The sequence below is a fragment of the Streptomyces sp. NPDC047081 genome, from assembly GCF_040643775.1.
Classification (GTDB): domain Bacteria; phylum Actinomycetota; class Actinomycetes; order Streptomycetales; family Streptomycetaceae; genus Streptomyces.
The window spans coordinates 1-42,367 of sequence record NZ_JBEYUY010000049.1 but is presented as its reverse complement, the minus strand read 5'-3'; the positions used below and the strand labels follow the sequence as shown (position 1 = coordinate 42,367).

Below are 42,367 nucleotides of genomic sequence, written 5' to 3'. Positions count from 1 at the left end.
CGATCGCGGGCAGGCGGCGGGCGGCGGTGCGGAAGGTGCCGTGCGGCTGCTCGGGGGTGCCCTCGGAGCGGGGGAAGAACTCGTACCAGGACCCGTACAGGGCGCGTTCCCGCTCGACCAGGAGGGGGAGGGTGTCGGAGGCGGTGACGAACTCCCGCAGTGGATGCGCGGCCAGGACCGCGTCCACCTCCGGCGTGAGCGCCGCCGCGAGGCGGGAGGCGACCGGCATCGAGTCGTCGCGCAGCGCGTCCACGGCCGCCAGCACCGTCGTACGGCCCTCTTCCGCGGGGACTCCGGCCGCCGCGCGCTCGAAGACGTCGGCGCCCTCCTCCAGGACCAGGCCGACGTCGATGCCGGCCGGGATCTTGATCCGGGCCCGGTGGCGCCAGGTGGCGACCGGATCGCTCCAGGCCTCCACGCGGTACGTCCAACGGCCCTCGGAGGTGGGCGTGACCTCGGCGCCCCAGCGGTCGGTGCCGGGGGCCAGCTCGCGCATCGGCGTCCACGGGCCGTGACAGCCGTCGGGGCCGGTCAGCACGACATTGGCGGCGACCGCGTCATGACCCTCGCGGAAGACGGTCGCGGTGACCTCGAACGTCTCGCCCGCGACCGCCTTCGTCGGGTACCTGCCGCATTCGACTACCGGGTGTACGTCCCGTACCGGGATGCGGCCGATGGCCGGAGTCGCACTCATGGGTCTCACCTCCGCCGTGCTCGGGACCGGGCCCGCCTGCCCGGTTCAGGGATACATGCCGCCCCGGACGTCATCCGCCCGCGGGGGAGTGCCGGTACGGCGGCGCCGGCGGACCGGGCCGCACGGGGGCGGCCACCTGGGGACACTCGTCCTGCTCGCGGAGATAGGCGCCAAGGGTGCTCCGCAGATACCGCTCGGCGGCGTCCGCGGCCTCGCGGGCACAGCGCTTGCCCATCAGCACGCACAACGTGTACCCCGAGTCCTCGAAGGTGGCCCGCACCGTGCGGTCGGCCGGCGAGGCGAGCATGACGCGCTCCCAGGCCCGGTACCGCCGCAGTTGCCGGGCCACTTCGGCTTTGGCCGGTAGCAGCATGACGCCGTTCACCTTCCGGAGGGGGATCCGCACGCGCACAGAGGTCTTCACACATGGTGCACGTGTGGCCACGGAACGTCTTGTTGGGTGTTCAACCACCTCGGTGGTGCTCTCGTGTTGCACGAATGGCGTAGTGCTCCCACGCTGGAGGTGACTCAGGAGCGATCACTGCTCACGCTTCGCGTTCGGGGCTCGTCCCACAGGGGCGAGGAGACAGCGGGAGCTTCGCCGGTGAGGAGCCAACGACGATGAAGACCGCAGTGCCCTGCTACTACCACCTCGATGTGGAAGTGAGTCCGGAGCGGGTCGGCCAGGTCAGGCGCATCCTGGCCGCTCACCTCCGGCTCTGGGATCTGGAGACACTGGTCGAGCCCGTATGCCGCAGCGCCGAGCTGCTGCTGAAGGCCATCGACGAGCACGCGACGGACAAGGCCACGTCGATCGAGATGTGGTGGAACGGCCAGCACCTGATCACGGCCGTGGGCGAGAACGACTGCGAACTGCGCCCGGACCAGGACCTGCGGCCCTGTCTGGCGCGCATCGCCGCCACCAGCGACGGCTGGGGCTGCTGCGCCACGGACACCGGCAGCAAGGTCATCTGGTTCTCGCAGCGTGCCCGGGCCGGCGAGCGGATGCCACTGGTGCCCGTGGCGCCCGCGCCGAGCCTGCGCGAGGTGCGCCAACTGCCGCGCGAGGTGCCGGTCGCGGCCCTGGCCGCCCCGGCGAACGGCGTCCTGGAGGCCGCCCGGTGACGGCGAAGCGCCGCCGCAAGGCAGGGGTGCCCGCGTGGAGCGGGCACCCCTACCCATTGGGCGCCGCCTTCGACGGCAAGGGCACCAACTTCGCCCTGTTCAGCGAGGTCGCCGAGCGCGTCGAACTCGTCCTCGTCGACGAAAGGGGCGGGCAGCGGAGCGTCCCGGTCACCGAGGTGGACGGCTTCGTGTGGCACTGCTACCTGCCGGACATCGGCCCCGGCCAGCGTTACGGCTACCGGGTGCACGGCCCCTGGCACCCGGAGCTGGGCCACCGCTGCAATCCGGCGAAGCTGCTCCTCGACCCGTACACCAGGGCCGTGGACGGCCAGATCGACAACCACGCCTCCCTCTTCGAGCGCTCGCCGGACGGCTCCTCCCGCTCCGACAGCGCCGGCCACACCATGCTCGGCGTGGTCACCGACCCGTCCTTCGACTGGGGCGACGATCAGCCGATACGGCGTCCGTACGCGGACAGCGTCATCTACGAGGCCCACGTCCGCGGCCTGACCAACACCCACCCCGAGGTCCCCGCCGAACTCCGCGGCACCTACGCCGGCTTGGCCCACCCCGCGGTGATCGAGCACCTGACCTCGCTCGGTGTGACCGCCGTCGAGCTGATGCCGGTGCACCAGTACGCCCAGGACGGCGTGCTGCGGGACCGTGGCCTCTCCAACTACTGGGGCTACAACACGATCGGCTTCTTCGCCCCGCACAACGCCTACGCCGCCCACGGCACCCGTGGCGGCCAGGTCACCGAGTTCAAGTCGATGGTGAAGGCGCTGCACGCGGCCGGCCTCGAAGTGATCCTCGACGTCGTCTACAACCACACCGCCGAGGGCAACGAGAAGGGCCCCACGCTCTCCTTCCGCGGCATCGACAACGCCTCGTACTACCGGCTGGTGGACGGCGACTGGGGCCACTACTACGACACCACGGGCACCGGCAACAGCCTGCTGATGCGGCACCCCTACGTCCTGCAGCTGATCATGGACTCGCTGCGCTACTGGGTCACCGAGATGCACGTCGACGGCTTCCGCTTCGACCTCGCGGCCACGCTGGCCCGGCAGTTCCACGAGGTGGACCGGCTGTCCGCGTTCTTCGACCTGATCCAACAGGACCCGGTGATCAGCCGCGTGAAGCTGATCGCCGAGCCGTGGGACGTCGGCGAGGGCGGCTACCAGGTCGGCAACTTCCCGCCGCTGTGGTCGGAGTGGAACGGCAAGTACCGGGACGCCGTACGGGACTTCTGGCGGGCCGAGCCGCACACGCTCGGCGAGTTCGCCTCCCGTCTGACCGGCTCCTCCGACCTGTACCAGCACAGCAGGCGACGCCCGCGGGCCAGCGTCAACTTCGTCACCGCGCACGACGGTTTCACCCTGCGCGACCTGGTGTCGTACAACGACAAACACAACGAGGCCAACGGCGAGGGCAACAGGGACGGCGAGAGCACCAACCGCTCCTGGAACTGCGGCGCGGAGGGCGACACCGACGACCCGGCCATCGCGGACCTGCGCGCCCGCCAGCAACGCAACCTCCTGGCCACGCTGTTCCTCTCCCAGGGCATCCCGATGCTCGGTCACGGCGACGAACTCGGCCGCACCCAGCGGGGCAACAACAACGCCTACTGCCAGGACAACGAAGTCTCCTGGATCGACTGGCGGTTGACCGACGAGCAGCGCGACCTGACCGACTTCACGCGTTACGTCATCGCCCTTCGGGCCGCCCACCCCGTCCTGCGCCGCCGCCGCTTCTTCCGCGGCGAGACGGCGACCCACGCCGACCAGCCCCTGCCCGACCTGGTCTGGCTGGCCCCGGACGCCCAGGAGATGACGGAGGAGGACTGGCAGCGCCCCGACGCCCACTCGGTCGCCGTCTTCCTCAACGGCGACGCCATCGCCGAACCCGACCCACAGGGCCGCCCGGTGGTGGACGACTCCTTCCTGCTCCTCCTCAACAGCTACTGGGAACCGGTGGAGTTCCAGCTCCCGGACCCCGAGTACGGAGAACGCTGGACCCCCCTGATCAACACGGCCGAGCCCCAAGGCCCCCCGGACGAGACGGAACACAAGGCGAACACGGTGATCCTGGTAGAACGCCGCGCCCTGATGCTCCTGTCGAGGCCTTCACGCAGACCGAGGGCCGCCGGTTAGAGGAGGTGCTCGTCCTCGTCGGTGGTCTTGCGGTTCCGGTTGGCCATCTCCTCCCAGAAGGCGTCCAACTCCCTGACGGGGATGCTCACCCATGGCGCGGTGTGCCGGCTGACGGCCGGCAGATGCCAGCGGAAGCGGCTGTGCAGCAGCGCCTGTTGCTGCCGGCAGAACAGTTCCGCCATCTCCGTCTGTGCCTTGCCGGCCTGCGGGGGATAGGGGCACAGCCGGAACTCGCAGGGGGACTGGCAGGTGGTGCGGGACTCGTCCCGGTCGGCCCGGCCGACACTGCGTTCGGGGTGCAGCCGACCGCGGTCGTGGGTGAGGCAGTGCGGGAGGTCGTCCCTGTTCGCGAGCTTCAGACGTTCCTCGATGTCGTCCGGACTCCCGTTGCCCTCGGTGAGATTGAGCATGACCAGTACGTCGGCCAGCAGGCGTTGTGCTCGCGGGTGCAGGATGCTCCAGCCGACGGACGGGGCGATCCACAGGTTGTGCTTGCGATAGCGCTCCGGATCGGCCGGGGTGGAACCGACGTTGTCGATGGCCCCGTGCTCGTCGATCCAGATGAACCGCTCGGGGTGTCCTGTCTCCAGGGCCAGGGTCACCAGATCGCCGGCTTCGGCGACGAACGGGTGGAGGACCTTGTCGGCACGGCGCTCGAACAGGGTGCCGATGGGGGCTGAGGTCTCGTGCGCACTGCCCGCCATGGTGAGCCATCGGGTGACCGACTTCATGGGCTCCATGGAGCCGTTGGACGCCATGCGCCCGATGGTGTCGGGAAGCTCCCACAGGCACAGTGCGTGGAGCAGACTCAGCTGCGCGTACCAGTAGCGGCTGCGGGTCAGCATCTCCTCCGCCTGCCGCACCAGGTAGGCCCGGGTCTCCTCGTAGGCATCAGGGTGTCGGCTCCTGCGATTCGCCGCGTTCTTGAAGCCCTGCGCCAACGCGTTCTCCAAGGAGAGCGGCATGAGCGGGTCCTGGCTGCCGGTCGTGGGCGTGAGGTTCTGCAACCAGAGGCTCAGCCGCTCCTTGGCCTCGGCACGGTACTTGTCGGAGACGGACCCTACGGCCATGGGTACGAGCCAGGCCCGGAGGGAGAAGTGGCGCCACCAGGTCGTGCGACTCTGCTCGTACTCCATCACGATCCGGTCGTGCCTACGCTGGCTTCTCTCCGCCGCCTCCGGGCCGGGGGCGGGGTTCGAATCCTCTTCCTTCAGCCAGGCCGTGTAGTCGCTGTCGAGCTTCTCCTTGGCCGAACGGATCTTTTCCAGATATTGGGATATGGGATCCGTTCCGATGGGGAACTCCTTGCGCAGCTCTTGGAAGGCCGCGTCGCCGCCGGCGGCTATTTGATGTGCGATCGCGATCCGGACGGGATACGACGGCTCATGTGTGCCGATCTGGAAGAGACGGTTGTACGGAAGGGACGGTGGCGCAGGCTCATTCTCCGAGAGCGACTGAATCCCCTTGCTGCGACGGCCCTGTTCGCGCAGAGCGGCCCCGAAGCTCCGTACCAACCGCAGCTTCGCGTCCTCGATGGTCCGCTGATCGCCTCTGATGTCGAGCCCCGCCCATTGCTCGTCGAGTTCCTGTGCCAGCTTGTCCTGTATCGGCGTCGGATCGACGGAGTCTATTTCGAGGGCGGCGGCGTAGAGGTCGAAGAACTTCGCGTCGTGCCGGCTCTCCGCGGCATCGCTGAGTAGCTTGGGTATTCTCGGCTGCGTTCCATGACGCGAAAGCAGTACCAGAGAGATGAGCAGTTCCCGAGAGGGACCCGGGCTGTGCAGGGCCGGTTCGACGACCGCGGCGATGTCGTCGTCCGACATCTCCCTCAGCAGACGATGACCGAGATACGCCTGCAGGATGCTGTGCGGGAACCGGACCTTGTTCTCGCAGCCGTAGACCAGCCCGAGGAGCTGCCCGTTGGCGGTGTGCCTCGCCAACTCGGTACGACACTCGACGGGGTAGTCCAGGGTGTTGAGCCACGGCGCCGACTCACCGATCTTCCGACTCAACACGCCCCATATCGCATCGCGTTGCGTCGTGGTGACGGTAGGGCGGGTTCCACGCTCCGGGGCGCTGCCCGGCGAATCCTCGTGACTGCCCTGGGGGTGCCTGTGGATGCGGAGGTCCTCCACGTGCGCGCTGACGAAGTCGTCGAACGTCACCTCGATACTGTCCTGCAGCAGCCCGAGGCAGGCCAGCGCAGACACGACCCATATGGTTTCCCGGCGCTCCTTGTGGTCCATCACCACCTTGTCGAAGATCCGGCCGTCTTCGATGCCCTGGCGGTAGGTGTTCAGCAGCCCGAGTCTGAGAGTGGAGCAGTCGTTGCTGCGGGTGTCCAGACGGTCGCCTTCCTCACGCAGAGCCAGGCGCTCCAGAAGTCCGCACTGCTGCAGGAGACGGGCGATCCGCAGGTAGATCGGCGAATCCGTCACCTGGGCGGTCTCCACCACCCAGTCGAGACGGCGCTCGTCCAACTCGCCGGGTTCTCCTCGGAGATACTCCAGGGCCGCCTCCTCGCTCAACGGTTCCAGGTTGGCGATCGCGGCCCGCGTGCCTTCGAGCGGTGCGTGCGGGCGTGAGGCGATGACCAGGGGCAGCTTCTGGCGGTCCGCCCGGTCGATCGCCCGTCGGATGATGTTGTCGCGGTCCTCCTGGTACTTCTTGTCGAGGAGGGCCTCTTCCAGGCCGTCCGCGATGACGACCGCCTTGTCGTCGAGTCTCAGCTGCCGCCACGTCTTGTCGATGTTGCTGCCGGCCAGCACTCCCTGGTCCGCCTCCTCCGCGAAGCGGCGCCGTGCCATTTCCTCGAAGTCGAGTTCACCGTCGCCCTTCATGTCGCGCAGACTTATGGGCACGGGCACGGCGGAATGCTGTGCCAGCATCCGAGTGAGTTCCACCAGAACGGCTGTCTTGCCCACGCCGACGCCACCCACGAGCAGATAAGGCCTTCGGGTCTTGCGGTTGCGGAGCGTCTGGGCCATCACTTGCGACAGTTCACGGCGTCCGACAATGCGGTTGACGAGGGTTCCGGCCGTGGGGACCAGATCGTGCGGTCGCGTGGAGGCCTTGTCGACGAGTGGCTTCTTGGTCTTGTGGTACCAGTAGAGAAGGAAGAAGGAGAGGATCAGGGAACCGGTGAGAACAGGGGCCACGATGTGGTTGACGGTGTCGAACCATGTCGACTCGATTGCCTCATGGAAGGGTGTGTATCCGTCCTCTGCGTAGTCATAAAGGGCCACTCCCACCGAAGCGACGACAAAGAGCGTCCCGAAGAGAGCGTATACACGCAGCAGGGGGCCGAGGGAAAATCGCCAGGGACGCCAACTGCGATTCGGGACGATGCTCCGGCGCGCCTCCCTTTCCGTCCTCACCCTGCGCCATCTTCTGCCCATGGAGCCAGATATCTGGGACCCCCACCGTCTCGGGTACAACGTGTACCAGGGGGCGTTGTTCGGCCGTGCCTTTCCTTCAGGGTGGCGGATGACCTTGGTGGGCATGAGGTCTCCCTCCGCGCGCACGTATCCCGTCATTTCCATGGAAACACCGCTGCGGAAGACCGCAACACGACACGTGGCGAACGCGCAAGTGGCTCTGGTGAAGGGGAAGTTCAGTACAGGCGCGGATTCTGACGCCTATTCAGATCGTCTCCACTCGGCAATCGCGAAGGATCGCGCGTATCGTTGATGACGCGGCAGCGGTCTGCACGCCAGGCCCTACCAGCAGCGACAGCAACTCGCAGCTTGCCATCGAGGTCCCCGGGAACGACCAGCGCCCTCTTGCGCTGTCCATTCGGCTTGCGAGCCTTTCCAGCCGTTCAGTGATGTCTGAGTCCAGCACGCTCCCGACAGCTGTGCTGGTCCCGGCCGTGCCCGGCAGTAGAGGAGTGACTGCCCGATGTACGAGAAATTCCCCGAGGGAGCGCCCAAGCGCACCGATCCCGCGGTGGCCGCCTCGGTTCTCTACGACGCCGTCATCGTCGGCGGCGGGATTTCCGGCGCCCTCATCGCCGCGCGGCTGAGCGACGCCGGCAAAAGGGTTCTGATACTCGAAGCGGGCCCGGCCGAAAACCTCAGTCTCAGGGGCTACGAGCGCTATCTGAACCGGTTCTATTCGGCTGTCGGCAAGGACAACCAGGCTCCTTACCCGGCCGTCGCCAACGCCCCGATGCCCCGGGGCAGCGACGCACGCCGCATCACCCCGGGTGCACCCGACGCGTCGGCCTACATCGTCCAGAACGGGCCCTTCGCCACCGACACCACCTACACACGGGTGCTCGGCGGCACCACCATGCACTGGGAGGGCAAGACGCTGCGGATGCTGCCCGACGACTTCCGGATGCGGACGCTCTACGGCGAGGGCGCCGACTGGCCGCTCACCTACGAGGACCTGGCCCCGTACTACAACGAGGCCGAACGCGAGATCGGCGTCTCCGCCGACGTGGAGGACCAGGCCTACCTCGGGATCGCCTTCGACGAGGGCTACGTGTTCCCCATGAAGGGACTGCCCCTGTCCTACCTGGACCAGGTGGTCGCCAAGGACGTCGACGGGATGCCCGTCGAACTCGACGGGGAGCAGCGGGAGCTGCGAGTCCGGCCGTTCCCACAGGGCCGCAACGGGATACCGAACCCGGCCTACGACGGCGGGAAGGGCTATGTGCCCCAAGGGGCGGTGAGCACCTACCAGGTCGAGGTCGGCGAGCGGTGCCAGGGCAACAACAACTGCGTGCCCATCTGCCCGGTGCAGGCCAAGTACAACGCGGGCAAGACCCTCGCCGTGGCACTCCGCAGCGGCCGGGTCGATCTGGTGGCCCAGGCGGTGGCCCATAAGGTGCACGTCGACGAGCACACGCGCCGGGTGACCGAGATCGAGTACCGGCGTTACGACCGTCCCGACAGCCCGGGTTTCACCACGGCGAGAGCCCGCGGCCGGCTGTTCGTTTTGGCCGCCAACGCGGTGGAGAACCCCCGCCTGATGCTGGCGTCCGGCCTGCGCGGTTCGAGCGGCCTGATGGGGCGGAACTTCATGGACCACGCCTACCTCCTGGCGTGGGGCCTGCTCCCTGAGGTGGCCGGCACCTTCCGCGGCACGATCTGCACGGGCGGCATCGCCGACCTGCGCGGAGGCCGCTTCCGCAGCCGCCAGGCCGCGTTCACCGTCGACATCCACAACGACGGCTGGGGCTGGGCGCGGGGCGCGCCCATGACCGACCTGATGAACCTGGTGGACTCCGGTGGCCGTTACGGCGAGTCCCTTCGCCAGGGCCTCGTGGACCGGGTGTCCCGTCAGCTGCAGCTGGCGTTCATGGTCGAGGTGCCGGCCAACCCGAGCAACCGGGTCACCGTGAGCCCCGACTTCACCGACAAGTTGGGGAACATGCGGCCTGTCCTCACCTACGACATCCCCGAGTACACGATGCGCGGGGTGGCGTACGCCCGGCAGCTGTCGAGACGCATCTTCGCCCGCCTGGGAGCCGAGGACCACACCGCGTACAACCCGAACTTCTGGGGCTACGCCGTCCACGACGGCGAGGGATACGAGCTGCGCGGGGGCAACCATCTCGCCGGCACCCACATGATGGGCCGCGACCCGTCGACCTCGGTGGTCGACGCGGATCAGCGGAGCTGGGACCACGAGAACCTCTACCTGGTCGGCGGGGGAAGCATGCCCACCGTCGGGACCTCGAACGTGACGCTCACCGTCGCCGCCCTGTGCCTGCGCAGCGCCCGGGACATGCTGGCCCGGCTCGACTCCGAGACCGCCCCGATCAACGTTTCCGTCGACCGGCGCCCTGCGGCGCCGACCTCAAGGGAGGTGGCCCGGTGACCGCGTCGACCATCGAGAACTGCGACGACCTCATCAGCTACCTGGATGCGGCGCTGGCGCTGGAGCACGCGACCATTCCCACGTATCTGACCGCGTACTACTCGATACGCTCCACCACCAACTCCGACGCCGCCCACATCATCCGGGTGGCCGCGGTGGAGGAAATGCTGCACCTGACCCTCGTCGCCAACGTCCTCAACGCCATCGGCGGGAAACCCGACCTGACCCGTCCCGGCTTCGTGCCGTCCTATCCGGCCTACCTGCCCGACGGGGAGGACGACTTCACCGTCGACCTGCGGCCCTTCTCCCCGGAGGCGGTGGAGACGTTCTGCAAGATCGAGCGGCCGGGCACGGCCCCCAGCGCCGACGCACGGCTGGTGCAGACGCCCGACGGCCGGACTCCGCTCCTGGTCTCCAGCCCCACGGCCGAAGGGATGCGCTTCTACAGCATCGGCGAGTTCTACGAGGAGATCATCGAAGGGCTCGAAAAGGTGGCCGCCGTCGACCCCAAGCTCTTCGACGGGGATCCTGCCCTGCAGGTGGGGCGCGAGTACTTCTACTCCGGTGGCGGAGAGATGATCGTCGTCACCGACCTGGACTCGGCCCAGCGGGCGCTGCGCTTCATCGCGGCCCAGGGCGAGGGCCTCGACTCGGGCATGTACGACGCGGACGGCGAGCTCGCCCACTACTACCGGTTCCGGCAGCTGCAACTCGGGCGCTACTACGAGGTGGGCGACCACCCCGATGCACCGTCGGGGCCCGCGCTGAGCATCTCCTGGGACGACGTGTACCCGGTGAAGGTGAGTCCCCGGCTGGCCGACTACCCGGAGGGATCCGAACTGGCCCGCGTCGCCCGGGACTTCAACACCGACTACGGAGCCTTCCTCGGCCTGCTCACCGAGGCGTTCAACGGGCGGCCGGCCCTCCTGCAGGACGCCGTCTGCGACATGTTCCGGCTGCGCGACGGGTTCAACCGGCTGGTGTGCAACCCCCTGCCCGGCAGCGGTGGCCTGCACGCCGCTCCCACCTTCGAGATTCCGGCCGGGCCCGGGTCCGATCCGCAGCCCTCACCGGGTGCCGACGAGACGGCCGAGGCGGTGGCACGATGACCGCCCCGCCGTTCGAGGAGTTCCTCCGCCTGTCGGTCGACCTCACCGCATTCGTGGAGACCGATCTGCTCGGCACCGGCATGGCTCACGAGTATCTGGCGAAAGCGCGGGCCGCCTGCGGCGACGAGACCGTCTCGGCCCTCCTGGACGCCCACCGGGCAGCCCGGGCCGAGGCAGCCGGTGACAGCGGACGCCATGCCCGAATCCCGCTCGACCGGGACCTGTTCGACCGGGCGCTGCGCCACCGGATCTTCGGCGACGACCGGCTCGGACCGGTCGCCCGCAATGTGATCAAGCTCTGGTACGCCGGGATGTGGTACGCGCTGCCGCCGGAGTGGACCGATCACTACGGGGCCCACGCGGCGGTCGGAACATCCACGGTCACCGCCGCCTCCTACCAGGAGGGGCTGCTGTGGCGGGCCATCGGAGCCAACCCTCCGGGTGCCAAGGCACCCGGCTACGGCTCCTGGGCCCGGCCGCCCCGCATCGCGGAGCGCTACCTGAAAGGGGCGAGAAGATGACGGACCTGGCTGACCGCCTCAGCCCGGACAAGGTGAAGCTCGGCGTCTGCTGCACCCTGTGGTGGAACGACGACTTCCCCACCATCGACGCGGGGATCTCCTTCGGCCAGGCCGTGAGCGAGATGGCGCTCGCCGGCTTCCAGGGCTGCAGCATCGGGCACAAGTACCCCTCGGACGCCGCCGAGCTCAAGACCGCGCTCGACCTCCGGGGCCTGCGGATCTCCGAGCCCTGGACGAGCACGTACTTCACGATCGGCGGGATGCGGCAGAAGACGGTCGCCGCTTTCGAGGAGACGCTGGCCCATGTCAAAGGGCTGGGCGGAACCGAGTTGGTGGTGGCCGAGTTCGGCGCCTCCTCGCACCTGCTTCCCGTGGACGTGTTCGCCAACCGCCCTGTTTTCACCGACGCCCAGTGGGACGCCTTGACATCGGGCCTGGACGAGCTCGGCAGCATCGCGCACTCGGCCGGCATGAAGCTCAGCTACCACCACCACATGGGCACGGGCGTCATGACCCGGGCCGACATCGACCGGCTGATGGCCTCGACCGATCCGGACCTGGTCCACCTGCTGCTCGACACCGGCCACATGGCCTTCGCCGGCGACGATCCGCTGGAGCTGGCCCGGGCCCACGCCAACCGGATCGGTCACGTCCACCTGAAGAGCATCCGGCCCGAGATCGTCAGCCGGGTCCGCGAAGAGGGGCTGTCGTTCCAGGAGGGCATCCAGCTCGGCGTCTTCACCGTGCCCGGAGACGGAGCGATCGACTTCCGGCCCATCCTCGAAACGCTGGCCGACGCCCACTTCCAGGGGTGGCTGGTCGTGGAGGCCGAGCAGGACCCGAACAAGGCCGTCCCGCTCGAGTACGCCAAGAAGGCCCGGGCCTACCTCGCCGACGTCCTGGGGTGGTGACGATGAACACGACGCCCCGACGCGACGTCTTCTTCAGCTTCTTCATGTTCACGGCCGATCTACGGCCCCAGGACGCACGGTACACACGGATCCTGGTCGATCACCTGAAGGCCCTGACCGACATGGGCTACGACGGCTTCGACGTGCACATCGCCGCCCCGCCCACGACCGTCGACCACAAGCCCGAGGTCGACTGCTACGTCGGCCTCAGGAAGGCATTCGACGAGGCAGGGTTGGCGGAGGCGAGGTTCACCACCAACGTCGGGACCACGCGGACCTTCGATCCGACGTCGCCCTACGAGGAGCAGCGCGGGCAGGCCCTGTCCTACCTCAAGTCACGCGTCGACATCACACGCATCCTGGGCGGTGACTCCATCATGTCCGGCCCGTTCATCTATCCCTACGGGGTCTTTCCGGTCACGGACACCGATGAGCCGATCTGGAGCGACGCCCTGCAGGACTGGATGAAACCCCGCTACGACGCGGCGCGTTCCGTCTTCGAGGAGCTGCTGGACTACGCCGCGGCACGAGAGGTGAAACTCGCCGTCGAGCCCGTCAAGAGCTGGGAGACGCCGCCACCCAACATGGTCTCGGAGGTACTGGACTTCCTCGAAGGCCTGGAGCACCCGCAGGGTGGCGTGACGATCGACACCGCGCAGGTCGTGATGGAGAGCCAGGGTCCCTCGGTCCTCAGGCGGAACGTCGCGCGAGCCGTACGCCAGGACCGGCTCTACTACGTCCACATATCCGCACCCGACCGCGGCGCGGTGAAGGACAGCTGGATCCCGTGGCACATCATCTCGGACGAGATTGAGCCGGTGTATCACGGCCCGTACCTGATCGAGGTGTTCAACGCGATTCCGCCGTTCGACAACTCCATGCGCATGGCACGCCGGCGTTTCTGGCGACCCGGCGAGGACGATCCGGTGCCCGGTACGGACAGCGCCTACGACGTCGCGCGGGCCGCGTTGGAGGAACTGCAAGAGCACACCACACAACCTCGGTGAGGCTTCGAATGCTGGCTCAGGTTTCAGAACCCGTCATCATGGTCGTGAAGCGGGCAGGCGATGTCCGTATCCACACCTTCGTCGCGTCCTTCGCGGACAGCAACATCGCGAACGCCACCCACATCATCGAAACAAAGAACCAACTGGTTCTCGTCGACGCGCAGTTCCTCGCCCCCGACGCGAAGGCATTCAGGGACTACGCGGACAGCCTGCGCAAGCCGATCGAAAGGCTCTACCTCTCGCACCGCCATCCCGACCACTGGTTCGGCCTGGGAACCGCGTTCACCGATGTCACGGTCCACGCGCTGTCCGAGACCCTGACCTTCATCCAGGAGCATGGGGAGGAGTCGAGAAGTGATCACTGGAAACTCGGCAACCTCGCCCCGGAGCGGATAGTCGTTCCCAAAGAGGTCGCAAGTCGCGGTGAGGAGACGATCGACGGGGTCAGATATGTCTTCGACCGCGTCACGGACACCGAGATCGACTACCACCTCGCGATCAGGCTCCCCGACATAGGCGTGCACTTCGCCCAGGACCTGGTCTACAGCGGCACTCATCTGTACTTGACGAAGCACTTCGACCACTGGATTCGCGTGCTCCAGGAAATGCTGCGTTCGGACTGCGACCTGTTCATGCCGGGCCACGGTCTGCCGGCCGACAAGAACGAAGTCGCCCGCAACATCGAGTACCTCTCCGCCGCCCGGCAGGCGATCGGCAACGGGCTGACGGGTGACGCCTTCAAGAGCTTCATGCTGCAGCGGTATCCGGAACGCAAGTGCCCGGGAATCTTCGACATTTACATGCCCCGGCTGTTCGGCGGCGCGAGCGACTACTGACCACGGAGGTGCTCCGACCATGAACGAGGGCTGCACTGTAGGACAGTACCTGGTGGACCGGCTCCGCCAGCTGGGGCTGGAGCATCTGTTCGCCATCGCGGGCGACTATTCGATTGAATGGTTGAACCGTTACGTCACACCGAACGGCATTGAAATCGTCGAGGAAGTCAACGAGGTGAATGCCGGTTACGCGGCGGACGGATACGCAAGACTGAAGGGGATCGGCGCCCTCTGCGTCACCTACTCCGCAGGCGCACTGTGCGCCGTGAACGCCGTCGCCGGCGCCTACGTCGAGAAGGTGCCGCTCGTGCTGATCAACGGCACGCCCAGCATAAAGAAGACCATCACCTTCGAGCAGACCGGCTACAGCGCGCATCACTTCATCAGCGGACGTGAGACGGACCTTCAGTCGTTCGAGCACCTGACGGTCGCGGCCATACGGATCGACAGTCCGGACCTCGCGCCGACGCTGATCGACTATGCGCTGACCCGGTGCATCAGTGAACGGCGGCCGATCTACATCGAACTGCTGCAGGACATGGTCGATCTGGACTGTGAACCGCCGACGGGCCTGCTGAAGCCGACCAGGACCCTGTCGGACGAGACGAGCCTGGAACAGTCCGTCGCAAAGATCTCGGCACAGCTCGAAAGCGCCGAGAATCCACTCATCTGGCTCGGCGTGGAGATCGACCGGCTCGGCCTTCAGGAAAAGGCAACGAGCCTGATCCGGCAGCTGAACGTCCCGTTCGTCACCGAGCTCCTCAGCAAAGCCGTCCTGTCCGAGGACGACGAACTGTTCGTCGGCGTGCTCGACGGCCAGGCGTCATCGGCGGGCGTGACCGAGTTGGTCGGCGCATCCGACTTCGTACTGGCCCTCGGTGTGTGGCTCACGGACATCAACTCGCTGGGCTGGGACCCGGACTACGACAAGACGGCGTTCGCGTCGTTCGACGCGGTCAAGTTCGGGACCTTTTTCGGCGGACAGGTCGCTTTGGAGCACCTGATCGACGGCATCCTGGCCGAAAGCATCGCGCCCAAGGCGGGGAAACCACCGGAGAAGCCGGCACGCAGCGCGCCGACCGTGGGCGACGCCGATGTCATCACGTATCAGGGGTTCTACAACTACGTCCAGCAGTACATCGACACCAACACCATCGTCGGCGCCGACGCGAGCATGAACTACTTCGGGAGCCTCCTCCTCGACGTGCCCGGCCCGGGAGGATTCGTCGTCCAGTCGTCCTACTCCTCGATCGGCTACAGCGGACCGGCTGCCACGGGTATCTGCCTGGCAAAGGGTCCCGACCAGAAGGTCATGGTCTTCTCGGGCGACGGCGGCTTCCAGATGACCGCGCAATGCCTCTCGACGCAGACCCGGTTCGGGCTCGATCCGATCGTCTTCGTCATCGACAACGGCGTCTACGCCGTGGAGCAATGGCTCGCCGACGCGGCCGTATTCCATTCCGACAAGCCGTACTACAAACCCTGCGAGCTGCACCGGTGGAATTACAGCAGGTTGGCCGAGGTCTTCGGCTGCCGGGGTTGGGAAGTCGGCACGTACGGAGAGCTGAGGGATGCCGTGACCGGTGCACGGGAAAACACCAGCAGCCCGTCGATCATCCAGGTGCGGGTGCCCGAAAAGACGATCCCTGACAACGCGAGGTGGAAGACCCAGTGAACGGCTACCCACTGATCGAGAACCACGGTCTCATCGGCGATCTGCAGACCGCGGCGCTGGTGAGCACCGAGGGTGTGGTCGACTGGTTCTGCTCGCCGCGGTTCGACTCGCCGAGTGTCTTCGGGGCGCTGCTGGACAAGGAGAAGGGCGGACACTGCACGGTCCAGCCGGCCCACCGGACCAACACGACCAAGCAGTTGTACCTGCCCGACACGGCGGTCCTGGTGACCCGGTTCATGACCGAGGCGGGCGCCGGCGAGGTGGTCGACTTCATGCCCGTGACCGGTACGACGGTCAGCTCCCGCCACCGGCTGGTCCGACTGGTCCGCTGTGTGCGCGGCAGCATGAGGTTCCAGGTGGAGATCGCCCCGCGATTCGACTACGGGCGCGCGAAGCACGAGTTGCACATCACGGGGCACGGCGCTGTCTTCACCGCGGAGGACGGCACCGCACTCACCGTGCACCCCATCCGTGAACCGGAGGACGAGCGACTCATCGACGTCCTCACGGACCAGGGTGCCGACCTCCGCTTCGCACTGACCCTGCAGGCCGGTCAACAGCGCGGGCTGGTGCTGGAGATGGGGGCCGGAGCCCCACCCGCCGAGGTCCGCCTGGACGCGTACGAGCGGCTCTTCGACGAGACGGTGGCGTTCTGGCGTTCCTGGCTGGCACAGTCGCGCTACACCGGGCGCTGGCGCGAGATGGTCGAGCGTTCCGCGATCACGCTGAAGCTGATGACCTTCGCACCCAGCGGTGCCGTGGTCGCCGCCCCGACGACGGCGCTCCCGGAGCAAGTGGGCGGCGAACGCAACTGGGACTACCGCTTCACCTGGATCCGGGACGCCTCCTTCTCCGTGTACGCCCTGCTGGGGCTGGGCTTCACGGAGGAGGCCCGGGCGTTCATCGGCTGGCTCAGCGACCGGGTCAAGGAGCAGGCCGGCAGCGGCGGGAGCACGGGCCCGCTCAACATCATGTACAAGGTCGACGGCACGACCGACCTGGACGAGCAGATCCTCGACCACTGGGAGGGCTATGCGGGCTCCCACCCGGTACGGATCGGCAACGGCGCCGCGACACAACTCCAACTGGACATCTACGGGGAGGCCCTGGACAGCATCTACTTCGCTCACGAACACGGACTCCAGGTCGGGCACGGAGGATGGACCTCGACGCGGGCCAACCTCGACTGGCTGGCCGACCACTGGGACCAGGCGGAGGAGGGGATCTGGGAGACCCGCGGCGGGAAGCAGGACTTCACCTACGGCCGTGTCATGTCGTGGGTGGCGTTCGACCGGGCCCTGCGCCTCGCCGCGGCGAAGGGCTGGCCGTCGGCGGCCGGACGATGGCAGACCGAGCGGGACGCCGTGTACGAACAGGTCATGGGCAAGGGGTGGAGCGAGGAACGGCAGGCATTCGTCCAGCACTACGGCAGTGGCGTACTGGACTCCTCGCTGCTGCGGATGGGAACGGTCGGTTTCGTCAGCGCCGAGGACCCGATCTGGGGATCGACCCTGGACGCCATCGAGCGCGAACTCGTCAGCGACAGCCTCGTCTACCGTTACAACCCGGAGGCCTCGCCCGACGGCCTGCGCGGCTCCGAGGGCACCTTCTCGCTGTGCACCTTCATGTACGTCGACGCCCTCGCCCGCGCGGGGCGCACGGACAAGGCACGGCTGGTGTTCGAGAAGATGATGGGATACGCCAACCATCTGGGCCTGTACTCGGAGGAGATCGACCCGACAGGACGCCAACTGGGCAATTTCCCGCAGGCGTTCACGCATCTCGCCCTCATCGACGCGGCCCTCACCCTCGACCAGGAACTCGACGGACGGTAGCCCGGGCCGGGCTCAGCGCGGGCGCCGTGGTCACACCCCGACGACGGTGAACTGAGCCCCGTCCGCGTCCCGCAGCACCGCCTCGTCGCTGCCCTTCGACAGCACACTGCCCCCATGCACTTCCGCGGCCCGCACACACGCCGTCACGTCCTCCACCGTGAAGTGGATCTGCCAGTGCGGCCGAATGGTGGGATCCGGTGCCGCCCCCAGGGCTCCGGACTCGATCCGCGCCACGATCGTCCCCTGGCTGCGCAGCACCACCTCGCCGCCCTCGTAGACGACCTCGCAGCAGCCGGGCCGTTCCGTGGCCCAGTCCAGGACCTCGCCGTAGAAGATCGCCGCGTCGAAGGCGTCCCGTGTGTGCAGCCGGATGAAGGTCGGCGCCGCGCGCTGCCACTTCTCCCAGTCGGTGAAGAGCTCACCCTCCCAGACCCCGAAGGTCGCCCCGTCCCGGTCCGCCAGCAGCGCCGCCCGCCCCGGCGGGAAGGAGATCGGCCCGACCGCCGCCGTACCGCCGCGTTCCTGCGCGCGGGCCGCCGCCTCGTCCGCGCTGGGCACCGCGAAGTACGGCGTCCACGCCACGGCCATCTGCCACATGGAGGCGACCGCGGCGATCCCGGCGACCGGCGTCCCGCCGACGACCGCGATCCGGAAGCGGTCGCCGAGCTTGCCGGAGCGCCACCGCCATCCCAGTACGGCGCTGTAGAACTCCTGAGTGGCGTCGAGATCGCGGCTGGTCAGACTGACCCAGCAGGGCGCGCCGAAGACGGTGTGCGAGGAGACGACGCTCCTCGGACCGCTCGGGCGTGTCGTGTCGTGGTTCATGGCAGTCGCGTCCTGGTGTCGTCGGCCGGCAGCCACCGGTCCAGCTACCAGTGTCCAACCGGAACCGCCCGGTGCGCCTGCCGAGTACCCTGGAACCGGCACCGAAACGGGCGTGTCGCCCGTTCGCGGCCCACTGGCACAGAGCCGGGGGAGTGACGACCATGGGACGCGTGGCAGCAGGAGCACGAGAGCCCGCCGACGGCACGGACCGTATCTTCGCGCTGGAAGAGGAAGTCGACCAGCTGAAGGAGGCCGTCGCCTCGCACGCGGTCGTGGACCAGGCGATCGGCATGGTCGTGGCCCTCGCCCGGGTGAGCCCCGACCAGGGCTGGGCCGTACTGAAGGACGTCTCGCAGCACACCAACATCAGGCTCCGCAATGTCGCGGAACTGATCCTGATCTGGGGCCGCACCGGCGAGATGCCCCAGGAGATCCACGCCGAGCTGGAGGACGCCCTCGACCGGCACGGCCCGACGCAGATCCCCGAGAGCCCATCGGGGTGAAGCCGCCCGGAGCCGTCAGCCCGCCCCGGCCACCAGCTCCTCGCGCAGCTGCGCGAAGCAGCCGCTGAGCAGCCGGGACACGTGCATCTGGGAGATGCCCAGCTGCTGGGCGATGCGGCTCTGCGTCATGCCTCCGAAGAACCGCAGGTAGAGGATGGTCCGCTCGCGCTCCGGAAGCGCCCGCAGACGGGGGCTGACCGCCACCCGGTCGACGACCAGGTCGTACGCCGGATCGGGCCCGCCGATGGCGTCCGCCAGGGCGTAGCCGTCCGTGCCGGGCATCTCGGCGTCCAGCGACAGCGCGGAGAAGCAGTCCAGGGCCTCCATCCCGGTGCGCACCTGGCTCTCGCTCAGCTGCGCCTGTGCGGCGATCTCGGCGACGGTCGGGGCCCGGCCCGGTGTCGTCTGGGAGAGCTCCTTGGCGGCCTGCCGCACGCGGTTGCGCAGGTCCTGGACCCGGCGCGGCACGTGCAGCGTCCACATGTGGTCACGGAAGTGGCGCTTGATCTCGCCGGTGACGGTGGGCACCGCGTACGCCTCGAAGGCGTGGCCGCGGGCCGGGTCGTAGTGGTCGACGGCCTTGACGAGGCCGAGCGCCGCTACCTGGTACAGGTCTTCGAGGGACTCGCCCCGCCCCTTGAACCGCACCGCGATCCGCTCCGCCATGGGCAGCCAGGCCCGGATCAGCTCGTCCCGGAGTGCCTCGCGCCGGGGGCCGGCGGGTGTCCGGGCGAGCCGCTGGAAGGCCTCGGCCGTGTCAGGGGCGTCGTCGTGCGGGTGAACCTTGGTTCTGCTGCTGGTGGTGATGCGCATCGCGCGCACCTCCCTCAGGCGGTGCCGGTGGACGGACACCATGGGAGGCACGGCTCGGACTGCGGAGACACCCGGGGCCTGACCGGCTCCCACGGATGTGCCTCCTGTCCGAAGCACGTAATGCGAATGCCCGGCATCCGGCCTTTCAAAACAAATCGGGCATTACGGTGACGCTGTGCGGTCCGGCGGGTGTGTGCCGTCACGTTTGACCGTCCCTTGGGTTCATTACCTCTGCTACAGAGATATCTTCGAGGTGTGGAACCGGAAACCTTCCCGGACGAGCTGATCGACGCCCTCATCGGTGTCCAGCGGCTCCTCCGCCGCCGTCTGCGCCGGCAGATCGCACCGCAGCTGCGCGGTGCCGAGGTCGAGCTGCTGCGCCTGGTCGTGTCCCGGCCCGGCACCGGCATCTCGGACGCCGCCAAGGACCTCCACCTGGCGAGCAACTCGGTCTCGACGCTGGTCAACCAGCTCTCCCGGCAGGGCTATCTGGTCCGCGAGACCGACCCCGCCGACCGGCGCGCCGCCCGGCTGATGCCGACCCCGGCGGCCGAGGCGAGGCTCGCCGAGTGGCGCAAGCTCCGGGCGGAACTCGTACGGGACGGGCTGACCGGGCTCGACGAGGCGGACCGGGAAGCGCTGCGTGAGGCGATCCCCGCGCTGCGGAAGCTGGCCGACAACCTGCACGAGGAGGTCGAGGAGTCATGACGCGGGACGCGAACACGCCGGCCGTCAGCTGTACCGGGCTCGCCTACTCCTTCGGCGAGACCAACGCCGTGGACGGGCTCGATCTGTCGGTGGGGGAGGGCGAGGTCTTCGGCCTGCTCGGGCCCAACGGCGCCGGGAAGACCACCGCGATCCGGTGCATCACCACCCTGCTGCCGGTCCCGGCCGGCATGGTCCGTGTCTTCGGCCACGACACCGCCCGCGACCGCATGGCCGTACGGCGTCTGCTCGGCTATGTACCGCAGCAGCTGTCCGCCGACGCCGGGCTCACCGGACGCGAGAACGTCGCCCTGTTCGCCCGCGTCTTCGACGTCTCCCGCCGGGAACGGGACGAACGGGTCGCCCAGGCGCTGACCGCCGTCGACCTCACCGATGCCGCCGACCGGCTCGCCAAGACGTACTCCGGCGGCATGATCCGCCGCCTCGAACTCGCCCAGGCGCTGGTCAGCGCGCCCCGGCTGCTGATCCTCGACGAGCCGACCATCGGCCTGGACCCGATCGCCCGCACCGGCGTGTGGGAGCACATCAACGCCGTACGCGCCGCCACCGGCATGACCGTCCTGGTGACCACCCACTACATGGACGAGGCCGACCAGTACTGCGACCGGGTCGGCCTCATGCACCGCGGCCGCATCCGGGCGCTCGGCACCCCGGCCGAGCTCAGGGAGGGGCTCGGCGAGCGCCGGCGCGCCGCCGGAGCGGCGGCCGGCGAGCCGCTGCCCACGCTGGAGGACGTCTTCCGCGAGGTCGCGGGCAGCGGCCTCGACGACAAGTCAGGAGATTTCCGCGATGTCCGAAGCACCCGTCGCACCGCCAACCGCGTCGGCTGACCCGGCGGCCGGCATAGCCCTGCTGCTGCGCCCGCCGGAGCCGCGCGCGGGCTGGCGGCTGCTGCCCGCCCGGGTGGTGGCGATGTGCGCCGTCGAACTGCAGAAGCTGCGCCACGACCGCACCGAGCTCTACACCCGCGCCGTCCAGCCCGCCCTGTGGCTGCTGATCTTCGGTCAGACCTTCACCCGCATCCGGGCGATACCCACCGGCGGCATCCCCTACATCGACTACATGGCACCCGGCATCATCGCCCAGTCCGCGATGTTCATCGCCATCTTCTACGGCATCCAGATCATCTGGGAACGCGATGCCGGCATCCTCAACAAGCTGCTGGTGACGCCCACTCCACGATCCGCGCTGATCACCGGCAAGGCCTTCGCGGCCGGTATCAAGTCGCTGGTCCAGGCGCTCGTCGTGGTGGTCATCGCCGCATTGCTCGGTGTCGCCCTGACCTGGAACCCGCTGAAGCTGCTCGGCGTCGCGGCCGTCGTGGTCCTCGGATCGGCCTTCTTCTCCTGCCTGTCGATGACCATCGCGGGCATCGTGCTCAGCCGAGACCGCCTCATGGGTTTCGGACAGGCCATCACCATGCCGCTCTTCTTCGGCTCCAACGCCCTCTACCCGGTCTCGGTCATGCCGGGCTGGCTCCAGGCGGTCAGCAAGGCCAACCCGCTGAGCTACGAAGTCGACGCCCTGCGCGGCCTCCTGCTCGGCACGCACGCGCACGTGGCGCTCGACTTCGGCGTACTCGCCGTGGCCGCCGCGCTCGGCATCACCGCCGCCTCGTCGCTTCTCGGCCGCCTCGCCCGCTGATCAAGGACACGGAACGTGATGTGCGGCACGCACCCGCCCGCGCATGCGTGCGGCCCTTCGCGAATTGTTCCTGCGCACGGCTTGATCAGCGATCAAAGGGGGTGAATTCGCTGGCCACAGCGCATTCTGCTCATTTGACAGTGCACTGAGCACACAGATAGGAAGCAGCTCACTGAGGTCGAAGAGGTGGACTGTGTACGAGCCGAACGTGGTCGGGGACTGGCAGGAGTACGACGAGCATGCCGGTCTGCGTGTCCGCGTCCACCGGCTGGAAGCCGCCGAGCCGCCCCGGGGACGGGACGACGCGGCCGAGGGGCTGACGTACTTCAGTCTTCGCGTGACCGTCGAGAACCGCGGCAGCCGGCACTCCACCATCCACCTGGAGGACGGCCAGATCGACGTGCGGATCGGGCCCGACGGCGAGGCCGCGTTCATCGACTGGCGCAACTCGCAGTTCATCGAGGGCTTCGACGTCTACCCCCTGCGCCGGGCCACGGCGGTCCTGTACGCGGCCGGCCCCGAGGCCTCGCTGGGCCAGATCGACGTCCAGATCCAGCTGCGCGTCGACGACGACTGGGCCGACCGCAGGCTGTGGGCGGGCGGCATCGGACTGCACGACGAGAGCGTCGGCGCCCATGCCTGCCCCGGCCGTGAGGGCGGCCTGGCCCATCAGGTGAGCAACTTCCTGCGGGACCAGGCGGAGGAGGGCACCGCCTGACCGGCGGCACCCCGCGGGGCCCGGCTCAGTGCGGGATGCCGTCGATGAGCTCGCGTGCCCCCTGACGCAACAGCGCCACCGCGACCGACGTGCCCAGCGTGGCCGGATCCAGTCGGCCCGCCCACTCGTGCGCGTTCAGCCGCGTCTTGCCGTCCGGGGTGAAGACGCAGGCCCGCAGCGAGAGTTCGCCGCCGTGGTCCACGCGCGCGTACCCGGCGATCGGGCTGTTGCAGTGGCCCTGCAGGACGTGCAGGAACATGCGCTCCGCGGTGGCCTCCCGGTGCGTGTCCGGATCGCCGAGCCCACTGACCGCGTCGATCAGCTCGGTGTCGCCCTCCCGGCACTGCAGGGCCAGGATGCCCGCGCCGATCGGCGGCATCATCGCCTCCGGGGAGAGCACCTCGGTGATCACGTCCTGGCGGCCGATGCGCTCAAGGCCCGACACCGCGAGCAGCAGCGCGTCCGCCTCGCCAGCTTCGAGCTTCGCCAGGCGCCGGTTGGCGTTGCCGCGGAACGGCACGCACTCCAGGTGCGGGTGGGTGGCGGCCAGTTGGGCCGTGCGGCGCACCGAGGAGGTGCCGATCCGGGTGCCGTCCGGGAGTTCGTCCAGGGTGAGGCCGCCGGGGTGCACGAGGGCGTCGCGGATGTCGTCCCGCTTGAGGAACGCGGCGAACGTCGTGCCCGCCGGCAGCGGCCGGTCGGCCGGCACGTCCTTCACGCAGTGCACCGCTAGATCGGCCTCGTGCGCCAGCAGCGCGGCGTCCACCTCCTTGGTGAACGCCCCCTTGCCCTCGACCTTGGACAGATCGCCCATCCACTTGTCACCGGTCGTCCTCACCGGCACGACCTCGGTGCGGACACCGGGGTGCAGGACCGCCAACTCGGCGCGGACACGCTCCACTTGGGCGAGCGCCATGGGCGAGTCGCGGGAGACGATACGGATCAGTTCGGGGACGGACATGCGGACACGATAGACCTCCCGGAGGGGGCGGCTGTGCCGTACTGCGCCAATCGGGACAGGGATCACTTCGTCACCGCTGCGCCACCGTGGCCGGCTCTCTGGACTCGGGCCAGGTCAGCACGGTCAGCGCGCCCACGGTGAGGAGTCCGCCGGCCAGGAAGGTGCCGCGCACACCGACGACCGGCAGCAGTCCGCCGCCGAGGAGGGCCCCGGCGGCCACACCCACGTTGAAGGCCATCGAGTTGGCCGCGAGCGCGGTCTCGGTGCGGCCCGGCGCCACCCGCAGCACCTGGTTTTGCGTGGCCATGAAGACGGGCGCGACCGAGGCGCCCAGCAGCATCAGCAGCGCGACCGCGGCGACCTGGCTGCCACCGCCCGCGTACAGGCCGAGCAGCGCCACCGCCTGCGTGACCACCGGCACGGTGAGCGTGCCACGCGGGAAACGATCGAGCAGCGGCCCGGCGAGCGTGACGCCGGCGAGCGCGGCCGCTCCGAACGCGAACAGCACACCGCTCACGGCGTCCTCGCCGAATCCGCCCACCTCGTCGAGGAAGGCGGCGACGTAGGTGAACGCCGCGAACACCCCGGTCACCGACAAGGCGGTGGTCGAGACGACGACGAGGAACCGGCGCCGGTCCGGGGCGGCGCCGTATGCCGCATGGTTCTCCTGAGGGCGGGAGGTCGGCAGCAGGGCGCCGACGACGAGCAGGCAGACCACCGCCAGCACACCGAGGACGGCGAACGGCGTTCGCCAGCCGCTGTGGCCGCCGAGCCAGGTCCCGGCCGGGACACCGAGCACCGTGGCGAGCGAACCGCCGACCGACAGCAGCCCCATCACCCGGCCGCGCCGCTCGGGCGGGAACAGCCCGACCGCGACCGGGCCCATCACCACCCAGAACGCGGCCTGCGCGAGTGCCGTGACCACGCGTGCCGCCATCAGCAGCCCGTACGAGACGGCGTGCAGCGCCGAGACCCAGCTGGCCGCGGCCAGCAGTCCCAGGAGGCCGGCGAGCAGGTACCGGCGCGGCACGGAGCGGGTGACATGGGCGAACGGCAGCGACACCACGGCCACCGTCAGCCCGTAGCCCGTGACGAGGATGCCGACCGCGCCGAGCGACACCCCCAGATCGGCCGCCATGAGCGACAGCAGGCCCACGGGGAGGTTCTCGGCGGTGTTGAAGGTGAACGCCGCCAGCATCAGCGCCGCGACGACGGCGCCCCTGCGCCATGCGGCGGGACGTACGCTGCCCATCCAGATGCCCTCCGGGGTGTCGGGAACAACGGGGCAAGCGTGCTGGGCCGGGTGAGGGCCCTCCACTGTTTCGCTCCTGACCGAATCGGAACCGCGTACGGAGGCCGCCTTGCCGCTGACCCTGCACCTGGGCTCGGACGACCTGACCCGCTGCCGGTTCGCGATCTCGCCGCTGTGCCAGACCCACGAGGCGCTGCGCATGCTGCGCCGCCCCTCCCGGCACGGCTACCACCGCGCCTGGCTGCGCCGCATGGACCGCACGCTCACCGGCCTCGACCTGGCACCCCTGTGGCTGTTCGTGCCCCGCCCCGGCGGCTACACCCCGGACTTCCTCGGCCCGCCGCCCGAGGAGCCGTACCCCTCCATCGACGACGAACTCGCCCGGATGCGCGCCACCGACCCCGACCTGGCTCGCGCCGAGATGGCCCGCTCGCTCGCCGGTACACCGGGCCTCGCCGAGTCGCCGCAGGGCCGTGCCGCCCTCGACGACCCCGCCGCCACCGTCCGCCGCCTCGCCGACCTCACCGAGCTGGCCTGGCACGCCCTGCTCGCCCCGGACTGGCCGCGCCATCGCGCCGTCCTGCAGGCCGACATCGCCCACCGCGCCCGCAAGGCCGCCGAAACAGGCCTCGACGCCCTGCTCACCGGCCTGCACCCCACCGTCGACTGGGCCGCCCTCACCCTCACCCTCAGTCAGTACGAGGATCAGGCGGACGCCCAGCGGCCCGACGGGCGCGGCATCCTGCTCATGCCGAGCGTCTTCGTCTGGCCGGACGTCGTGAGCGGCTTCGCCCGCCCCTGGCAGCCCACGGTCATCTACCCGGCCCTGGGTATGGGCCGCCTCCACACTTCTTCGCCCGCGAGACCACCCGCCGTCCTCGCCCGCCTCCTGGGCCGTCAACGCGCCGCACTGCTCGCCGACTTGACCGTCCCCGCCGCGACCACGGCCCTCGCCGACCGGCACGGCCTGGCGCCGTCCACGGTGTCGGCCCATCTGACGGCCCTGCGGGAGGCGGGACTGCTCGGGGCACGACGCCAGGGCCATTACGTGCTGTACGAGCGGACCGCGCTGGGGAACGCGCTGGTGGCAGGGGGATAGCGCCCCGTCGAGGCGGTCGTCCGGCCGCCGACCTAGCATCGACAGGGAGTCCCTTGCCCCGAGGAGCCCCCATGAGCACAGCCGTCGTCGTCGGCAGCGGGCCCAACGGGCTCGCGGCTGCCGTCCGGCTCGCGGGCGAGGGCGTCGACGTCACCGTGCTGGAGGCGGCGGACACCATCGGTGGCGGCACCCGCACCAGCGAGCTGACACCCGGCCTGCTGCACGACCACTGCTCGGCCACCCACCCGATGGCGGTCGGCTCGCCCTACCTGCGCACGCTCGGCCTGGAACGCCACGGGCTGCGCTGGTGCCTGCCCGAGATCGACTGCGTGCACCCGCTCGACTCCGGCGTGGCAGGCGTCCTGCACCGGTCGGTCCGGGAGACCGCCGAGGGCCTCGGCCGTCCCGACGGGGCCCGCTGGGAGCGGCTGTTCGGTCCGCTGGGCGAGCACTTCGACGCGCTGGCCGACGACTTCATGGGCCCGCTCACCCGCGTACCGCACCACCCTCTGCTGCTGACCCGCTTCGGCGTCCCCGCGCTGCTGCCCGCCACCGCGGTGGCCCGGCTGTGGCGCACGGAGGCCGCGCGGGCGCTGTACGGCGGGGTCGCCGCGCACGCGTTCCGGCCGCTGCACCGGCCCGCGACCGCCGCCATCGGGGTGTCGATCATCGCGGCCGGGCACCGGTACGGCTGGCCGGTGGCGGCGGGCGGCTCCCGCGCGATCAGCGACGCGCTCGCGGCCCTGCTGGAGGAGCGGGGCGGCCGGATCGAGACGGGTGTCCGGGTGCGGTCGATGGTTCAACTCCCACCGTTCGACGTGGTGTTGTTCGATCTCGCGCCGAGTGCCGTCGCCGATGTTCTCGGCGATCGGTTGCCGGGCCGGGTCGCCCGCGCCTACCGCCGGTTCCAGCGCGGCCCCGGCGCCTTCAAGGTGGACTTCGCGGTCGAGGGCGGGGTGCCCTGGACCCACGAGGCGGCCCGCCGGGCGGGGACCGTGCACCTCGGGGGCACCTTCGAGGAGGTCGCCGCCGCCGAACAGGCCGTCCACCTGGGCCGGATGCCCGCACGGCCGTTCGTCCTCGTCGGGCAGCAGTACCTGGCCGACCCGCAGCGCTCCGCCGGGGACGTCCACCCCGTATGGACGTACGCGCACGTGCCGTACGGCTACGACGGCGACGCCACCGAGGCGATCGTCGGGCAGATCGAACGGTTCGCGCCCGGCTTCCGCGAGCGGGTCGTCGGCTTGGCGGTGCGCACGCCGGCCGAGTTCGAGGAGTACAACCCGAACTTCACCGGCGGGGACATCGTCACCGGCGCCAACACCGTCCGGCAGCTGCTGGCGCGCCCGCGTCCCGCGCTGGATCCGTACGCCACGGGCGTGCCCGGCATGTACATCTGCTCGGCCGCCACACCGCCGGGGGCCGGGGCGCACGGCATGTGCGGGGCGCACGCGGCCGCGTCGGCGCTGCGGTATCTGCGACGCGCGCGGGCGCGAAAGTAGGACGTCCTAGTACTTGTGCTTCTCGTCACACCGCGTGGCGCGTCATCGATTTACTAGGACGTCCTAGTATCTAGGTACCGGCGCTCCGTGACTCGTCTTGGGAAGGCCCCGCCATGAGCGATCTGCACCGCCCCGTGCACCCTGTCCGTCTGGTCACGGCCTCGGCCCTGTTCGACGGGCACGACGCGTCGATCAACATCATGCGGCGGATCTTCCAGTCCCAGGGCGCCGAGGTGATCCACCTCGGCCACAACCGGTCGGTGCAGGAGGTCGTGGACGCGGCGCTGGAGGAGGACGCGCACGGCGTGGCGGTCTCCTCGTACCAGGGCGGGCATGTCGAGTACTTCGAGTACCTGGTGGAGTCGCTGCGTGAGCAGGGCGCGGAGCACGTGCGCGTGGTGGGCGGTGGCGGCGGTGTCATCGTGCCCGAGGAGATCGCCCGGCTGCGGGGGAGCGGGGTGACCATCTTCTCGCCGGAGGACGGGCAGCGGATGGGGCTCGCCGGCATGGTCAACTCGGTGGTGAAGGACTGCGACTTCGACCTGTGGGACGGCAAACCGGCCGACATCGCCGCCGTACTCGCGGGCGACCGGTTCGCCGTCGCCCGCGCCGTCACCGGCGCCGAACTCGGCAAGCTGCCCGCGGAGTTCACGGCGCAACTGCGTGCCGCGGCCTCGGCTCGGGTGGTGCCGGTGCTGGGCATCACCGGTACCGGCGGGTCCGGAAAGTCCTCCCTCACCGACGAGTTGGTGCGCCGCTTCCGGGTCGACCAGCAGGACAAGCTGCGGATCGCGGTGATCGCCGTCGACCCGACCCGGCGGCGCGGCGGCGGCGCGCTGCTCGGCGACCGGATCCGCATGAACTCCCTCGACGGCAACCGGGTGTTCTTCCGCAGCCTGGCCACCCGCGGCAGCCGCGAGCTGCCCGAGCACCTGTCGGACGTCATCGACGTGGTGAAGGCCGCCGGGTTCGACCTGGTGATCGTGGAGACGCCGGGCATCGGGCAGGGCGACGCGGCGATCGTGCCGTTCGTCGACACCTCGCTGTACGTGATGACGCCGGAGTTCGGCGCCGCCTCCCAGCTGGAGAAGATCGACATGCTCGACTTCGCCGACGTGGTGGCGATCAACAAGTTCGAACGGCGCGGCGCCAAGGACGCGCTGCGCGACGTCGGCCGCCAACTGGTCCGCAACCGCGAGGCATTCGGCAAGCGCCCGGAGGACATGCCGGTGTACGGGACCTCGGCGGCCACCTTCAACGACGACGGCGTCACCGCGCTCCACCAGCACCTCAAGACCCTCCTGGCCGAGAAGGGGCTGCCGCTGGTCGAGGGCGCGCTCGCCCCGGTCGACGTACGGCACTCCTCCGGAATCCGCCAGGTCGTGCCCGCCGACCGGGTCCGCTATCTCGCCGAGATCACCGAGAGCGTCCGCGCCTACCACTCCGCCACCGGCCGACTGGCCGACGCGGCACGGCGCGTGCAGCGTCTGGCGCTGGTCGAGGAGGAGCTCGTCGACGCCGGCCTGGACGCGGCGGACGTACGGTCGCTGCTGGTCGAAGCGCGTCGGCGGCTGCCGTACGAGATCACTCAGCAGATCGAGAACTGGCCCTCGGTCGTGGCCTCCTACTCCGGCGACGAGCAGGTGGTGAAGGTGCGGGACAAGGAGATCCGCACCAAGCTGACCCGCGAGTCCCTGTCCGGGAACAGGATTCCCCGTGTGGCCCTGCCCCGCTTCACCGACCACGGCGAACTCGTGCGGTTCTGGCGCTCGGAGAACCTGCCCGGCCGATTCCCGTTCACCGCCGGGGTGTTCCCCTTCAAGCGCGACGGCGAGGACCCGGCCCGGATGTTCGCGGGCGAGGGCGACCCGTTCCGCACCAACCGGCGGTTCAAGCTGCTGTCGGAGGGGCAGCCGGCGACTCGCCTGTCGACCGCGTTCGACTCGGTGACCTTGTACGGACGCGACCCCGGCGAACGCCCCGACATCTACGGCAAGGTCGGCACCTCCGGTGTCTCCATCGCCACCCTCGACGACATGAAGGCGCTCTACGACGGCTTCGACCTCGTCGCGCCCACGACCTCGGTCTCGATGACGATCAACGGACCCGCGCCGACCATCCTGGCCTTCTTCCTGAACACCGCGGTCGACCAGCAGATCGAGAGGTTCCGGGACACCGAGCGCCGCGAGCCCTCGCCCGAGGAGGCGGCCGAGCTGCGGGCCCGTGCGCTGGCGACCGTGCGCGGCACCGTGCAGGCCGACATCCTCAAGGAGGACCAGGGGCAGAACACCTGCCTGTTCTCCACCGAGTTCAGCCTGCGGATGATGGCCGACATCCAGGAGTGGTTCATCCAGCACCAGGTACGCAACTTCTACTCGGTGTCGATCTCCGGCTACCACATCGCCGAGGCCGGCGCGAACCCCATCAGCCAGCTCGCCTTCACCCTCGCCAACGGCTTCACCTACGTCGAGGCCTACCTCGCCCGGGGCATGCACATCGACGACTTCGCGCCCAACCTGTCGTTCTTCTTCTCCAACGGCATGGACCCCGAGTACTCCGTGCTGGGCCGGGTCGCCCGCCGTATCTGGGCGGTGGCGATGAAGGAGAAGTACGGTGCCAACGAGCGCTCGCAGAAGCTCAAGTACCACGTCCAGACCTCCGGACGCTCCCTGCACGCCCAGGAGATGGACTTCAACGACATCCGCACCACCCTGCAGGCCCTCATCGCGATCTACGACAACTGCAACAGCCTGCACACCAACGCCTACGACGAGGCCGTCACCACCCCCACCGAGGACTCCGTGCGCCGGGCCCTCGCCATCCAGCTGATCATCAACCGGGAGTGGGGCCTGGCGATGAACGAGAACCCGCTGCAGGGGTCGTTCATCATCGACGAACTCACCGACCTGGTCGAGGAGGCGGTGCTCCAGGAGTTCGAGCGGATCAGCGAACGCGGTGGTGTGCTCGGCGCGATGGAGACCGGCTACCAGCGCGGCCGCATCCAGGACGAGTCGATGCTCTACGAGCAGCGCAAGCACGACGGCTCGCTGCCCCTCATCGGCGTCAACACCTTCCGCAACCCGCACGCCGACACCGCCGAGCCCGTCGTCGTCGAACTCGCCCGCGCCACCGAACAGGAGAAGCACTCCCAGCTGGAGCGCGTCCACGACTTCCAGGCCCGCCACCAGGAGCCGGCCCACGCCGCCCTGGCCGCCCTCAAGGACGCGGCGATCAACGGCGACAACGTCTTCGCCGTCCTCATGGACGCCGCCCGGGTCTGTTCGCTCCAGCAGATCACCGACGCCTTCTTCGAGGTCGGCGGCCAGTACCGCCGTAACGTCTGAGCGGAAGCGGGCCGGGGAGACGGATACGGCGGACCGCCCGCTCTCACCGCCCCGCGTCCCGCACGCAGCGGAACCCGGTGTGGCCGCTGGAGCTGTCCGGGGTGTTGGCGCTGCGGGCGGCGACGCGGTAGCGGTTGCAATAGGAGCGGTGGCACATGTGGGAGCCGCCCCGGATGACCCTCTGCGCGCCGTCGGCCGGGCCGGTCGGGTTCGTCGTCGTACGGGCGTCGTGGTCGGTGGACCACCAGTCCGCGCACCACTCCCAGACGTTGCCGGACACGTTGTACAGGCCGTACCCGTTGGGTGCGAAGGCGTCCACGGGGGCGGTGCCGCGGTAGCCGTCGGCGGCGGTGTTCTTGGCGGGGAAGGTGCCGCGAAAGATGTTGCAGCAGTACTCGCCGCCCGGATTCAGCTCGTCGCCCCACGGATACCGCTGCTGCTCCAGGCCACCCCTGGCCGCGTACTCCCACTCGGCCTCGGTCGGCAGCCGCTTGCCCGCCCAGCGCGCGTAGGCGGCGGCGTCGTGCCAGGACACGTGCACCACCGGATGGTCCGCACGGTCCTCGACGGTACTGCCGGGGCCCTCCGGCCGGTTCCACGCCGCCCCGGCCACCCCACACCACCACGGGGTGTGCTCGGGACGCGGCGCGCCGCGCCGCAGCGCACCGGGCAGGAAGGACGCGAAGACGTACGACCATCCGATCCGCTCGGCGTCGGTGACGTACCCGGTGTCGGCGACGAACTCCGCGTACTGCTGGTTGGTCACCGCGCACGCGTCGATGCGGAACGGGTCCAGCCGCACCGCCCGCACCGGGCCCTCCCCATCTGCCGGGAAGCCCTCGGCGTCCTCGGCGCCCATGAGGAACTCGCCGCCCGGCAGCAGCACCGACCCGTCGGTCCCGGCCTCGGCGCGCCGCTCGGTCGGAGGCGAGGGCAGCAGCCGTACGGACTCGTCCGCATGCCCGGCCGACGGCATGCAGCAGCGGCCCGGCGGGGTGGACTGATCGGTCATCGCTTCCAGACACCTTCTCTCGTCGCGACCCCCGATCCTCTCAGGCCTTCCTGTCAGGACGGGACCTCGACAGGGGGCGGGCCGAGGCGTTCCCCGCGGCGAGGTCAGTCCCCGATCGCGGCTGTGATCAGTTGCGCGCGTCGTCGAGGTCGGGGACGCGGTGACCTCCGTCGCCCCCGGCGAACTGGTCGTCGACCCCTGGTCCATCAACTGCGGTACCTGCGACTGCTGCCGGGCCGGACTGACCGCGCACTGCGCCTCCGTGCCCTACACGGCCATGTACGGAGCCCCGATCGGCGGCAGTTGGGGTGGGCTCTTCTCCGACCTGGTGCGCGTGCCCTACGCCGACGCCATGCTCGTACCCACCTCAAGGCCCGCCCCGGAAGCACGGGTGCTGGTCGTCGCCCGCGGCAGCATCGGCTTCTACGTGTGCGACATCGCCCGCGCGCTGGGCGCCGCCGAGGTGCTCTACGTCGACCCCGACCCCGAACACCGCGCCCTCGCACGGGACTTCGGAGCCGGCACTGCCGAGGCCCTGGAGCCGGTCGTGCAGGGCTTCGACATCGCCGTCGAGGCCACCGGCCGCGTCGACCAGCTCGCCCTGGCCGTCAAGTCCCTGGCCCCGGAAGGGCCGCGACAATGTCCGCGCCCACATCCCCGACGCGCTCGAACTCGCCGCCTCCGGCAAGGTCGACCCCGCGCGCGTCGTCTCCCACGTCATCGACTGGGAGGACCTGCCCGACGCCCTGCCGCAGCAGCACCTCAAGCCCGTGTTCGTCAGGTCGGACGGCCAACGCCAGCAAGGCTGACGGGCCCGCTAGACCAAGGGCTCGCTGATCTCGATCGCCCGCTGGGCTGCCGCCAGTGCCTGCTCGTCGCCGACGTCCAGGGCCGTGTCGGTGAGCTTGATGACGTGCTCGTCGCCGTGCGCCAAGGCGCGTTCCAGGACATCTTCGGCCGTCAGGCGGGCCGGGGGTGTGTAGGCGATGGGCTCGTCGGGTGCGTACATCGCGGTGACCGCCGCGGACGCTGTCCAGGCCGCGTGCAGGCTCGGCGCCCACAGCTCGCGGGGCAGTGAACCCAGCGTGCGCAGCACCGCGTTGGGTGCCGTCGCCGCGTGAACGAGCATGGTCTCCTGCCCGTGCCCGTGGGTGGCGTACCGGTGCGTCGCGGCCCGCACCAGTTCCGTCAGGCGCTCCCTGGCCGTGTCCGGATCGGTCACCTCGCCCGCCCACAGCGGGAGTCGGCGTACGGCGGCAAGCCTGGCCGGAAATCCCTGCGCGCCCTCGGCGATCGCGGGGACGGCGTCGAGGGAGGCCGCGGCCGTCGGCGCGCCGGGCAGGGTGGTGATGCCGGAGACGGGGTGGTGGCGGGCCGCCCAGTAGCCCAGGGCGTGGGCGAGTTCGGTGCGGCGGGGTGCGCTCTCACCGGATTCCAGGGCGCGCACGGCGTGGCCGGTCCGGATCACCGGATGCGTGGAGCCGCCGTACATGCCCGGCAGCAGGCGCGGCCACCACTCGGCGAGGACGTCCCGCCACGGACGCTCCGCGAGCGCCCGCGTGAAGTGGTCGATCCAGTCCGCGGCCCGGCGCGGATCGCCCAGCGCCGTGGGCCAGTTGGCGTCCGTGACGGGTTCCACCCGGTCGGGGAAGTCCTCGAACTTGTCGTGGTACAGGTCCAGCCAGCGGTGCACGGCGCCCGCCTGTCCGTGCGCGGCGAGCGCCTCGACGACCATGGGAGCGTGGTTGGTGAGGCGGCCGAGGCGTTCCGGCCCGGTGACGTGGACTCGTTCCAGGGCTTCTTCGAGCTGTCCGCTCGCGTCGGTGGTCTGCATGGGAACGACGCTAGGCTCCCGCCCGCGGCCCTGGATCGGGCGCGGGAAGGAAGCCCGGCACGCTTCCGGTCCTAGATCCCGAGGACCAGGTCCACGGTGTGGTGCCCGGTTCCGTCGGCCGGTACGACGGGTGCGGCCGCCCGTCCGTCGATCGTGCACGCGCGCACCCGGCTGCCGCCGCCGCTTAGCGTGAGGTCGAGCGTCATGTCCCGGTAGGCCAGCCCGCGCAGGCTCACCGCACCCCACCCCGGCGGCAGACACGGCCGCAGTCGTACGGCGTCCTCGGCGAAGGCCAGCCCGAACAGCCCGTCGTTGATCAGCCGCAGGTACGCCGTCGCCGACCAGGTCTGGTCCGGCTGCGAGACGAAGTGCTCGGCTCGCCCGCTGCCACCCTCCTGCCAGCCGCCGTCGACGGCACCGGTCACGGAGTCGTACAGCTCGTAGAAGTCGTTGCCGCTCGCCGAGACGAGAGCGGCGAGGCGGTCGACGGCCCGCTCGAAGAGGTCGGCGCGGCCCGCGCCGGCGGCCGCGTTCCCGTACAGGCCGTGGACCATCGGCCACACCATGACGTTGTGCCGACCTGGTCTGCCGTCGTCGAAACGCGGGAAGTGCGGCCAGACGTTGACGATGCCGTGCGGCTGCCAGTGGGTGCCGTCCAGGACCAGCCGGGCCCGTCGCGCGTCGGCGACCCCGCACAGCAGGGCGAGGGCGAGTCCGGCACCCTCCTGGGAGGTGTCGACGTGCCCGTCGTCGCGGACGAAGTAGGTGTACGTCCCTTCGTCCTCCCGCCACAGATGCCGGTCGACGGCCCTCCGAAGGCTGGCCGCCTCGGTCCGGAGCGCCTGCGCCCGCGTCGGCTCGCCCAGGGCGTCGGCCATGTCGGCGAGTGCTGAAAGGGCTCCGCAGTAGAGGCAGTTCGTAGACAGGCACATCAGGCGTTCGCTGCCGGGGTGGTCCAGGACGAAGGACGAGTGCACCCGGGCGGAGGCGGGCGGGCTCGGGTAGCCGGAGATGCCGTCGTTCATGAAACCGGGTCCCCGGAACAGGCCGAAGGACGGGGCGAAGTCGCTCGTCCGGCGGGCGGCGAGGGTGTTGGCGGAGGTCTCGTAGGCCTGGGCCAGGAAGGCGCGGTCGCCCGTGACCCGGTAGTGGTGCAGGGCGGCCACGATCCACACCACCTGGTCCCACCACTGGTCGTCCTGCTGCACGGCCAGCCCGTCCGGACCCCGGTCGACCACCGACCAGAGCGTGTTGCGGCCCACTGTCGGCGCGAGCAGGCTCGCCGCGCTCCACGCGTTGACGGCCGCGTCCCGCGTCCACCGCTGCGGCGCCGGATACCCGCCACCCGCCCGTACGACGGTCCCGGGCGGGTAGGCGAGCAGCCTCGCCCTGTCGTAAACGGACGGGTCCGCGTCGATCGTGTGCTTGCCGGCGAGGGTGGCCAGCGCGGTCGAGTAGAGGGTGCCGAGCCGATGCTGGACGGCGGGGTCGGCGAAGGTGAGGGTGGGCATGGTGTAGCCGTTCCCCTGGGCCGTGGCCCGCGCACTCGTGGCGCCGAGGACCGTCACCGCGGCCAGGAAGCCCCGCCGGGAGAGCCGTCCACGGCTGCTCCGTTCCTCGACCGGCATGCTGCGTCCCTCCTGTCTCCCGGAGCCAGGATGACCCCGGGAGCTGTGGAGCGAGCCGGCCGGTGAACGGTCGCGGTGTCAGGCGTTCGGGTCGAACGCGATTCCGGATGGCTTCGCCGAGGAGAGGTGCGAGGCGAAGTTGGCGTCCTTGAGGCCGAAGTTGGCGCTGCCGAAGTCGTACGCGCTGAGCTTGTCGCGCAGGCCCGCCGGGTAGCCGTTCCAGCCGACCAGCGGCGGGTACTGCCAGGTGTGCTTGTCGTTCTCCGGCGGCTCGTCGTTCGCGTTCGCCAGCCGGAAGCAGTGGGTGCTGATGCCGTCCTTGTGATAGACGATCTTCGGGTGGCCGCCGTCGAAGCGGACCTCGGAGGCGGCGTGCACGGTGAACGAGCCGTGGTTGGACGTCGACACGTACTTGATCTGGCCGTCCTGCACCCAGACCACCACGTGCTCCCAGTCGTGCCGGTGCCCGCCGATGCTGCTGCCGGAGACGGCCTGGTCCTTCTCGAAGTACAGGCCGTACATATAGGCGCACCAGCCGTTGTTGCACTTGTAGCGGGAGTAGCTGTTGGTGTTGTCCAGGTCGGAAGCGTCGTGGCACTCCCCGCTGAGCGAACCGGTCGGCTTCAGGCCGCCGTTGACGGTGCCGTCGGGGCCGATCGCGGGGGTCGAGTAGCAGCCGTCCGTGTCGTAGTCGAAGGCCGGCTGGTACGTGAACTCGGGGGCCTCGGCATTGGCCGGCAGCGCCGTCGGCGGCGCCGCGAAGGCGGCGGACGGGAACGCCACGACGAGCACGGCGGCACCGGCCAGACCGGTCAGCCATCTCCTGCGGTTCGCCTTGAACTTCGCTGACGACACTGCGTCCTCCTCCTGGTCCGGGCGCAGCCCAACGGCTGTGGGGGGCAAGGGAGTTCAGCATCGCGGCTTTTCACTTCCGGGCCAAGAGGTCACAGGCGTACCAGTGATGAACACAGCCCAATATTCGGATGGTGACGGGGCGTCAGTGTGCGTTGTCCTCGGGGAGGTCGGCCGCCGCGTCCTCGGGCGCGAGGTCGGGTCGCAGCCGCAGCCAGGAGGGCTGGCGGAGCAGACCGGCCCTGGTACGGGTGCTGTAGCGGACCTCGCCGACGAGCCGCGGCACGACCCACCGCGCACCGGCGACCCGCGGGACGGGGTCGAAGGGGCACACGTCCGTCGCGGCGGTCGCCAGCAGCGCGGCCAGCTCGGTGCGCTCGGTCTCGCTCCAGCCGGTGCCCACGTTGCCGACGTACCGCAGCCGTCCGCCGGCCCGCTGCCCGACCAGGACCGCGCCGGGCAGGCCCGACAGCCGGCCCTTGCCGGGCAGCCAGCCGCCCACCAGGACGTCCTCGCTGCGCATGTTGCGGATCTTGATCCAGGTGCGCGAGCGGACCCCGGGCTCGTAGACCGAGTCCAGCCGTTTGCACACCAGTCCCTCCAGTCCGTGTTCCCGGGTGGCCCGCAGGGCCTGCTCGCCGTGTCCGACGAGGGCGGCGGGCGTGGACCAGAACGGGCCGTCCAGACCGAGTCCGTGCAGCAGCTCGCGGCGGCGGGCGTAGGGGAGCGGGGTGAGGTCCCGGCCGTCGAGATGCATCACGTCGAACAGCACCAGATGGACGGGGACCTTCGCCGCTTGCCGTGCCGCCTTCCCCGGCGAGTGCGCCAGCCCCATCCGGGACTGAAGCAACTGGAAGTCGGCGCGGCCCCGTTCGTCGAGCGCCAGCACCTCACCGTCCAGCACGGCGGACGTCGTCCCCAGCGCCGTGCCCAGGGGGCGCAGCTCGGGATAGGCGCCGGTGATGTCCTCCCCGGACCGGGCGCGCAGCAGCACGTCACCGTCCCCTTCGAGGTAGGCCACCACACGCTGACCGTCCTGCTTGGTCTCGTAGGCCCAACGGGCGTCCTGCGCGGCGGCCGGCAGCCGGCCCGGAGTGGCGAGCATCGGCGGGATCAGAGGGAGCGTCACGGGGGAGGTGTCGACGGGCTGGCCGGCCGCCACGCGCGCGGACCATCGGGTTCCCCTGAACGGGCGCTGGACGGGGGCCGGTCTGGACGTTGCTTGAAGGCCGGCAGAGGGCATCGGCCTGAGGCCACTGCGCGGCGCCGCCCGAAGGCTGGCGAATGGCGCTGCCCAAGGGACGCTGAAACGCGAGCCTCCCTTGGCGGCCACCGCACCTACAGACTGCTCGCCGGTGTCAGCAGGTCCTCCAGGCCGACCCGGTGGAAGAACTCCACCCGGATGCGGTCGGCCACGGCGGACACCACCTCGCTGCCGTCGCGGCTCGGGTCGACATGGACCCGGAACGGGCGCTCGCCGTGCGGGAGTTCCACGCTGCGTACGACCGCCGCGGCGACCTCGGCCACGTCCGCGTCCGGCGGTATCAGGCCCGCCAGCCGCTCGTTCACGTCGGCCATGAGCGTCTTGTACCGGGCGTCGTAAGCGGCCGCCCGCTCACCGTCGGCCGGTGTCCCGGCGTGGGCGAAGTGGTTCGTCCCCGAGGTGAAGGCGCCGGGCACGACGATGGTCGTGTCGATCCCGAACCGGACGACCTCGGCCGCGTAACTCACCGCGAGGGCGTCCATCGCGGCCTTCGCCGCGAAGTACGGGGCGAGGAAGGGCGGGCAGCCGCCGCGTGTGCTGGAGGAGCCGATCCACACGAGGTGGCCGTGCCCCTGCTCGCGCAGCCGGGGCAGCGCCGCGCGGTTGACGCGCTGGGTGCCGAGCACGTTGGTGTCGTAGACGTCCGCCAGCTGCTCGGGCGTGAAGGCCTCGGCCGGGCCCAGGACCATGTGCCCGGCGTTGTGCACCACGACGTCCAGGCGCCCCTGCTCCTCCACGACCTGGGCGACGGCCGCGTCCGCGCTGTCCTGCCGGGTGACGTCGAGCTCCACGGCGCGCAGGTCCACGCCGTGCTCCGCAGCGTGGGCCGCGAGATCGGCGGCGGCCCCGGCGTTACGGGTGTCCAGGGCGCGCATGCCCGCGTAGACGGTGTGGCCCTGCGCGGCGAGCGCACGGACGGTGAGGGCGCCGAAACCGCTGGAGGCGCCGGTGACGAGGACGACCTTGCTGTCGTTCATGACTGTTCCTCTCGCAATTCTGTGTACCGGGGGGTGCCTGCGAAGGCGACGGGCGTCAGATGATTCCGCCGTTGGCCCGCAGCACCTGGCCGTTGACCCAGTGGCCCTCTCGGCCGGTCAGGAAGGCGACGACGTTGGCGATGTCCTCCGGCGTGCCCAGCCGCTCCAGCGGTGCCTGGCCGGCCAGTCGGGCGACGGTCTCCTCGTCCTTGCCGTCCAGGAAGAGGTCGGTCGCGGTGGGGCCGGGTGCCACCGCGTTCACGGTCACGTCACGGCCGCGCAGCTCCCGGGCGAGGATCAGCGTCAGCGCCTCGACCGCGCCCTTGCTCGCCGCGTAGGCGCCGTAGCCGGGGAAGGCGAGGCCCACCACCGAGCTGGAGAAGTTGACGAGTGCCCCGCCGGGGCGCAGCCGGCGAGCGGCCTGCTGGTCGACCACGAAGGTGCCGCGGATGTTGGTGCGGTACAGGGCGTCCAGCTCGCCGAGGTCGAGCTCCGCGACGGGGGACAGGGGCATCCGGCCGGCCGCGTGCACGACCGCGTCGACGCCGCCGTACGTGGCCTCCGCCAGGTCGAACAGGGCGGCGACCTCGGTCTCGTCGGCGACGTCCGCGCGGGCGGCGTACGCCGTGCCGCCGGCCGCCTCTATCCCGGCCACGACGTCGTCCGCCGCGTCCTTGTTGCCCGCGTAGCCGACGACGACCGCGAAGCCGTCGGCGGCGAGCCGCTGGGCGACCTGTCGTCCGATGCCGCGCGATCCGCCGGTGACGATCGCGACACGCCGGTCCTGCTGGGGCTGAGTGGTCATGACTGCATCCTTTGTTAGCGCTGCTACGGCTGACTCGTATCGACGATAACATGGATTCGTAGCAGTGGTACAGGCAATTCGTATCGGCGCTACGGATGGCGTACCTTTGACCCATGGATGCGAGGGAAAAGATCCTGGAAGCGGCCACCGAACTGCTGGCCAAGGCGCCGGTCGCCGATGTCTCCACCCGTGCGGTGTGCGAGAAGGCCGGGGTGGGGGCGCCGATGCTCTACCGGCTGTTCGGGGACAAGGCCGGGCTGCTGGCGGCCGTCGTAGACCGGGGGTTCGAGGAGTACCTCGCCTCGAAGCGGGCGGCGCGGCCCAGCGGCGATCCGGTGGCCGATCTCAGGAGCGGCTGGGACAACCACATGCGCTTCGCGCTGGAGCACCCCAACCACTACCGGCTGATGTACTCGCCCGAGCTCACGGTCCCGCCCGCCGCCGCCCAGGAGGCGCACGCCCTGCTGCTGGCGATCCTGGAGCGCTGCGCCGCCGCCGGACGGCTCACCGTCCCGCCCGCCCTCGCCACCCAGATGATCATGTCCGCCAACGTGGGCGCGGCCCTGTCGATGCTCACCAGGCCCGAGCAGTACCCGGACCCGACGTTCTCCGAGCGGCTGCGCGACTCCGTGCTCGGCACACTGACCCGGCCCGCCGACGGCGAACGGCCGGGGGAGCAGGACGATCAGGACCGGGCCGTGCCCGTCGCCGCCGCCACGCTCGCGGCCCGGCTCCGCGCCGAGCAGTCCCCGGTGTTCACTCCCGCCGAGTCGGCGCTGCTGGAGCAGTGGCTGGACAAGCTGTCCGCGGGCTGACGCAGCAGAGGTCGGGTCACATTCCCGGCCGGGCGCGCACTCTCAGCGCTCGCCGGGCGGCGGGGCCTGCACCAGCCCCGACTGATAGGCGATGACGACGAGTTGGGCGCGGTCACGGGCGCCCAGCTTCGTCATCGCACGGTGCACGTGGGTGCGTACGGTCAGCGGGCTGACGTAGAGCTTCTCGGCGATCTCCTCGTTGGAGTGGCCCTCGGCCACCCACGCCATCACCTCCCGCTCCCGGGCCGTCAGCGCGGACAGGTCATCGGACACGGCGAGGCGCGCGCCCTGTGCCGGGGCGGTCAGGAAGCGCGCGATCAGCACGCGCGTGGCGTGCGGCGAAAGCAGCGACTCGCCGGACGCGACCGTGCGGATGCCGTCCAGGAGCGCGTCGGCGGTCACGTCCTTGCCGAGGAAGCCGCTCGCGCCGGCCCGCAGCGCCTGGGCCACGTACTCGTCGATCTCGAACGTGGTGAGGATCAGCACGCGCGTGCCGGACAGTTCGGGGTCGGCGCAGACGACGGTCGTGGCGGCCAGGCCGTCGGTGCCGGGCATCCGGATGTCCATCAGGACGACGTCGGGGCGGTGGATACGGGCCAGGTCGACCGCCTCGGCACCGTCGGTGGCCTCGGCGACCACCTCCATGTCCGCGCAGGAGTCGATCAGGATCCGGAACGTCGCCCTGAGCAGGGCCTGGTCGTCGGCGAGCAGCACGCGGATGGTCATGGTGTCCGTTCTTGTCGTCTCATGGCTCGCGTTCCTCGTGTCACGGAGCGATCGGGTACAGGGGCAGCCGGGTGGTCACCTCGAAGCCGCCGGCCGGCCGGTGACCGGCCTGCAGGGCGCCGCCGACGGACCGGGCACGCTCGCGCATGCCGATCAGCCCGAAACCGTGGCCCGGGGCGGGCTCGGCGGGCGCGACGGAGGTACCGTCGTCGGTGACGGTGATCGTCAACTGGTCGTCGCCGTAGTGGAGCTGGACGCACACGTCCTTCGCCGCGGCGTGCTTGGCGACGTTCGTCAGCGCCTCCTGCACGATGCGGTACGCCGTCAGGTCCACGCCGGGCGTCAGCGGCCGGGGCGCCCCCTCCGTGCCCACCCGGACGGTCAGGCCGGTGCCGCCGAACGCGTCCGTCAGGTCGGCGAGCTGGGCCAGCCCCGGACTCGGCGCCAGCGGCGCGTCCGGGTCGTCGCCCTGGCGCAGCACGGCCACGGTCGACTTCATCTCGCGCAGCGCCGAGGACGTCGTACCGGCGAGATCGGTGAGGATCTTCTGGACCTGCTCGGGGTGTGTGCGCGAGAGATGGGCGGCCGTGCCGGCCTGGGCGTTGGCCAGGGCCAGGTGGTGGGCGACGACGTCGTGCAGCTCGCGGGCGATGCGCATGCGTTCCTCGGCGACCCGGTGGCGGGCCTCGTCCTCCCGGCTGCGCTCGGCGTACTCCGCGCGGGCCTGGACGGCCTCCAGATAGGCCTCCTTCATCCGCACCGTGCTTCCGGTGGCGACCGGCAGCAGCAGCCAGGCGGCCGGGCCGAGGGTCTTCAGGGGCCAGGGGTGGTCGTTGGGGTCGACGGTGAAGGCCGGGATCACCACTACGAAGAGGGTGGCGAAGAAGAAGAGCCGGGTGGACCTGCGGTCGGTGTCGACGGCGAGCCGGAGCAGGGCGAGCATGACCGGGCCCAGCAGCAGCGGGGTGAGCAGATGGCCGAGCGCGCCGGCGCAGGCCGCCGCCAGCGCGGTCACCGTGACCACGGTCCGGGGGCGGCTGCGCTGCCAGAACAGGGCCGTGCACGAGACGGCCGCCAGCGCGATGGTCGGCAGCACTGAGTCGTCGCGGTGCGCGCCGGGCACCTGGATCTCGCTGCCGAACAGGAAGGCCGCGAACAGGAGCGCGGCCGTCATGGTGTCGACGGTGCGGACGTGGTCGTCCGCGTAGCGCTGCCAGGGGATGCTCATGGCGTGACTCCGGTCGTGGTTCCTGGGGTCATGGTGGGCGATGCCCGCCGGGAACGGCTAAAGGTCTTCCAGAAGGCCGGCGTCGATCCGCAGGCCGGCTGGACCTGGGACGACTACTTCAAGGCCCTCAAGACCATCCACGAC

Annotated in this window: 35 protein-coding genes and 1 pseudogene; 20 read left to right on the top strand and 16 right to left on the bottom strand. The window is 70.1% G+C overall.

Features of this window, described 5'->3' with window-relative positions; translation table 11 throughout:
- The coding region (locus tag ABZ848_RS47160) for a maltotransferase domain-containing protein (protein WP_360842622.1) at positions 1 to 694 on the bottom strand (694 nt) is incomplete at its 3' end.
- A gap of 70 nt (positions 695 to 764) precedes the next feature.
- A complete protein-coding gene (locus tag ABZ848_RS47155; protein WP_360842619.1) occupies positions 765 to 1,067 on the bottom strand; it encodes a DUF5133 domain-containing protein in 303 nt (100 codons plus the stop codon).
- Between the two features lie 248 nt (positions 1,068 to 1,315).
- On the opposite strand from ABZ848_RS47155, the gene ABZ848_RS47150 reads away from it, so the two are divergent.
- Together ABZ848_RS47150 and glgX are read left to right on the top strand one after the other, a co-directional pair.
- Complete coding sequence (locus ABZ848_RS47150; protein WP_360842615.1) at positions 1,316 to 1,819, top strand: pep a2; 504 nt, start codon at positions 1,316 to 1,318, stop codon at positions 1,817 to 1,819.
- The gene (gene glgX, locus ABZ848_RS47145) at positions 1,816 to 3,972 is read left to right on the top strand and encodes a glycogen debranching protein GlgX (RefSeq protein WP_360842613.1); all 2,157 of its coding nucleotides are present in this window, start codon (positions 1,816 to 1,818) and stop codon (positions 3,970 to 3,972) included. Before ABZ848_RS47150 ends, glgX begins: the two co-directional genes overlap by 4 nt.
- On the opposite strand, the gene ABZ848_RS47140 is transcribed toward glgX, so the two are convergent.
- Positions 3,969 to 7,130, bottom strand: coding sequence for an ATP-binding protein (locus ABZ848_RS47140; protein WP_360842610.1), 3,162 nt, complete (start codon positions 7,128 to 7,130; stop codon positions 3,969 to 3,971). The genes glgX and ABZ848_RS47140 overlap by 4 nt on opposite strands.
- Before the next feature lie 742 nt (positions 7,131 to 7,872).
- Here ABZ848_RS47140 and ABZ848_RS47135 point away from each other — a divergent pair.
- The 8 genes from ABZ848_RS47135 to ABZ848_RS47100 are packed head-to-tail and all read left to right on the top strand — an operon-like array spanning position 7,873 to position 17,695.
- Positions 7,873 to 9,801: a GMC family oxidoreductase gene (locus tag ABZ848_RS47135; RefSeq protein WP_360842607.1), complete on the top strand. Its 1,929-nt coding sequence runs from the start codon at positions 7,873 to 7,875 to the stop codon at positions 9,799 to 9,801.
- Positions 9,798 to 10,910 carry a ferritin-like protein gene (locus ABZ848_RS47130; protein WP_360842604.1) on the top strand — a complete coding sequence of 371 codons (1,113 nt, stop codon included), beginning with the start codon at positions 9,798 to 9,800 and terminating at the stop codon, positions 10,908 to 10,910. Before ABZ848_RS47135 ends, ABZ848_RS47130 begins: the two co-directional genes overlap by 4 nt.
- A complete protein-coding gene (locus ABZ848_RS47125) occupies positions 10,907 to 11,431 on the top strand; it encodes a hypothetical protein (protein ID WP_360842601.1) in 525 nt (174 codons plus the stop codon). The genes ABZ848_RS47130 and ABZ848_RS47125 overlap by 4 nt, the downstream gene beginning before the upstream one ends.
- A complete protein-coding gene (gene iolE / locus ABZ848_RS47120; RefSeq protein ID WP_360842599.1) occupies positions 11,428 to 12,342 on the top strand; it encodes a myo-inosose-2 dehydratase in 915 nt (304 codons plus the stop codon). The genes ABZ848_RS47125 and iolE overlap by 4 nt, the downstream gene beginning before the upstream one ends.
- Before the next feature lie 2 nt (positions 12,343 to 12,344).
- A complete protein-coding gene (locus tag ABZ848_RS47115) occupies positions 12,345 to 13,349 on the top strand; it encodes a TIM barrel protein (RefSeq protein ID WP_360842596.1) in 1,005 nt (334 codons plus the stop codon).
- Between the two features lie 38 nt (positions 13,350 to 13,387).
- Complete coding sequence (locus tag ABZ848_RS47110) at positions 13,388 to 14,185, top strand: MBL fold metallo-hydrolase (protein WP_360842593.1); 798 nt, start codon at positions 13,388 to 13,390, stop codon at positions 14,183 to 14,185.
- Between the two features lie 19 nt (positions 14,186 to 14,204).
- Positions 14,205 to 15,860, top strand: coding sequence for a thiamine pyrophosphate-dependent enzyme (locus ABZ848_RS47105; protein WP_360842590.1), 1,656 nt, complete (start codon positions 14,205 to 14,207; stop codon positions 15,858 to 15,860).
- Positions 15,857 to 17,695, top strand: coding sequence for a glycoside hydrolase family 15 protein (locus ABZ848_RS47100; protein ID WP_360842587.1), 1,839 nt, complete (start codon positions 15,857 to 15,859; stop codon positions 17,693 to 17,695). The genes ABZ848_RS47105 and ABZ848_RS47100 overlap by 4 nt, the downstream gene beginning before the upstream one ends.
- A 30-nt stretch (positions 17,696 to 17,725) precedes the next feature.
- Here ABZ848_RS47100 and ABZ848_RS47095 read toward each other — a convergent pair whose 3' ends face one another.
- Positions 17,726 to 18,520, bottom strand: coding sequence for a VOC family protein (locus ABZ848_RS47095; protein ID WP_360842584.1), 795 nt, complete (start codon positions 18,518 to 18,520; stop codon positions 17,726 to 17,728).
- Positions 18,521 to 18,690: 170 nt separating this feature from the next.
- Between ABZ848_RS47095 and ABZ848_RS47090 the strand changes: the two genes are divergently transcribed.
- The gene (locus ABZ848_RS47090; RefSeq protein ID WP_360842581.1) at positions 18,691 to 19,023 is read left to right on the top strand and encodes an ANTAR domain-containing protein; all 333 of its coding nucleotides are present in this window, start codon (positions 18,691 to 18,693) and stop codon (positions 19,021 to 19,023) included.
- Positions 19,024 to 19,038: 15 nt separating this feature from the next.
- Here the strand turns inward: ABZ848_RS47090 and ABZ848_RS47085 are convergent, their stop codons facing one another.
- Entirely contained in the window at positions 19,039 to 19,836 is a 798-nt protein-coding gene (locus ABZ848_RS47085; protein ID WP_360842578.1) for an RNA polymerase sigma factor SigF, read from the bottom strand.
- Positions 19,837 to 20,091: 255 nt separating this feature from the next.
- On the opposite strand from ABZ848_RS47085, the gene ABZ848_RS47080 reads away from it, so the two are divergent.
- The 4 genes from ABZ848_RS47080 to ABZ848_RS47065 all read left to right on the top strand — a co-directional run bounded on the left by ABZ848_RS47080 (position 20,092) and on the right by ABZ848_RS47065 (position 22,924).
- Positions 20,092 to 20,544, top strand: coding sequence for a MarR family winged helix-turn-helix transcriptional regulator (locus ABZ848_RS47080; protein ID WP_360842574.1), 453 nt, complete (start codon positions 20,092 to 20,094; stop codon positions 20,542 to 20,544).
- Positions 20,541 to 21,392, top strand: a complete 852-nt coding sequence (locus tag ABZ848_RS47075) for an ATP-binding cassette domain-containing protein (RefSeq protein WP_360842571.1) — start codon at positions 20,541 to 20,543, stop codon at positions 21,390 to 21,392. Before ABZ848_RS47080 ends, ABZ848_RS47075 begins: the two co-directional genes overlap by 4 nt.
- Entirely contained in the window at positions 21,352 to 22,206 is an 855-nt protein-coding gene (locus tag ABZ848_RS47070; RefSeq protein WP_360842568.1) for an ABC transporter permease, read from the top strand. The genes ABZ848_RS47075 and ABZ848_RS47070 overlap by 41 nt, the downstream gene beginning before the upstream one ends.
- A gap of 193 nt (positions 22,207 to 22,399) precedes the next feature.
- On the top strand, positions 22,400 to 22,924 hold the full coding sequence (locus ABZ848_RS47065; protein WP_360842565.1) for a hypothetical protein: 525 nt from the start codon (positions 22,400 to 22,402) through the stop codon (positions 22,922 to 22,924).
- A gap of 25 nt (positions 22,925 to 22,949) precedes the next feature.
- Here ABZ848_RS47065 and hemC read toward each other — a convergent pair whose 3' ends face one another.
- Positions 22,950 to 23,885, bottom strand: coding sequence for a hydroxymethylbilane synthase (hemC, locus tag ABZ848_RS47060; RefSeq protein ID WP_360842562.1), 936 nt, complete (start codon positions 23,883 to 23,885; stop codon positions 22,950 to 22,952).
- A 70-nt stretch (positions 23,886 to 23,955) separates the two neighbouring features.
- Positions 23,956 to 25,137: an MFS transporter gene (locus ABZ848_RS47055; RefSeq protein ID WP_360842559.1), complete on the bottom strand. Its 1,182-nt coding sequence runs from the start codon at positions 25,135 to 25,137 to the stop codon at positions 23,956 to 23,958.
- Between the two features lie 109 nt (positions 25,138 to 25,246).
- Here ABZ848_RS47055 and ABZ848_RS47050 point away from each other — a divergent pair, with 109 nt between their 5' ends.
- The 3 genes from ABZ848_RS47050 to icmF all read left to right on the top strand — a co-directional run bounded on the left by ABZ848_RS47050 (position 25,247) and on the right by icmF (position 31,082).
- Positions 25,247 to 26,236: a DUF5937 family protein gene (locus ABZ848_RS47050; protein ID WP_360842557.1), complete on the top strand. Its 990-nt coding sequence runs from the start codon at positions 25,247 to 25,249 to the stop codon at positions 26,234 to 26,236.
- 71 nt (positions 26,237 to 26,307) lie between these two features.
- Positions 26,308 to 27,738, top strand: a complete 1,431-nt coding sequence (locus ABZ848_RS47045) for an NAD(P)/FAD-dependent oxidoreductase (RefSeq protein ID WP_360842554.1) — start codon at positions 26,308 to 26,310, stop codon at positions 27,736 to 27,738.
- Between the two features lie 113 nt (positions 27,739 to 27,851).
- Positions 27,852 to 31,082, top strand: a complete 3,231-nt coding sequence (icmF, locus tag ABZ848_RS47040) for a fused isobutyryl-CoA mutase/GTPase IcmF (RefSeq protein ID WP_360842550.1) — start codon at positions 27,852 to 27,854, stop codon at positions 31,080 to 31,082.
- A gap of 43 nt (positions 31,083 to 31,125) precedes the next feature.
- Here the strand turns inward: icmF and ABZ848_RS47035 are convergent, their stop codons facing one another.
- Positions 31,126 to 32,094 carry a formylglycine-generating enzyme family protein gene (locus ABZ848_RS47035; protein ID WP_360842548.1) on the bottom strand — a complete coding sequence of 323 codons (969 nt, stop codon included), beginning with the start codon at positions 32,092 to 32,094 and terminating at the stop codon, positions 31,126 to 31,128.
- Positions 32,095 to 32,224: 130 nt separating this feature from the next.
- On the opposite strand from ABZ848_RS47035, the pseudogene ABZ848_RS47030 reads away from it, so the two are divergent.
- A pseudogene (locus ABZ848_RS47030) lies at positions 32,225 to 32,903 on the top strand (alcohol dehydrogenase catalytic domain-containing protein); the annotation flags it as partial.
- An 8-nt stretch (positions 32,904 to 32,911) separates the two neighbouring features.
- On the opposite strand, the gene ABZ848_RS47025 reads toward ABZ848_RS47030, so the two are convergent.
- The 6 genes from ABZ848_RS47025 to ABZ848_RS47000 form a co-directional block, all read right to left on the bottom strand.
- Positions 32,912 to 33,928, bottom strand: a complete 1,017-nt coding sequence (locus tag ABZ848_RS47025; RefSeq protein ID WP_360842545.1) for a questin oxidase family protein — start codon at positions 33,926 to 33,928, stop codon at positions 32,912 to 32,914.
- Positions 33,929 to 33,999: 71 nt separating this feature from the next.
- Positions 34,000 to 35,556: a hypothetical protein gene (locus tag ABZ848_RS47020; RefSeq protein ID WP_360842542.1), complete on the bottom strand. Its 1,557-nt coding sequence runs from the start codon at positions 35,554 to 35,556 to the stop codon at positions 34,000 to 34,002.
- A gap of 78 nt (positions 35,557 to 35,634) precedes the next feature.
- Positions 35,635 to 36,411: an NPP1 family protein gene (locus ABZ848_RS47015; protein ID WP_360842538.1), complete on the bottom strand. Its 777-nt coding sequence runs from the start codon at positions 36,409 to 36,411 to the stop codon at positions 35,635 to 35,637.
- A gap of 142 nt (positions 36,412 to 36,553) precedes the next feature.
- Positions 36,554 to 37,537, bottom strand: a complete 984-nt coding sequence (ligD, locus tag ABZ848_RS47010; RefSeq protein WP_360842535.1) for a non-homologous end-joining DNA ligase — start codon at positions 37,535 to 37,537, stop codon at positions 36,554 to 36,556.
- Between the two features lie 209 nt (positions 37,538 to 37,746).
- A complete protein-coding gene (locus ABZ848_RS47005) occupies positions 37,747 to 38,649 on the bottom strand; it encodes an SDR family NAD(P)-dependent oxidoreductase (RefSeq protein WP_360842533.1) in 903 nt (300 codons plus the stop codon).
- 55 nt (positions 38,650 to 38,704) lie between these two features.
- Complete coding sequence (locus ABZ848_RS47000) at positions 38,705 to 39,454, bottom strand: SDR family oxidoreductase (protein WP_360842530.1); 750 nt, start codon at positions 39,452 to 39,454, stop codon at positions 38,705 to 38,707.
- A 113-nt stretch (positions 39,455 to 39,567) separates the two neighbouring features.
- On the opposite strand from ABZ848_RS47000, the gene ABZ848_RS46995 reads away from it, so the two are divergent.
- Positions 39,568 to 40,269, top strand: a complete 702-nt coding sequence (locus tag ABZ848_RS46995) for a TetR/AcrR family transcriptional regulator (RefSeq protein WP_360842527.1) — start codon at positions 39,568 to 39,570, stop codon at positions 40,267 to 40,269.
- A 42-nt stretch (positions 40,270 to 40,311) separates the two neighbouring features.
- On the opposite strand, the gene ABZ848_RS46990 is transcribed toward ABZ848_RS46995, so the two are convergent.
- Entirely contained in the window at positions 40,312 to 40,995 is a 684-nt protein-coding gene (locus tag ABZ848_RS46990) for a response regulator transcription factor (protein WP_360842524.1), read from the bottom strand.
- A gap of 40 nt (positions 40,996 to 41,035) precedes the next feature.
- The gene (locus ABZ848_RS46985; RefSeq protein WP_360842521.1) at positions 41,036 to 42,223 is read right to left on the bottom strand and encodes a sensor histidine kinase; all 1,188 of its coding nucleotides are present in this window, start codon (positions 42,221 to 42,223) and stop codon (positions 41,036 to 41,038) included.
- Positions 42,224 to 42,367: the final 144 nt, after the last annotated feature.

Bases quoted from the DNA above. Each gene is read 5' to 3' on its own strand.
- ABZ848_RS46990 (WP_360842524.1), bottom strand. From the start codon at position 40,995: ATGACCATCCGCGTGCTGCTCGCCGACGACCAGGCCCTGCTCAGGGCG.
- ABZ848_RS47070 (WP_360842568.1), top strand. From the start codon at position 21,352: ATGTCCGAAGCACCCGTCGCACCGCCAACCGCGTCGGCTGACCCGGCG.
- icmF (WP_360842550.1), top strand. From the start codon at position 27,852: ATGAGCGATCTGCACCGCCCCGTGCACCCTGTCCGTCTGGTCACGGCC.
- ABZ848_RS46985 (WP_360842521.1), bottom strand. From the start codon at position 42,223: ATGAGCATCCCCTGGCAGCGCTACGCGGACGACCACGTCCGCACCGTC.
- ABZ848_RS47005 (WP_360842533.1), bottom strand. From the start codon at position 38,649: ATGAACGACAGCAAGGTCGTCCTCGTCACCGGCGCCTCCAGCGGTTTC.
- ABZ848_RS47095 (WP_360842584.1), bottom strand. From the start codon at position 18,520: ATGAACCACGACACGACACGCCCGAGCGGTCCGAGGAGCGTCGTCTCC.
- ABZ848_RS47110 (WP_360842593.1), top strand. From the start codon at position 13,388: ATGGTCGTGAAGCGGGCAGGCGATGTCCGTATCCACACCTTCGTCGCG.
- ABZ848_RS47075 (WP_360842571.1), top strand. From the start codon at position 20,541: ATGACGCGGGACGCGAACACGCCGGCCGTCAGCTGTACCGGGCTCGCC.
- ABZ848_RS47035 (WP_360842548.1), bottom strand. From the start codon at position 32,094: ATGACCGATCAGTCCACCCCGCCGGGCCGCTGCTGCATGCCGTCGGCC.
- ABZ848_RS47125 (WP_360842601.1), top strand. From the start codon at position 10,907: ATGACCGCCCCGCCGTTCGAGGAGTTCCTCCGCCTGTCGGTCGACCTC.
- ABZ848_RS47105 (WP_360842590.1), top strand. From the start codon at position 14,205: ATGAACGAGGGCTGCACTGTAGGACAGTACCTGGTGGACCGGCTCCGC.
- iolE (WP_360842599.1), top strand. From the start codon at position 11,428: ATGACGGACCTGGCTGACCGCCTCAGCCCGGACAAGGTGAAGCTCGGC.
- ABZ848_RS47150 (WP_360842615.1), top strand. From the start codon at position 1,316: ATGAAGACCGCAGTGCCCTGCTACTACCACCTCGATGTGGAAGTGAGT.
- ABZ848_RS47000 (WP_360842530.1), bottom strand. From the start codon at position 39,454: ATGACCACTCAGCCCCAGCAGGACCGGCGTGTCGCGATCGTCACCGGC.
- ABZ848_RS47115 (WP_360842596.1), top strand. From the start codon at position 12,345: ATGAACACGACGCCCCGACGCGACGTCTTCTTCAGCTTCTTCATGTTC.
- ABZ848_RS47020 (WP_360842542.1), bottom strand. From the start codon at position 35,556: ATGCCGGTCGAGGAACGGAGCAGCCGTGGACGGCTCTCCCGGCGGGGC.
- ABZ848_RS47135 (WP_360842607.1), top strand. From the start codon at position 7,873: ATGTACGAGAAATTCCCCGAGGGAGCGCCCAAGCGCACCGATCCCGCG.
- ABZ848_RS47055 (WP_360842559.1), bottom strand. From the start codon at position 25,137: ATGGGCAGCGTACGTCCCGCCGCATGGCGCAGGGGCGCCGTCGTCGCG.
- hemC (WP_360842562.1), bottom strand. From the start codon at position 23,885: ATGTCCGTCCCCGAACTGATCCGTATCGTCTCCCGCGACTCGCCCATG.
- ABZ848_RS47045 (WP_360842554.1), top strand. From the start codon at position 26,308: ATGAGCACAGCCGTCGTCGTCGGCAGCGGGCCCAACGGGCTCGCGGCT.
- ABZ848_RS47085 (WP_360842578.1), bottom strand. From the start codon at position 19,836: ATGCGCATCACCACCAGCAGCAGAACCAAGGTTCACCCGCACGACGAC.
- ABZ848_RS46995 (WP_360842527.1), top strand. From the start codon at position 39,568: ATGGATGCGAGGGAAAAGATCCTGGAAGCGGCCACCGAACTGCTGGCC.
- ABZ848_RS47025 (WP_360842545.1), bottom strand. From the start codon at position 33,928: ATGCAGACCACCGACGCGAGCGGACAGCTCGAAGAAGCCCTGGAACGA.
- ABZ848_RS47155 (WP_360842619.1), bottom strand. From the start codon at position 1,067: ATGCTGCTACCGGCCAAAGCCGAAGTGGCCCGGCAACTGCGGCGGTAC.